At 44.0% G+C, this 57,671-nt stretch carries 53 protein-coding genes and 1 tRNA gene (2 of these 54 cut by a window edge); 26 read left to right on the forward strand and 28 right to left on the reverse strand.

Annotated elements, in window-relative coordinates:
• From AC59JT_RS08560 to AC59JT_RS08570, 3 genes are all read right to left on the reverse strand, one after another.
• Positions 1 to 1,355 carry the 5' portion of an alpha-amylase family protein gene (locus AC59JT_RS08560; RefSeq protein ID WP_497397771.1) on the reverse strand. 655 nt of this gene lie to the left of the window's left edge, so the window shows 1,355 of its 2,010 coding nt (coding positions 1–1,355); the start codon lies at positions 1,353 to 1,355; the stop codon falls past the left edge of the window.
• A gap of 102 nt (positions 1,356 to 1,457) precedes the next feature.
• Positions 1,458 to 3,557: a plastocyanin/azurin family copper-binding protein gene (locus AC59JT_RS08565; RefSeq protein ID WP_497397773.1), complete on the reverse strand. Its 2,100-nt coding sequence runs from the start codon at positions 3,555 to 3,557 to the stop codon at positions 1,458 to 1,460.
• Between the two features lie 25 nt (positions 3,558 to 3,582).
• Positions 3,583 to 5,052, reverse strand: coding sequence for a 3-keto-disaccharide hydrolase (locus AC59JT_RS08570; RefSeq protein WP_497397775.1), 1,470 nt, complete (start codon positions 5,050 to 5,052; stop codon positions 3,583 to 3,585).
• A gap of 196 nt (positions 5,053 to 5,248) precedes the next feature.
• On the opposite strand from AC59JT_RS08570, the gene AC59JT_RS08575 reads away from it, so the two are divergent.
• Positions 5,249 to 6,088, forward strand: a complete 840-nt coding sequence (locus tag AC59JT_RS08575; RefSeq protein WP_497397777.1) for a hypothetical protein — start codon at positions 5,249 to 5,251, stop codon at positions 6,086 to 6,088.
• A 74-nt stretch (positions 6,089 to 6,162) separates the two neighbouring features.
• The gene (locus AC59JT_RS08580) at positions 6,163 to 6,372 is read left to right on the forward strand and encodes a hypothetical protein (protein ID WP_497397779.1); all 210 of its coding nucleotides are present in this window, start codon (positions 6,163 to 6,165) and stop codon (positions 6,370 to 6,372) included.
• On the opposite strand, the gene AC59JT_RS08585 is transcribed toward AC59JT_RS08580, so the two are convergent.
• Positions 6,369 to 7,004 carry an MgtC/SapB family protein gene (locus AC59JT_RS08585; protein ID WP_497397781.1) on the reverse strand — a complete coding sequence of 212 codons (636 nt, stop codon included), beginning with the start codon at positions 7,002 to 7,004 and terminating at the stop codon, positions 6,369 to 6,371. The genes AC59JT_RS08580 and AC59JT_RS08585 overlap by 4 nt on opposite strands.
• Positions 7,005 to 7,055: 51 nt before the next feature.
• Between AC59JT_RS08585 and AC59JT_RS08590 the strand changes: the two genes are divergently transcribed.
• Positions 7,056 to 8,009, forward strand: coding sequence for a CvpA family protein (locus AC59JT_RS08590; RefSeq protein WP_497397783.1), 954 nt, complete (start codon positions 7,056 to 7,058; stop codon positions 8,007 to 8,009).
• A 96-nt stretch (positions 8,010 to 8,105) separates the two neighbouring features.
• A complete protein-coding gene (locus AC59JT_RS08595) occupies positions 8,106 to 9,236 on the forward strand; it encodes an acyltransferase family protein (RefSeq protein ID WP_497397785.1) in 1,131 nt (376 codons plus the stop codon).
• A gap of 75 nt (positions 9,237 to 9,311) precedes the next feature.
• Here AC59JT_RS08595 and AC59JT_RS08600 read toward each other — a convergent pair whose 3' ends face one another.
• Complete coding sequence (locus tag AC59JT_RS08600; protein WP_497397787.1) at positions 9,312 to 11,303, reverse strand: glucosidase family protein; 1,992 nt, start codon at positions 11,301 to 11,303, stop codon at positions 9,312 to 9,314.
• A gap of 142 nt (positions 11,304 to 11,445) precedes the next feature.
• Here AC59JT_RS08600 and AC59JT_RS08605 point away from each other — a divergent pair, with 142 nt between their 5' ends.
• Positions 11,446 to 11,835 carry a DUF1801 domain-containing protein gene (locus AC59JT_RS08605; RefSeq protein ID WP_497397789.1) on the forward strand — a complete coding sequence of 130 codons (390 nt, stop codon included), beginning with the start codon at positions 11,446 to 11,448 and terminating at the stop codon, positions 11,833 to 11,835.
• Positions 11,836 to 11,901: 66 nt separating this feature from the next.
• On the opposite strand, the gene AC59JT_RS08610 is transcribed toward AC59JT_RS08605, so the two are convergent.
• On the reverse strand, positions 11,902 to 13,269 hold the full coding sequence (locus tag AC59JT_RS08610) for an aspartate kinase (RefSeq protein ID WP_497397791.1): 1,368 nt from the start codon (positions 13,267 to 13,269) through the stop codon (positions 11,902 to 11,904).
• A gap of 187 nt (positions 13,270 to 13,456) precedes the next feature.
• Here AC59JT_RS08610 and AC59JT_RS08615 point away from each other — a divergent pair, with 187 nt between their 5' ends.
• Positions 13,457 to 15,712, forward strand: coding sequence for a GH92 family glycosyl hydrolase (locus AC59JT_RS08615; RefSeq protein WP_497397793.1), 2,256 nt, complete (start codon positions 13,457 to 13,459; stop codon positions 15,710 to 15,712).
• A 75-nt stretch (positions 15,713 to 15,787) separates the two neighbouring features.
• Here the strand turns inward: AC59JT_RS08615 and mnmE are convergent, their stop codons facing one another.
• Positions 15,788 to 17,149, reverse strand: a complete 1,362-nt coding sequence (mnmE, locus tag AC59JT_RS08620; protein WP_497397795.1) for a tRNA uridine-5-carboxymethylaminomethyl(34) synthesis GTPase MnmE — start codon at positions 17,147 to 17,149, stop codon at positions 15,788 to 15,790.
• A gap of 75 nt (positions 17,150 to 17,224) precedes the next feature.
• Here mnmE and AC59JT_RS08625 point away from each other — a divergent pair, with 75 nt between their 5' ends.
• Entirely contained in the window at positions 17,225 to 18,283 is a 1,059-nt protein-coding gene (locus AC59JT_RS08625) for a nucleoid-associated protein (RefSeq protein WP_497397797.1), read from the forward strand.
• Between the two features lie 201 nt (positions 18,284 to 18,484).
• Here AC59JT_RS08625 and AC59JT_RS08630 read toward each other — a convergent pair whose 3' ends face one another.
• The 4 genes from AC59JT_RS08630 to proS all read right to left on the reverse strand — a co-directional run bounded on the left by AC59JT_RS08630 (position 18,485) and on the right by proS (position 22,641).
• Positions 18,485 to 18,844, reverse strand: a complete 360-nt coding sequence (locus AC59JT_RS08630; protein WP_497397799.1) for a DUF5655 domain-containing protein — start codon at positions 18,842 to 18,844, stop codon at positions 18,485 to 18,487.
• Between the two features lie 99 nt (positions 18,845 to 18,943).
• Entirely contained in the window at positions 18,944 to 19,747 is an 804-nt protein-coding gene (locus AC59JT_RS08635; protein ID WP_497397801.1) for a TIGR02757 family protein, read from the reverse strand.
• 126 nt (positions 19,748 to 19,873) lie between these two features.
• Positions 19,874 to 21,013 (reverse strand): cystathionine gamma-synthase, encoded by a 1,140-nt coding sequence (locus AC59JT_RS08640; RefSeq protein WP_497397803.1) that lies wholly within the window; start codon positions 21,011 to 21,013, stop codon positions 19,874 to 19,876.
• A 155-nt stretch (positions 21,014 to 21,168) separates the two neighbouring features.
• Complete coding sequence (proS, locus tag AC59JT_RS08645; protein WP_497397805.1) at positions 21,169 to 22,641, reverse strand: proline--tRNA ligase; 1,473 nt, start codon at positions 22,639 to 22,641, stop codon at positions 21,169 to 21,171.
• Between the two features lie 111 nt (positions 22,642 to 22,752).
• Between proS and AC59JT_RS08650 the strand changes: the two genes are divergently transcribed.
• Both AC59JT_RS08650 and AC59JT_RS08655 read left to right on the forward strand, forming a co-directional pair.
• Positions 22,753 to 23,736, forward strand: a complete 984-nt coding sequence (locus AC59JT_RS08650) for a hypothetical protein (protein WP_497397807.1) — start codon at positions 22,753 to 22,755, stop codon at positions 23,734 to 23,736.
• Positions 23,737 to 23,751: 15 nt separating this feature from the next.
• Positions 23,752 to 25,224 carry an OmpP1/FadL family transporter gene (locus AC59JT_RS08655; protein WP_497397809.1) on the forward strand — a complete coding sequence of 491 codons (1,473 nt, stop codon included), beginning with the start codon at positions 23,752 to 23,754 and terminating at the stop codon, positions 25,222 to 25,224.
• Between the two features lie 74 nt (positions 25,225 to 25,298).
• Here AC59JT_RS08655 and AC59JT_RS08660 read toward each other — a convergent pair whose 3' ends face one another.
• Positions 25,299 to 25,778: a Dps family protein gene (locus AC59JT_RS08660; protein WP_497397811.1), complete on the reverse strand. Its 480-nt coding sequence runs from the start codon at positions 25,776 to 25,778 to the stop codon at positions 25,299 to 25,301.
• Between the two features lie 98 nt (positions 25,779 to 25,876).
• On the opposite strand from AC59JT_RS08660, the gene AC59JT_RS08665 reads away from it, so the two are divergent.
• From AC59JT_RS08665 to AC59JT_RS08675, 3 genes are read left to right on the forward strand one after another with little or no spacing between them, the layout of a single operon-like run.
• On the forward strand, positions 25,877 to 26,632 hold the full coding sequence (locus AC59JT_RS08665) for a DUF4905 domain-containing protein (protein WP_497397813.1): 756 nt from the start codon (positions 25,877 to 25,879) through the stop codon (positions 26,630 to 26,632).
• Positions 26,633 to 26,653: 21 nt separating this feature from the next.
• A complete protein-coding gene (locus AC59JT_RS08670; protein WP_497397815.1) occupies positions 26,654 to 27,571 on the forward strand; it encodes a DPBB and LysM peptidoglycan-binding domain-containing protein in 918 nt (305 codons plus the stop codon).
• Positions 27,564 to 28,199, forward strand: a complete 636-nt coding sequence (locus AC59JT_RS08675; RefSeq protein WP_497397817.1) for a uridine kinase family protein — start codon at positions 27,564 to 27,566, stop codon at positions 28,197 to 28,199. Before AC59JT_RS08670 ends, AC59JT_RS08675 begins: the two co-directional genes overlap by 8 nt.
• On the opposite strand, the gene AC59JT_RS08680 is transcribed toward AC59JT_RS08675, so the two are convergent.
• The gene (locus AC59JT_RS08680) at positions 28,196 to 28,855 is read right to left on the reverse strand and encodes a 3-oxoacid CoA-transferase subunit B (protein ID WP_497397818.1); all 660 of its coding nucleotides are present in this window, start codon (positions 28,853 to 28,855) and stop codon (positions 28,196 to 28,198) included. The two genes, AC59JT_RS08675 and AC59JT_RS08680, sit on opposite strands and share 4 nt — an antisense overlap.
• A gap of 96 nt (positions 28,856 to 28,951) precedes the next feature.
• On the reverse strand, positions 28,952 to 29,647 hold the full coding sequence (locus tag AC59JT_RS08685) for a CoA transferase subunit A (RefSeq protein ID WP_497397820.1): 696 nt from the start codon (positions 29,645 to 29,647) through the stop codon (positions 28,952 to 28,954).
• 77 nt (positions 29,648 to 29,724) lie between these two features.
• Here AC59JT_RS08685 and AC59JT_RS08690 point away from each other — a divergent pair, with 77 nt between their 5' ends.
• Positions 29,725 to 29,979, forward strand: a complete 255-nt coding sequence (locus tag AC59JT_RS08690) for a hypothetical protein (protein WP_497397822.1) — start codon at positions 29,725 to 29,727, stop codon at positions 29,977 to 29,979.
• A 112-nt stretch (positions 29,980 to 30,091) separates the two neighbouring features.
• Here the strand turns inward: AC59JT_RS08690 and AC59JT_RS08695 are convergent, their stop codons facing one another.
• Positions 30,092 to 32,455: an endonuclease MutS2 gene (locus tag AC59JT_RS08695; RefSeq protein ID WP_497397824.1), complete on the reverse strand. Its 2,364-nt coding sequence runs from the start codon at positions 32,453 to 32,455 to the stop codon at positions 30,092 to 30,094.
• A gap of 26 nt (positions 32,456 to 32,481) precedes the next feature.
• Positions 32,482 to 33,135 carry a DUF4296 domain-containing protein gene (locus AC59JT_RS08700; RefSeq protein WP_497397826.1) on the reverse strand — a complete coding sequence of 218 codons (654 nt, stop codon included), beginning with the start codon at positions 33,133 to 33,135 and terminating at the stop codon, positions 32,482 to 32,484.
• Here AC59JT_RS08700 and AC59JT_RS08705 point away from each other — a divergent pair.
• From AC59JT_RS08705 to AC59JT_RS08720, 4 genes are all read left to right on the forward strand, one after another.
• Positions 33,128 to 33,817 carry a YggS family pyridoxal phosphate-dependent enzyme gene (locus AC59JT_RS08705; protein WP_497397828.1) on the forward strand — a complete coding sequence of 230 codons (690 nt, stop codon included), beginning with the start codon at positions 33,128 to 33,130 and terminating at the stop codon, positions 33,815 to 33,817. The genes AC59JT_RS08700 and AC59JT_RS08705 overlap by 8 nt on opposite strands.
• A gap of 109 nt (positions 33,818 to 33,926) precedes the next feature.
• Positions 33,927 to 34,400, forward strand: a complete 474-nt coding sequence (locus tag AC59JT_RS08710; RefSeq protein WP_497397830.1) for a GNAT family N-acetyltransferase — start codon at positions 33,927 to 33,929, stop codon at positions 34,398 to 34,400.
• 21 nt (positions 34,401 to 34,421) lie between these two features.
• Positions 34,422 to 35,237, forward strand: a complete 816-nt coding sequence (locus tag AC59JT_RS08715) for a DUF3298 and DUF4163 domain-containing protein (protein WP_497397831.1) — start codon at positions 34,422 to 34,424, stop codon at positions 35,235 to 35,237.
• Positions 35,238 to 36,494: an aspartate kinase gene (locus AC59JT_RS08720; RefSeq protein ID WP_497397833.1), complete on the forward strand. Its 1,257-nt coding sequence runs from the start codon at positions 35,238 to 35,240 to the stop codon at positions 36,492 to 36,494.
• Positions 36,495 to 36,563: 69 nt separating this feature from the next.
• Here AC59JT_RS08720 and AC59JT_RS08725 read toward each other — a convergent pair whose 3' ends face one another.
• The gene (locus AC59JT_RS08725) at positions 36,564 to 37,256 is read right to left on the reverse strand and encodes a hypothetical protein (RefSeq protein ID WP_497397835.1); all 693 of its coding nucleotides are present in this window, start codon (positions 37,254 to 37,256) and stop codon (positions 36,564 to 36,566) included.
• Positions 37,257 to 37,344: 88 nt separating this feature from the next.
• Entirely contained in the window at positions 37,345 to 37,524 is a 180-nt protein-coding gene (locus AC59JT_RS08730) for a hypothetical protein (protein WP_497397837.1), read from the reverse strand.
• Between the two features lie 126 nt (positions 37,525 to 37,650).
• On the opposite strand from AC59JT_RS08730, the gene AC59JT_RS08735 reads away from it, so the two are divergent.
• From AC59JT_RS08735 to AC59JT_RS08755, 5 genes are all read left to right on the forward strand, one after another.
• Positions 37,651 to 38,946, forward strand: coding sequence for a DEAD/DEAH box helicase (locus AC59JT_RS08735; protein ID WP_497397839.1), 1,296 nt, complete (start codon positions 37,651 to 37,653; stop codon positions 38,944 to 38,946).
• Positions 38,947 to 39,152: 206 nt separating this feature from the next.
• Entirely contained in the window at positions 39,153 to 40,322 is a 1,170-nt protein-coding gene (locus AC59JT_RS08740; protein ID WP_497397840.1) for a DUF4856 domain-containing protein, read from the forward strand.
• Between the two features lie 67 nt (positions 40,323 to 40,389).
• Positions 40,390 to 41,529, forward strand: a complete 1,140-nt coding sequence (locus tag AC59JT_RS08745) for an imelysin family protein (RefSeq protein WP_497397842.1) — start codon at positions 40,390 to 40,392, stop codon at positions 41,527 to 41,529.
• On the forward strand, positions 41,516 to 42,901 hold the full coding sequence (locus AC59JT_RS08750) for an HTTM domain-containing protein (protein ID WP_497397844.1): 1,386 nt from the start codon (positions 41,516 to 41,518) through the stop codon (positions 42,899 to 42,901). The genes AC59JT_RS08745 and AC59JT_RS08750 overlap by 14 nt, the downstream gene beginning before the upstream one ends.
• Entirely contained in the window at positions 42,882 to 45,302 is a 2,421-nt protein-coding gene (locus tag AC59JT_RS08755; protein ID WP_497397846.1) for a TonB-dependent receptor domain-containing protein, read from the forward strand. The genes AC59JT_RS08750 and AC59JT_RS08755 overlap by 20 nt, the downstream gene beginning before the upstream one ends.
• Before the next feature lie 136 nt (positions 45,303 to 45,438).
• Here the strand turns inward: AC59JT_RS08755 and AC59JT_RS08760 are convergent, their stop codons facing one another.
• Entirely contained in the window at positions 45,439 to 46,299 is an 861-nt protein-coding gene (locus AC59JT_RS08760; protein WP_497397848.1) for an OmpA/MotB family protein, read from the reverse strand.
• Positions 46,300 to 46,448: 149 nt separating this feature from the next.
• Between AC59JT_RS08760 and AC59JT_RS08765 the strand changes: the two genes are divergently transcribed.
• Complete coding sequence (locus AC59JT_RS08765; RefSeq protein WP_497397850.1) at positions 46,449 to 46,895, forward strand: rhodanese-like domain-containing protein; 447 nt, start codon at positions 46,449 to 46,451, stop codon at positions 46,893 to 46,895.
• Here AC59JT_RS08765 and AC59JT_RS08770 read toward each other — a convergent pair whose 3' ends face one another.
• The 4 genes from AC59JT_RS08770 to AC59JT_RS08785 form a co-directional block, all read right to left on the reverse strand.
• Positions 46,896 to 47,522, reverse strand: a complete 627-nt coding sequence (locus tag AC59JT_RS08770; RefSeq protein WP_497397851.1) for a hypothetical protein — start codon at positions 47,520 to 47,522, stop codon at positions 46,896 to 46,898.
• Positions 47,523 to 47,620: 98 nt separating this feature from the next.
• Positions 47,621 to 49,903 (reverse strand): GH92 family glycosyl hydrolase, encoded by a 2,283-nt coding sequence (locus tag AC59JT_RS08775; protein WP_497397853.1) that lies wholly within the window; start codon positions 49,901 to 49,903, stop codon positions 47,621 to 47,623.
• A gap of 90 nt (positions 49,904 to 49,993) precedes the next feature.
• Positions 49,994 to 50,710, reverse strand: a complete 717-nt coding sequence (locus AC59JT_RS08780) for a hypothetical protein (RefSeq protein WP_497397855.1) — start codon at positions 50,708 to 50,710, stop codon at positions 49,994 to 49,996.
• Between the two features lie 34 nt (positions 50,711 to 50,744).
• Positions 50,745 to 51,923 carry a PQQ-dependent sugar dehydrogenase gene (locus AC59JT_RS08785; protein ID WP_497397857.1) on the reverse strand — a complete coding sequence of 393 codons (1,179 nt, stop codon included), beginning with the start codon at positions 51,921 to 51,923 and terminating at the stop codon, positions 50,745 to 50,747.
• Positions 51,924 to 52,081: 158 nt separating this feature from the next.
• Here AC59JT_RS08785 and AC59JT_RS08790 point away from each other — a divergent pair, with 158 nt between their 5' ends.
• Positions 52,082 to 52,552 carry a DUF6252 domain-containing protein gene (locus tag AC59JT_RS08790; protein WP_497397858.1) on the forward strand — a complete coding sequence of 157 codons (471 nt, stop codon included), beginning with the start codon at positions 52,082 to 52,084 and terminating at the stop codon, positions 52,550 to 52,552.
• A gap of 105 nt (positions 52,553 to 52,657) precedes the next feature.
• Here AC59JT_RS08790 and AC59JT_RS08795 read toward each other — a convergent pair.
• Positions 52,658 to 52,731: transfer RNA gene (locus tag AC59JT_RS08795), tRNA-His, on the reverse strand.
• Between the two features lie 119 nt (positions 52,732 to 52,850).
• Here AC59JT_RS08795 and AC59JT_RS08800 point away from each other — a divergent pair.
• Together AC59JT_RS08800 and rnhA are read left to right on the forward strand one after the other, a co-directional pair.
• Positions 52,851 to 54,944, forward strand: a complete 2,094-nt coding sequence (locus tag AC59JT_RS08800) for a heavy metal translocating P-type ATPase (RefSeq protein ID WP_497397860.1) — start codon at positions 52,851 to 52,853, stop codon at positions 54,942 to 54,944.
• 57 nt (positions 54,945 to 55,001) lie between these two features.
• On the forward strand, positions 55,002 to 55,472 hold the full coding sequence (gene rnhA / locus AC59JT_RS08805; RefSeq protein ID WP_497397862.1) for a ribonuclease HI: 471 nt from the start codon (positions 55,002 to 55,004) through the stop codon (positions 55,470 to 55,472).
• A 226-nt stretch (positions 55,473 to 55,698) separates the two neighbouring features.
• Here rnhA and AC59JT_RS08810 read toward each other — a convergent pair whose 3' ends face one another.
• The 4 genes from AC59JT_RS08810 to AC59JT_RS08825 all read right to left on the reverse strand — a co-directional run.
• Positions 55,699 to 56,193 carry a metallophosphoesterase family protein gene (locus tag AC59JT_RS08810; protein ID WP_497397864.1) on the reverse strand — a complete coding sequence of 165 codons (495 nt, stop codon included), beginning with the start codon at positions 56,191 to 56,193 and terminating at the stop codon, positions 55,699 to 55,701.
• A gap of 39 nt (positions 56,194 to 56,232) precedes the next feature.
• Positions 56,233 to 56,892 carry a tRNA1(Val) (adenine(37)-N6)-methyltransferase gene (locus AC59JT_RS08815; RefSeq protein WP_497397865.1) on the reverse strand — a complete coding sequence of 220 codons (660 nt, stop codon included), beginning with the start codon at positions 56,890 to 56,892 and terminating at the stop codon, positions 56,233 to 56,235.
• 55 nt (positions 56,893 to 56,947) lie between these two features.
• A complete protein-coding gene (gene gloA2, locus AC59JT_RS08820; protein WP_497397867.1) occupies positions 56,948 to 57,337 on the reverse strand; it encodes an SMU1112c/YaeR family gloxylase I-like metalloprotein in 390 nt (129 codons plus the stop codon).
• 65 nt (positions 57,338 to 57,402) lie between these two features.
• Positions 57,403 to 57,671, reverse strand: partial view of an energy transducer TonB gene (locus tag AC59JT_RS08825; protein ID WP_497397869.1) — the final stretch only. Its footprint extends 559 nt past the window's final position; 269 of the gene's 828 nt are visible here — the last part of the coding sequence; the start codon falls outside the window, past its right edge — the gene reads right to left on this strand; it ends in the stop codon at positions 57,403 to 57,405.

The raw sequence follows: 57,671 nt of genomic DNA on the forward strand, positions 1-57,671 counted from the left end.
ATTCCGGTAGTAACTTTCGGGTTGTAAAACCCGGTTGATTCGGCTGCGCCATGACCAAGAAAATCTATCTTGATCATTTTAAATCCGCAATCCTTCAGTTTACCTAATACAAATTCTATACGTTTCTGCGTGCCGGGATGCGTTGGGTCCAGCGCTCTGCCGCCATCCAGATCATGATAACCTTTTGCAGTTTTGATCCACATATCGGCAAATTTATAGTCGCCGCCCTCAGCAGTACGATCAAGATTTTTTGATTTAAATCCCCAATCGGTAAACGGTGCCCAATACACGCCCGGTTCCAATTTGCGGGCCTTGCAGTAAGCCACAAACTCTTTCAGTTTACTAAAATCGCCACGGAAACCGCCGCGCACCATGTTATCCCAGAACGAATCCAGATCGATATAAGCGGTACCGTCTTCGTTCCTGAACTCGGGCAACTGCTTCTCAAAGAAATCAACTACGCCGGTTGCTTTTTCATAGTTTAGCTTTTCTGCAATAACGCCCCAGCTATTCCAGCCAATGGGTGTGGCTTTTGTCCATGGCTTAATGTAGCGTCCTTCTAAAGTATTGCCTGCTTTTGCATAGGTTTCTAAACCGTTCCGCCAGTCAGTAAAATAACCTATAAATATTTTTGGCGACCGAATCTTATCGCCCTTTAAAGCACCATGCGCCATACTGTCGCGGGTTATCGTTACATCGCTTAAACCGCCGAAGGCCGATAGCTTGGCAAAGCCTTTCCCTGCCGATTTTGTTACCACTCCGGTTTTCCAATCGTCATGTGTTAATGAACCTACAACAAGGCCTTTCCTGGTTCCCTGATTGTATATCACACCAACTTCGGCGCTGGTAGTAGTATTATCATTAATTGGCCGAGCCTGGTATCTTATAAAAGTATCATTATCGTAAGGCACAAATAAAGTTTGCTGTTGATCGGCGGCATAAATATTAGCCTGGGTAGTTACTAAGGGTGCTATATAATTTGAAGTTAAAGCTTGTCCCGCTATCTCAACTTCCGTAATTACAAAATCCTTACTGACATAGCAGTAAAAACGTTGCACCAAAACAGGCAAATCGTTTTGGGTAGATGTTAAAGTAAGCAATTGCCCCGCCCCTAGTTTATCATTCAGCTTCACTACACGCACGCTGTGTTTGGTGTAACTGTTAGTTTGAAGCTGAACATCGCCTACGGCAAACGCCGCAGATGCGTTTTGTATCACCACCTTCCCCGCATATTTAACACTATATAAACCTGTTTTTGCATCAACGGCCAGCTGATTCCCTCTGCCAAAAGACACTACCTGGCCAAAAGCAGCAGCACAAACAACAAATAAACAGGCCGTTAAAAATATTCTCATTTTAAGCATCATGGTCATCCTTAATCCTAAAAATCATGGTTCAAAAAAATGGGGATAACGACAGCATATAGCTATCATTATCCCCATCACCTATTCCGTCAATTACTCAACAGTTAAAGTTCCCTGCATAATATAAAAATGCCCCGGAACGGTACATACGTAAGTGTATTTGCCTTTTTTAGTTGGCGCTACAAAGTATATGGTTTGGCTTGAGCCCGGGCCCACCAAGGTGGTGTTGTTGATCACCTTCGGTGTGTTAGGTATATGGCTCAGCTTAACACTTTGTAAACCCAGCTTCATCGCCAGTTCGCCAACAGGTACGGCATCGCCCTGGGCTACCAGTACCCAGTTATGCGGCATATCGTCATTATTGGTGAAAGTTAGTTTTACTTTCTGACCAGCCTTTACCGTCATCTCGGTTTTATCATATTTTAAACCCGGGATAGTACCAACGGCGATGGTTTGATCAATTGTAGTCCATGAGGCCGGTTTAGTGGTTTGGTTCTTTTTCAAAGCAGCGCCTGCTGCAGGTGCTGCTTTAGCTTTAGCAGTTGTCGCTGCAGTCATAGCACCCATATTGTGCATGCTGTGATCCATTGCCGGTGCTTTGCGTCTAGGCACGTTTAATTTAGCCCCGTCGGGGATGTTGTTTAAAGTATAGTAAGCTACCGGGTGCAATACAGAATAGCTGCTATCGGCAGATACTACTTTATCGGCCACTTTAATTTCATGTACATATTTTTCGCGCAGGCTATCGGCCACTAAACGCACTTTTAAACCATCTTCGGATACGATGGCGGCATGTACCAAATGTGTTTTCTCGCGGATGGTGTTACTGCCATATACCGGGTGGTACTTATACGTGAAACCTGTAATGCTGTAAGCATCCGGATCGGCAGCGGCTTTTTTATTTACCGGTTGGGTAAACTCAATCTCGAAACCATCAGGCATAGCGCGTACAGCTTTCATTTCGAAAGGTGTTTTTTTGGCGAATACCAGGCGTTCCAAAGCAAACAGTTTTTGACCGGTTGAACCCCAGCCGCGGTTGGTTTGGCCAACGAATAATGAACCATCGGCACCCCAGGCTAAGCGCAATACGCCCGAAGCAAATCCTTCGCGGAAGGTAAACGCGGCGCCCTGATCCAGTCCTTTAACTTTCTCTAAAAACACACGATTAAGGCGGCTGTTACCCTGATCGCCCACCAAAACCTGGCCAGCAAACGGGCCGTAGCTGTCATCTTTAGGTATTTGTATCATTGATGAGGTTGATGTACCCAACACGGCGTGCGGCAACCATACAGCAGGCGTTTTAAAGCCTTTTACTTCTGATGATACTTCGGCCAATGTTTTGAACGGACGGTTTGGATCGCGGTCCTCAATTTTACCTTCCGGATCATTAAAACGTGGATTAACACGCGAGTAAATATCTTCGGTACGCACTTTTACGGTCGATGCCGGATCTGCAGCCCAACGCAGGCCCGCAGGGTGCATGGCAAAATCGCCTTTATCCAACTGCATAATATAGCCTGAGCCTACCCAGTCGCCCTGGTTTTCGGCAAACCAGTATTTACCGTCAATAAGCCCTTGTCCCGCAGGCGAACGCATACCGGTAGCCCAAGGATTCATGGTACCATCCGGAGCAATCTCTAAACTCCAGGCGCGCCATTTGGCCAAACTTTTGCCTCTCCACCATTCGTTATCAAAACCTACGTTAAGGTTAACCATCATGTTGCCGTTAGGCATCACTACCGGTCCGTATGAATATTCGTGGTAGTTACCTGATATTGGCCAGGCAAAAACCGTTTCGTAAACATCGGCCTTGCCATCGCCATTTTTGTCTACCAGTTTGGTTAGCTCGCCGCGTTGTACAGCATAAAAAGCACCGTCGCGGTACGCTAAACCTAACAACTCGTGCATGCCGGTTGCAAACTTTTTGTAGTAAGGCAGCGTACCGTTAAGCTGGTAAGGGTTTTGGATGATGTAAACATCGCCGCGGCGGGTTGATACACCCATATCTCCGTTAGGCAATAAAGCCAAACCACCTACTTCCAGTTCAACACCTTCGGGCACTGGCAGGGTTACAATGCGGTAAAAATCTTTTTCGGCAGCCTTTTTTGGCGCGGTTTGCGCAAAAGCGGCGGTACAAGCCAAACTTGTGGTAACCGAAAAGGTGTATAATATATTTTTAAATGTAGCTTTCATTTTAGTGCGTTTTAACCTTAATAAATTACCAGATAATTGAATACTGAACTGATGAACCCTTATCGGTATTTTTTACAGGGATGATGATCTCTTTGCCTTTGGCCGTGGTACGGATAACCGGTTTCAGCCCTTTATCAATCTTCACATAATAAGTAAAGTTGTTAATGGCGTACATACCGTTTTCCAGTTCGGTAATATCTGCACCGGCAGCGGCGCGTACAAACAGATCTTTAGGCGCGGCAGGGCCATCAACGCTGATGGTGCGCAACAGGCTTTTACTTTCTTCGGCTACAATTTTATCGTTGATATTGATGCCGTTAAAAATGTATTTAAAGGTGGGCACGCCATCCTGGTCAAGCTCATAACCTTTAGCGCGGAAAGCTAATGTAGCCAAAGTATCCGGCCAGGCCTGGGTATCGTTGCTAATAATAGCTAAAGCTGGCAAATCGCCCAAAGGCAAAACGCTGCCAATGGCACGTGAATTACCATCGCCACGGGATAACCACATTGGCGAAGCATCAACAAAAGCACCTTTCCAAACCTGGAATATGGCGCCATTGCTCAGATCATACCCAAAGCTTAATTGTTGTGGCAGGCCAACATTGGCGGCATGCGTAACGCGTTTGCCCGGGATATCAACAAAGCTGCGAAAAACCACCGGTTCGCCTTTCACTTCTATTGCTACTGGCTGCTCGTTAGCATCCCAAACGCGGCGGCTGCCATCAACCTGGTTGGCCATAACACGGGTATTGTAACGGATGTTTTTGATAGCTACGGCACCATGATCGCCTTGTATACGCAGCGGACCTGTAGCAGCCTCATTAGCAAATGCCGAACCGCGGGTTGGGCCCTGTAACTCGGCGTTCTCAATAATAGTGGCACCGTTTAATATAATACGAACGATACGCGCGTTGGCTGTTTTTTTACCGGCGGCATCAAACTTTGGCGCTATAAACTGGATGCGCATATTTTGCCAAAGGCCCGGCGCACGGCTTACGTTAAAGCGTGGCGCAACACCATCATAACCAAACTGACCGGCAGGGCGGCTTTCGTCCCAACGGTGATAAACCGCGCCAAGGTCGCCTTCGCCTACGGCTTTTTTACCCCAGCTATCCAGTAATTGTATCTCGTAACGCCCTTGCAGGTACACGCCCGAGTTTGACTCTTTTGGCATGATAAAATCAAAGCTCAGGTCAATATCGCCATGTTCTTCAACGCTAAAAAGGTCTTTATTTTCGCCCTTGCCGGGGATGTTAACCAGTATACCGGTACCGGCAGTTTTGGTAAGTGCGTTATGTTTGTTAAAATCGGCAACGGCCCCACCGGCAACCGACCAATTGGCGCTTGGGTTTTTAAAGGCCGAAAGATCATTTAAGGATACCTGCGTACCGGGCGCACCGCCCCTGTTGTTTTGTGCCGCGGCACAAAACGGAATACAGGCATTAAGCAAAAGCGATCCTAATAGGACTGGCTTTAACAAGTACTTGTTTTGCATAAATTGTATTTTAATAAATTGGCTATAGTAGATAGTCTGCAAACGATTGCAGTAGTGCAAATATGTAATAATATAGCGGAATATCCTTAATTTTTAGTAAATAATGTTAAATGGATAGCCTACGCAAAATACCCGTAAGTGGGTATTGTACACAGAAACAGGCCGGGTAGCTTTGTATAAACAAACACACCAAACCATGAGCAAAAACTTTACCCTTAAATTAATTGCATTGATCGTGCTTTTTAGCTCGGTAACATTTACATCCTGTAAAAAAGCGGAAGAATTAAATGAGGCCATTGATGAAGCTATTGATGAAATGCTTGGCATTACGGCACTTACCGAAGAATTGGATAAAACCTCATCAAACTTTAACGAGATCAAGGACCTTGTAATTAACAATAAACTATTTACCTCGGGCACAACAATAAAAATGACATTGCCGTCATCGGTGCCCTACTCTTACGTTAAGAAAAGATATACGCTTACAGGTTCTGTATGGAATATTACCACCACCAATTATTCGGGTACTATGCCAAGGTCGATGTTCACCAATAAGTCATCTGCCAATACGGTAAAAATTGCGATAGCGGGCAATACACCTACCATGACGGTTAACGGTTCGACAGTTTATAACGGCAATAATGGTACGGTAACCGATCCGGGTGGCAGTACAGGCACTTTAAATGTTTTGGTTGACAAGGAAGTTACCGGTAAAGTTTATACGCTTACTACCGTATCATTCACGGTGCCTACCGGGGTAAAAAGCATGAAAGTGTTGATCACCGAAAAGACTATTTATTACCGCCAGTTTGCCGATCTGTTTGTACGCCGTGGTTCGGCACCAATCGTAGCCGGGCCTAAACCACCTACCGAGTTACCAAAGTACAACTGGACAGCGGATTACTACGATATAGGCGCTAACCGCGAGAACAGGGAAGTTACCATCAACAATCCATCATCGGGCACCTGGTATGCCGGGTTGTATGGTTACAATATGGATTTCCAATCGCAACTCATCGTAACGTATACTAAATAAATTGCAAGTAAAAGGCCGCGCTAAGCGGCCTTTCCTGTTTTTAATGGCCCGAAAATTGCATTTCATAACTTACTATGAAAAAGCAAACCATCCCCAACGAGCCCGATGAAATGCCGGTTAGAACACCCGCACCAGAAATACAACAACCCGGAGACCCAAGAACACCGAACGTGCCACAGGAAGACCCGGTGCGCGAACCACAGGAGTTGCCACCCGATGCACCCTACCAGCCGGAAATTAAACCTGATGAACCCGAGATAGCACCGGCGGCCAAAGTTGCTTAGTGAAACTCGGCTATCGTGTCCATCTCCAGTAACTTTAAGGTAAGCGCGTCGCTATTCTTCTTGGTGCCCGATATGACAATGGCGGCGCGTAGCGAATTGTTTTCCTTGTAAACCTGCAGGCGTTTGTGTTTTAGGTGAAGTTGTTTGATGGTTTCTTCAACGGCTTCAAGCTGCGTGATATCATTCTCTACAAAACCTATATTGATGATCTTGCTTTTTTGCAGGGCACCAATCAGTACTTCAATTTTATTGACAAGGGCCAGCATGATGAAGGTAATTGCGGTAAACACAATAGCCAGCGAGTAGTAACCAATGCCGGCCGTCATACCAATAGCGGCTGATGTCCAGATAACAGCGGCGGTGGTAAGGCCCAGCACGCTCATTTTGTCTTTAAATATCACGCCCGCGCCGATGAAGCCTATTCCGGTGATGATGTTGGCGGAAATGCGGTCGTCGGCCCCTACGCCGTGTTTGGATACAATGGTAAATATAGTTGAGCCCAAAGTAATGAGCACGATGGTGCGAAAGCCAGTCGATTTATTTTTGTACTCGCGCTCAAAACCAATTATCCCGCCGCATATAACTGAGGTAATAATGGCGAAGATGTCACGTAATTCTATACCGAAATCCATAAAATTTATTTTCCAGTAAACATATGTAATAGTAACTTGTGTTTTAAATATATGAATTATATAGACCTTGTACTGCTCACAATTATTGGCTTATTAATATGGTACGACTATAAACGCGGGTTTATAGCATCGGCTTTGATATTGATATCATGGGTAGGCAGTTTGTTTTTGGCATTTGCAGGCTACGCGATATTAAGCGGCCTACTACATAAAATTATTCCCCCACTTGATTTCTGGGCAGAGCCGGTTTCCTTTATGCTGATACTGATGCTGAGCAGGTTGTTGCTCGACAGGCTTACCTCCCGCGTTATTGATGAAGTGCCCGAAGAAACGCATGAGCATTTGGTTAATAAACTATTCGGCGTTATACCCGGTGCTATAAATGGCTTGATATGGGCGGCGCTGATAGCAACCATATTTTTGCTGATGCCGCTCACCCGCATATCTGAAGAAACCCGCGAAAGCAAATTTTCTGAAAGCCTGATAACCCGCGTAAGCTGGCTGGAGGCTAAGCTGGCGCCCATTTTCAGCGAAGCGCTTAACAAAACGGTACGCAAAACCACTATTAATGATGAAGCCGAGGGCACGGTTAAACTGCCTTTCATTGTACATCACCCCAAAGAACGCCCCGAACTTGCTGCCGAAATGTTTCTCATGGTTAACGAAGAACGCGTAAAGCGCGGCCTCAAACCCCTGAAACCCGATCCGGAGATGACTTTGGTAGCATTGAAGCATTCGGCAGATATGTTTGCCCGTGGATATTTTTCGCACTACGCACCCGAAGGGCTGAACCCCTTCGACAGGATGAAGCGTGACAAAGTAAAGTTTTACATAGCCGGGGAAAACCTGGCGCTATCGCAAACGCTGCAAATGGCGCATACGGGGTTAATGAATTCGCCGGGGCACAAGGCTAATATTTTAAATCCGGCTTTTGGTAGACTGGGTATTGGTATTTTGGATGGTGGTATTTATGGTTTGATCATCACGCAAAACTTCCGCAATTAACGGTGGATAAAAACCGGTCGTCGGCATTAGGATAGCTTATGGTAAATTTTTAGCTTTAGTGCTGATAACAGTTTTTAACTCATCGCAATTAAACCAATGACTGCAACCGTACAGGCTGATGATTTTCAGCAAACCCCTACCCGCCTTTATTCGCTTGATGCCCTGCGCGGGTTCGATATGTTTTGGATTATGGGTGCCGAAGATATCATCGCCGGGGCTGCTAAAGCCACCCACTGGCCCTTTTTGCAATACCTGGCCTGGCAATTAAGTCACCCGGATTGGCATGGGTTTCGTATTTACGATCTGATATTCCCATTGTTTTTATTTATGGCCGGGGTGTCTACACCGTTCTCGGTTGGGCGTGAGTTGGAGAAAGGGACTTCGCGCAATAAGCTGTTATGGCGTGTTGTTAAACGTGGTTTGCTATTGGTGATACTCGGCATTATCTACAACAACGGCTTAAACATTAAACCTATTGAAGAGATTCGGTTTGGGTCGGTACTAGGGCGCATTGGTTTGGCTTATATGTTTGCCAATATTATTTACCTATATGCGTCAGAGAAATTGCAGATGATAGGCTTCTGGTTCTTTATTATAGCTTATTACCTCATTTTGAAATTTGCCTCAGCGCCGGGATTCCCTGCCGGTGATATGACAATGGAGGGCAATTTTGCTTCGTATGTTGATCGTATTTTGATGCCGGGCAAACTGTATTTAGGTATTCATGATCCGGAGGGCATATTTTCCACCATCCCTGCGATAAGTACCGGGTTGCTGGGTATACTAACCGGCACCATGCTCAGAAAAACCGGCTTAAGCCAAATGAAGAAAGTACAGCGCATGGCTTTGGTTGGTGTGGTGTTTATCATCCTGGCACAATTATGGAACCTGATCTTCCCCATCAACAAAAACCTGTGGACAAGCTCATTTGTACTGCAGGTTGGCGGTATAAGTTTGTTGCTGATGTCGTTGTTCTATTACGTGATAGATGTTTGCGGCTACCAAAAATGGACGTTGTTTTTCCGTGTTATAGGTATGAACTCTATCCTCATCTACATGTCGGGTAAGTTTATTAATTGGGAATACACTTCGCATGGTTTTTTTAACTGGCTGTTCCAGCTTCTTGGCGATCCGTTTAATGTGGTGGCAGGGGCCATATGTTTCTTTGTGGTGAAATGGCTGTTCCTGTATTTCATGTATAAAAAGAAGGTATTCCTAAGAGTTTAATCATGCCTTAAGCTATAAAAACAAAAGCGCCTCGTAAGTTAGTTACGTGGCGCTTTTGCTTTATAATGGTGTAACTTAAAGCTTCACAACTATCGGGTGTTTTTGATCCCAGTTTACCGTTTTAATTAACTTTTCATTATTGTAAACCTTTACGCTTGCCCTACCCGCGGCTGCTCGTGCAACGCTAATAGAAACATCTGCATTAAAAGCCCTGATATGGTTGAGTGCCATATTATTCCATTTTTTGGGTAGTACCGGTTTTACCGAGAAACTATTTAAGCTTAAAGGTTCGATGCCAAACAATCCTTCAGTAATGGTACGGCAGTATAGCCCGCTTTCGGCAGCAAGGTGGCGTTTATCCCCTTCGGGCCATGCTTCAATGGCGTAAGGCACGTGGTCTTTCAGTAAACGTTTTTCCGAATAAATGCCGAGGTATTTGGTAGCCGTATCGGTGAAGCCCGCATTGTACAATCCGCGGAAAGAATATAGTGTTGCCCTATCCCAAAAGGTTTTGGAGCCTGATTCTGTAAGGATACCGTTTTCTGTCCAAAGTTTATCAGACAGCAAAGCTTTGGCAGTTTCGCGGGCGCGCGTGTCAATACCCATCACCAACGGTAAGCATATCCAGGCGCGCAGTTTGGTGTTGCCATCATAATATCTGTAAGTATCATAGCCTTGTACATTGGCACCAAAGTATTTATCTACTGCCGTTTTAAGCGCTTTGGCGCGTTTTAAATATTGCTGCTGTTCTTCTACCCGGCCCAGGCTTACAGCCAGGTTAGCGGCGCTTATTAAAGCCCCGTAAGTTAAACTATTAGTCGCCAGGTTTACTTTTCCTGCCGGGAAACGTCCCTCCAATTCATCTGAATCCGACGTTATAACACCCTCAGCCGTTTTCTTCTTCTCCAAAAAAGTAAGGCACCACTCAATAAGCGGCCAAAGTTTTTTTGCTGTCGCGATATCGCCGTAGGCTAAAGCGAAACGGGATGCGCCGTAAGCAATCATAGCCTGGTCGCCCCTGTCGCCGGCCCCGTGCCAGGTATCGATGCCCTCGGCAATTATGGAGCTTGGTATCGGCTTATATTCCGGGTTCATGTACGATGCGAACAGCCTGAAACTGTTTATAGCCGATTCATTCCCCTCGGCATTGCCAACAAACGGAAAGAACGGATCTACGTACTCCGCCTGATCATTAGCCCATATAGCCGCGTAATATGATCCTCCACCGGGGCCGTGCATCAAACCGCCCTTGGTATCAAAAATACTTTCGGTGGTTCTGAATTTGGCAAACTCAAACATTTTATTTACTACTGCATCTGGCGTTTGTAGTTGCAGTTGTGATGATAAAGAAGCTATGAAGGCTTTTCTTTTCGCTAACTCATAATCGGCAGATAGGTAAAGCTGGGGCTCAGTCATTTTACGCGCCGTCGATATTACGCTGAAGCTATTTTCTTCACCCGGTTTTAATATCAACTGTGCCGGCAAATTGACCTCGGTATGTAAATTATAGGTGCCATCAACACCTTTTTCGGGCGGCGTTTGTTTATCAGGTATAGTTGCAGGTAAAGCTAGGGTAACCGTGGCCTTCCCATTATTTTGCACTTTAATCAACTCCACAAACGCGGCTTTATCAACCGAAGGATAGAATGACCGTTCAATAACCACATCATTGCTGCTTTGCCCTTTTACAGCCAGGTAACCTTTCTGATAAAACTGCTGTGGTTCAACATTCGCCGCCCTGCCATTTATCAGTAGGTTATTAGCCACATTAAAAGTATCGGTTAATATCAGGCTGCCGTGCGTGTTATTGGGGATAGTACGCAACATTGGAAATACCATTCTTTTAGAAACAACGGTATGCCCCGCCTTATCGATGCCATAGGTTAAAATGCACGACATTTTTTTGCCGCTCATCTCTACCTTATCGGTATGCACTTCGTTCGGGCTTACCGACCAAGCTATTCCGCCATCATTAGTAATGTGCCATTTATTGGGTTGCTGGGCAAATGTTTTACCGCTTGCAACTAATACCACTAATACAATTAAATAGAAATTGCGAAAAAGCATAAATAAAGTTATGAAGTATAAAATTGGTTATACCTAACTTTAAAGGCAAGTATTATATGCTATAAAAGTGATATTTATGTGCCGCAAAAGCAAACCGTGCATGTTATACTTTTATATTTGATAGGCTTACCAATAAACAAACATGGCACACCTGAATACCGAAGTCGACAAATTTCTAAATGCACTTGATCATCCCCTGCGGGAAGAAATAGAGCAACTCAGGCTACTTATTTTAAATACTGGTGAAGGCCTGACGGAAAATATTAAATGGAACGGCCCCAATTATAGCCTGAATGGTGACGACCGCATCACCATGAAAATACAGCCCCCTAAACAAATACAACTCATATTCCATCGCGGAGCAAAAGTACTTACACAACCTGCCGGGAGGCTGATCAACGATCCTGCCCGGCTATTAGATTGGAAAACTAACGACCGTGCTGTGGCTGGTTTTAAAACTTTAAAAGATATCGACAACTCATCGGCCACTTTAACACAAATTGTTAAAGATTGGCTGGAAGCGACCACGTAGTGATTAAATAAAGAACGGCATAAGCCAATCATACCTATGCCGTTTATAATAAGTTATTTATTGATGTTATCCTACAGCTTTATTTAAAGCGATAATGGCCGGTTTAAACAGATCGCGGTTAACTACCAATTGAATGTTTACCCTACCACTGGCAATACCAACAGCAATGATATTGATCTCGGCATTAGCTAAAGCGGCCGTAACAGAGGCCAATAAACCGGGCTGATCCATATTACTGCCCAGCAAACAAACCATGGCTATAGGCTGATGCGTAACACGCTCAAACTGTCCCTGCAGATCGGTAATCAATTCCTGTTTAAAATCATTTTCCCAAATAACAATACTGATGCTATTGGCACTGGTGGCTTTAAACGTATAGCTGATACCATGATCGGCAAAACATTGCATGATCTTCAAATCGCTGCCTACGTTGCCCGTCATCAGGGGGTCGTATATATCTATCAACAATTGCTTATCGGTACCTGTTATTACCTCAATACGTTTTTCTGCCGAAACATAGTCGCGAGTGATAAGCGTACCCGGGTGTTCAGGTTCGAAGGTGTTTTTAATACGCAGGTGCACGCCGGCCATTTCCAGCGGTTTTGAAGCTTTTGGGTGGATGGCTTCCATACCTACGTCCGCCAGTTGGTCGGCAATATCGTAATTGGTGGCACCTACCGGTTTAACATTCTCAATGCCTACCAAACCCGGATCGGCGGTTGAAAGGTGGTACTCTTTATGGATGATGGCCTCCTGCGGCTTTAATATCTCGGCAATCTTGCTGAAGGTAACCTCAGAGTAACCGCGATCAAACTCGCGCATAATACCTTCTTTGCCTTTGGCATAGCCGGTAACGATACATACATTATTGGCCAGGTCTATCCCCGCAAAAGCGTCTTTTATACGCTCGTTAATCGTCATTGCGCGGCTATCCTGCAAGCCGGCAAGATTTACCAGTTTGGTGTTGATGCCTTTATTTTGAAGGATAGTAGCCAATACATAAGCCGAATGACTTTCGCCTATAGAAGCCAGTATCTCGCGCGCGGCCAGTAGTATGCCTTCGTTCAGATAGCCTGATGCCAGCATAGTAGTAGCGCTGTCCAGGTAACGTACAACCTGCTCCATTTCGCTATCAACCACTTTATCGGCTTCTTCAACGTTTAAGCCCAGATCAGCATAATTGGTGTTCAGTTCTTTTAACTGATCGGCTACTTTAGCCAACTCTGCTTTAAAATCGCCACCGGTAGCCAAAACCTGGTATACGCCGGGAGCCTTGGTCTTTTTATTTTCTAACAGGATATTGGTTACGCCCGAAAATGCAGAAACCACATAAACGCGACCATAGGTTTGGTCGGCTTTATACAATATAATATTATCTATAACATCTTTAAGGGCGGTCATGGAGGTGCCGCCAATTTTTTCAACAGTAAGCATACCGCTAAACTATGGATTTTTAGCGGAGTGGGCAAATGGGCATGGCATTTAGCATTGGTAACGTTTGCATAAATTAAACACTAAATTAAGTAGCATTCTTGTTACCAGTTTGCTGCTGCGGATGCTTTTTTAGTAGTTTTAGCTGACCAATTACAAACCACCTTGTTAAACCATTTATGCATTTTTTATGAGAATAGATCTACGCCGACTTGCATGGGCAGTACTTTTTGTACCCAGCCTGGGCTATAGTCAAGCCAAAGTTCGCCTTACCAGTTACGTTAACCCGCTGATAGGCACAACTGTTATAACAGATCCTAAATTATTAGGTTATGAGCCACCGTGGCGCACCTGGAATGGCCTTGTAGGCCCCGGAGCCACCGTACCACACGGTATGGTACAGGTTATACCGGTTACAACCTATGGCAGCGGCGCGGGTTACGAATATGAAGTAAAAACCATCAAAGCCATTGCGCAAACAAGTGGTAACCATTGGGGCGATCTGAACATACCTATCATGCCCCTGGAAGGTAACGGCTTTACAGCCGACGATTTTGCTTCGGGTTTTAGCCATTCCACAGAAAGCGCACGCCCGGGATATTATTCGGTAATGCTTGATCGCTATAAAGTAAAAGCAGAACTTACTGCTACCACAAGGGCAGCCTATCATAGATACACCTACACCGGTGGTAAAGATAAAAAACTGGCTTTTGACCTGGTACACGCAGGCGGCGGCAGCAGTACCTGGGAACTGAACAAAGCATCTGATTATGTAGTTACCGGTAAGCAGGGCGGCTTATATTTTTATGCCGTGCTTAATCATAAGATCAAAAGCATTGATATCAACAAACGTAATCCGGTTCAGCCTGATATACCGCGCAGCGGTCAGGGTGCCGGCGGTCAGCGTAAACTTACCGGCAATATAGATATGCCCGTTATCAGTTTTGAAAGCGCCGATAAACCTTTGGAAGTAAAGATCGCCTTGTCAAGGGTTAGTTTGGATGGTGCCAAAGCCAATTATGAAAAGGAAATAGCCAACAAGAGCTTTGACGAGGTACGCCTGGCGGCAGATGCTACTTGGGAGAAAAGCCTGGGCTTGATAAAAGTTACCGGTGGTACACAAAAGCAGAAGGTGATGTTTTATTCGTGCCTGTACAGGCAGCTTTTAGCCCCCGCGCTGACTAATGATGCAGATGGCAGAACAGCCGCATTTGAAAGAAGAAGACCTGCACAGGGCGGCGGCACCAATTTGGTAGCGATAACCAGGGATACCATACCCGGATTCAACACCTATGCAAGCCCTGCTATTTGGGATGTTTTCCGTACACAACTACCGGTGCTTGACCTTATACAGCCGGATGTTAGCGCTGACATTATCAAATCTATGATATTGAATGGCGAACGTTCGGGCATGCTGGCGACTTCATTCCATGGCGATTTTGCTTCGGCTTATATTGCCGGTGCCTACCGCCGCGGTATTAAAGGTTTTGATATTCAAAAGGCCTATCGCCTGATGCTTAATAATGCCAACACCCCTACCGGCGAAGGTGTTAGAGGCGCACGACCTCATAATGCAAACTATCTAAAACTAGGCTATGTACCCGAAGCGGATATTAAAAATCCAACTACCGAAACGGTATCAACAGCCGGTACAACCAAAACGCTGGAGTTTGCTTATTCAGATTATTCGGTAGCGCAGGTGGCCAAAGCGCTGGGTGATAATGACACCTACAATACTATGATGAAACGCAGCCAGAACTACAGGAATGTGTTCGATGCGCAAACAGGTTTCATGCGTGGCAGGCTTGCCGATGGCAAATGGGTAACGCCATTTGATCCCGGATATCCTTATTACGAGTTTATGTACCGCGAAGCGAACGCCTGGCAGGCCTCATTCTTTGTACCACATGATACCAAGGGACTGATCAGCCTTTATAAAAGCCCTAAAGCTTTTGAACTTAAGTTAGATTCATTATTCACCGTTAAATGGGGTGGCTATGCTAAAGACAATCTATCGTGTTTTCTGGGCCAGTTCTGCATGGGTAACCAACCCGACTTTAACTACCCGTTCCTGTACTACTTCCTCGGTAAACCTGAAAAATCACAGGCTATTTTAACCAAACTATTGTCTGACTATTTTGGTATGGGTCCGGAAGGCCTGGCTTTAGCGGGTATGGATGACTACGGTTCGTTAACGGGCTGGTATGTATTTAACGCCATGGGGATATACCCTTACTCGCCGGCAGATCCGGAATATATTGTCTCTGTACCAATTTTTGACAAGATAGAGATGCAACTGGGTAATGGCAAAAAATTCATCATCACCAAAAAAGGCCGCGGAAAGAATATCGCTAAGCTAACAGTTGGCGGCGCGCCGCTAAAAGGCTGGTTTGTTAATTACGCGGATATTGCCAAAGGCAAAGGGTTGGATATTTATACCAAGTAAACATAGGTACTGAATTGCCAATAAGTAAAAGGGCGCCCTGATCATCGAGGCGCCCTTTTGTTTATGGGAAGGGGACTATTTGCCGATACAGAACTTACTAAATATATTCTCCAACAAGTCATCAGTTGTAACCACGCCGGTAATCTCACCCAAGTAATACAGGGCTTGTTTTATATCCATAGCCAGGAAATCAGACGTTACGCCTTCCATGCCATCGAGCACTCGAGCTAAGGATTGTTCGGTTTTTTGGAGGGCTTCCAGGTGGCGGATATTGGTTACAAGTATTTCGTTGCCATCCAGCTGGTCTTTCACGGCGGCGTGGTATATTTTGTTTTTTAGCTCGTCTATATGTGTTTTTTCTTTGGCTGAAATGATTACTGCTTCGGTATTGGCAACGGTTTCCAGCTTCTGAGCAGAAAGTAGGTCTGCTTTATTGGCTACGATAAGCATGGTTACGCCGGGACGTTGCAGGCTTCCAATATCGCTGTCTAGCTCTTCTACGCTTATTTTTTCAGCATCATAAACGTATACTAACAGGGCGCTTTGATTTATCTTTTCCATAGTGCGCTCTACCCCTATCTTTTCAATGGCGTCTGTCGCTTCGCGGATGCCGGCGGTGTCTATCAATCTGAAGTTGATGCCGCGTATGTTGAGCACTTCTTCAATGGTATCGCGGGTAGTGCCGGGTATGTGGCTTACTATGGCGCGTTCTTCGTTTAGCAAGGCATTTAACAGGGTTGATTTACCGGCATTTGGTCGGCCGGCTATTACGGTATTTACGCCTTCTTTAATGGCGTTGCCTAACTCAAATGATTGTATCAAAGCGCCAATCACTTTCGCTATCTCGTAGATCAATTGCTTCAGTTGATCGCGGTTAGCAAACTCTACATCCTCTTCGGCGAAGTCAAGTTCTAACTCTATCAGCGAAGCAAAGTTTACCAACTGCTCACGCAAGGTTTGTAGTTGATTACTGAAGCCGCCGCGTAATTGCTGTAAGGCTACCTGCTGCGATGCTTTTGAATTTGAGGCGATCAGGTCAGCAACAGCCTCGGCCTGCGATAGGTCCATCTGCCCATTCAGGAAAGCACGCAGCGTGAACTCCCCTGCTTTGGCAGCACGGGCACCTTTTCTAATGAGCACCTTGATGATCGACTCGATAATATAATTAGAACCGTGGCATGATATCTCGACAACATTCTCCCGGGTGTATGAGCGTGGGGCCACAAATAACGACATCAGCACTTCATCCAGTATCACCTCGCCATCAACCACGTTACCAAAGTGTATGGTATGCGATGATTGCTTAGTTAGGTCCTTACCCTTAAACACGCTGTTAGCGATAGTAATAGCATCTGGTCCCGACAGGCGGATAACACCAATAGCGCCCGAACCGGCCGGGGTAGCTAAGGCAACAATGGTTTCTTCGGTATTCGTCATTTGGGGGCAAAGGTCGCAAATTAGTATCAACAATGCCTATAACCCTAAAGTAAAAAAACTAACTTCGCCTTCTATATGGTAACCTCTTTTGAAGCTTCGCTAGATACAATATCAGTACACCACGTTGGCAACCAGGCCCTGAGCGAGATGTACGCCCTCTCCGATCATCCGCTGGAAATGAAAGACGAAATGATCCCAAGCCTTTTAAAGCAATACTTTTTAAAGCCTTTTGAGAAATCGGTTGAGGTTTACCACCTAATGCACAGCAGCGGCGATCTGGCACTTAATGAGATCCACAACTTCGCTTCGCAGGTATTTGAGGATAAGGAGAAGTTTCATGCCATGAGCGAGCAGATAGCCAAATACCTCTATAACGTGGCCAATCACCCCAACATCAAACCGGGCGAGCTGTACGTAGCATACTTTGAAGATGTGCAGATAGAAGGTAACCTGCTGGACGCGATAGGCATCTTCAAATCAGAAAACAAGGAAACCTATCTGAAGGTATACCCTGATAAGGGCGGTTTTGGTGTTGATTATGAAGATAACGCCATCAACATCAACAAACTGGATAAGGGTTGCCTTATATTCAATATCGAGAAAGAGAATGGTTACAAAGTTGTGGTGATTGACAACAACACCCGTGGTGCCGAAGCCGCCGTGTATTGGAAAGATCATTTCCTGCAACTCAAGATCCGTAACGACAGCTATAACCAAACCAGCAACGCGTTAGGCGTGTACAAAAACTTCGTGACCAACAAAATTGACGAAGAGTTTGACATGACCAAGGCCGATAAGATAGACCTGCTTAACCGTTCGATGAAATACTTTAAGGAGAAGGAAACCTTTGACATGGACGAGTTTGCCGACGAAGTGATCAGCAACCCGCAGGCTATCCAATCCTTCAAAGACTTTAAGAACCAATACGAGGACGAGTTTGATACCAAGATATCAGACACTTTCGAGATATCAGATAATGCTGTTAAAAAGCAGGCCAAGGTTTACAAAAGCGTTTTGAAGCTTGACCGTAACTTCCACATCTACATTCATGGCGACAAAGACCTGATAGAAAAAGGCTTTGACGATGGTAAAGGAATGAACTACTACAAAGTGTTTTTTAAAGAAGAGGCCTAGCAGGGTGCGCCATTTTAAAAGTGGCGCACTTGGCGCACCAATTTTTATTAAAATTCTGAACATCAATTAATTACATAAAAAAGCGGCGCAATGTGGCGCAGACTTTTAAGTCAGAAAAAATCAGGTTCAAATTCAATTAACAAGCTGATTACTAGGAATAAAAAATTTAGTCATTTTTAACAAAGTGGCGCACCTTTTGGCTCAGCCCAATTGATAGGCTAATTTCATAAATCCAACCACCTCCTCATTAATATCCTCGGCCTGCAACACTCTTAAATGGTGATTAAACTGGTTTTGCCCGGGCACCTGCCCTACCTTTTGAAAGCAGAGATTATCTGTATAAGCCTCCTTAAACGGAAATACCACATGTATAAAATTCTTACCCAATTGTGTTACCCAGGCAATGCGTTTATTAATGTTTGATATACCGATCATTGTTTTGGTAGCGTCGATGGTGATGGGACCTATTTTTTCAAACTCATTGATAAAATGGTAAAAAAGCGCTAACGTGTGAGGCGATTTGCCGGCGAGGAATTGGGAGATTTGTGGGTGTTGTTGCATGATTATAAACTAGGGCTGTCATGCTGAGGCACTCGAAGCATGCGGGCAAAGGCCTCTGCGCTCACCCTTCGAGTGCCTCAGGGTAACACCCTGTATTTCCTACAATATCGAAATAATTTCATTACTACCCCAACGTTCTTCTATCCCCAAACCAAACAGCGCGAAATCATACTTAACCGGATCGGTCGGGTCAAATTCGCGGAGGCGTTGAGTAAGTTCGATGGTGGTTTGCCAGTCGGTTTGTTTGCGGTGGATGAGGTTAAAGTGCCGGGCTACGCGGTCCACGTGCAGGTCGCAGGGCATAATGAGGTCGGCTGGCTTGATGCGGTTCCAGATGCCGAAGTCTACGCCGTTATTGTCTTGTCTCACCATCCAACGCAGAAACATATTCAAACGCTTACAGGTTGATTTTTGCGAAGGTGATGAAACGTGTTTTTTGGTACGATGCGGAAAATCAGGCAGTGAAAAAAAGTATGAGCGGAAATAGTTTAAATAAAACTCTACCGGCTCTACTCCTTTCGGGCACTTTTCGTTCGGCACAAACGCATCTTCCAGTGATGCGTAGTTACCGTAATGATTTCTGAAGAAAGCTATAAAATACAATGTATCAATATCATTAAAGGTGCGATGCTTAAAGCTCAATAGCTTTTTCAGGTCGATATCCTCATGATTCATGATGAAGTCATAAGGCGCGCCATCCATCAGGGCAATCAGTTCCTTACATTTTTTGATGATGGTAACCCGTTGCCCCCAAGCTAGCGTAGCCGCCCAAAAACCCATGATCTCGATATCCTGCTTTTTAGTAAACAGGTGCGGAATACTTATCGGGTCGTTAGTGATGAAGCCGGGTTGGTTGTATTGAGCTACGCGGGAATCGAGGAAAGCTTTGAGGTTTTCAATCATAATACTAGTAAATGCAAAAGAGGATGTCATGCTGAGCTCCGTCGAAGCATGTGGGCAAAGGCCTCTTCGCTCATACTTCGACGGAGCTCAGTATGACATCCAACGCGCCCGTTGTGTCTATATAAATTACGCTAACGCTTGCTTCAAATCTTCCAACAGATCATCCACATCCTCTACCCCTACGCTTAAACGCAGCAGGTTATCAACCACGCCAACTTTCTCGCGGGCTTCCTTTGGTATGGAAGCGTGCGTCATAGTAACCGGGTGATTGATCAGTGATTCTACACCACCCAATGATTCCGCCAACGCGAAAACTTTAAATGACGATGCTACTTTGAAAGTCTCCTGCAGGTCAGCACCTTTTAGGGTGATGGATATCATTCCGCCAAAATCGCGCATTTGTTGTTTGGCAATTTCGTGGTTTGGGTGGTCGGTAAAGCCGGGCCAGTATATTTTGTCAACACGTGGATGCGTTTTCAAATATTCGGCTACTTTACGACCGTTCTCGCAATGCGCCTTCATACGCAAATGCAGGGTTTTTATACCACGCAATACCAGGAAGCTATCCATTGGGCCCGGTGTGGCGCCGCAAGCATTATAAATGAAGAACAGGCGTTTATACAGATCCTCATCATTCAGCATTAAAGCGCCCATCACCACATCGCTATGGCCGCCAATGTATTTGGTTACCGAGTGCATTACAATATCAGCACCCAGATCCATCGGGTTCTGCAGGTATGGTGAAGCGAAAGTATTATCAACCACCGTTAGCAAACCTTTTTCCTTACCAATTTTAGTAACCGCTGCAATATCTACAATTTGCATGGTTGGGTTGGTAGGCGTTTCTATCCAAATAAGTTTGGTGTTAGCGTTGGTATGCTGGCGGATGATCTCAGGATCAGAAAGATCCAAAAAATGGAACTTGATGCCGTAGTTAGCAAATACTTTAGTGAAGATACGATACGAACCGCCGTACAGGTCATCACCCGTAATTACTTCATCGCCGGGCTGCAGGAGTTTCATCACCGCATCGGTAGCGCCCATGCCGCTCGAAAAAGCCAAACCAAATTGAGCGTTTTCCAAAGCCGCCAAGCAGTTCTCCAAGGCTTTACGCGTTGGGTTGGTACCGCGCGAATATTCGTAGCCTTTATGGTCACCGGGTGAAGCTTGCCAATAAGTTGAAGTTTGGTATATCGGCGTCATTACAGCGCCGGTTGTTGGATCAGGTTCTTGGCCGGCGTGGATGGCTTTGGTCGCAAATTTCATAGGATGACGTTTTAATTTACAAATTAATAAAAAGCGTCATTGCGAGGTACGAAGCAATTTCTTCATATGCAAATCAATGAGAATTATTCCCGATGACTGTCCTCTGTAGAGATTGCTTCGTACCTCGCAATGACGGCGTATAATTGAGAAAGAGCTTAGTAAGCGCGGGCGAACAACACTCTCTGCGTACTTGGCTTACCTGTCAGGATACACTTACCCTCTTCTTGCTTATTATTCAAAGGTATACAACGTATTGTAGCCTTAGTTTCATCTTTTATCTTTTGTTCGGTTTCCGGTGTGCCATCCCAGTGTGCGGCAAGGAAACCCGGCTTTTCGTCCAACAGGCGTTTAAAGTCTTCGTAAGTATCCACCTCTGTGGTGTTTTCCGTACGGAAGTTGGCTGCTTTAGTGTAAATATTGGTTTGAATTTCTTCTAACAATGCTTCTATCGTTGCGGCTAAACCTTCCTGTGCTACGGTTTCTTTGGTTTTGGTATCTCTACGAGCTAACTCAACGGTTCCATTCTGCATATCGCGACTACCAATGGCAACACGTACCGGTACACCTTTCAACTCGTACTCAGCAAATTTAGCTCCCGGGCGGTGGGTATCGCGGTTATCAAATTTGATGGAGATACCTTTGGCTACCAGTTCTTTCTTTAAACCGTTTACATAGTTGGTGATGTTCTCCAACTCTTCATCGTGCTTGTAAATAGGCACAACAACAACCTGTATTGGCGCCAATTTTGGCGGCAATACCAAACCCGCATCGTCAGAATGCGCCATGATCAGGGCTCCGATCAAACGGGTTGATACACCCCATGAGGTGGCCCAAACGTAATCCAGCTTATTTTCTTTATTGGTGAATTTCACATCGAAAGCCTTTGCGAAGTTCTGTCCCAAAAAGTGCGATGTGCCAGCCTGCAATGCCTTACCATCCTGCATTAAAGCTTCAATACAATAGGTATCCAAAGCACCGGCAAAACGCTCGTTAGGGGTTTTGCGGCCTTTTACTACCGGCAGGGCTAAAAAGTTTTCTACAAAATCTGCATAAACCTCCAGCATTTGTTCTGTTTCTGCTACAGCTTCTTCAGCTGTGGCGTGTGCCGTGTGGCCCTCCTGCCATAAAAATTCGCTGGTGCGTAAAAATAAACGGGTACGCATTTCCCAGCGCATTACGTTGGCCCACTGGTTAACCAAAATCGGCAGGTCGCGGTATGACTGTATCCAGCCACGGTAAGTGTTCCAGATGATAGTTTCTGAAGTTGGGCGGATGATCAGTTCTTCTTCCAGTTTAGCTTCTTCGTCCACAATAATATTGCCTTCGCCATCATTTTTTAAGCGGTAGTGAGTTACAACCGCGCACTCTTTAGCAAAGCCTTCTACGTGGCTTGCCTCTTTAGAAAAAAATGATTTAGGGATAAGCAGCGGGAAGTAGGCATTGCTATGGCCGGTGTCTTTAAACATTTTATCCAGCACGCCCTGCATTTTTTCCCATATGGAATAACCATAGGGCTTAATGATCATACAACCTCTTACCGGCGAGTATTCGGCCATATCGGCTTTGATCACCAGGTCGTTATACCATTGCGAATAATCCTCTTCTTTGCTTACAACACCTTTGCTCATATAATGTGGAATAGATTTTGACTGTTTAATTACTAATATTTGTGGCCAAATTTATAAATTTATACGTTATTCAATGTAACGTACGTTTGAATAAAGTTTAATACCTATATTATGAAAACAAACCTTTTAAAAGGTATCGTTTTGATCAGTGTTATTACAGCATTGAATTCCTGTTCTTCTACCCAAAAAATAGCCTCATCGGATGTTTTAAGCGACGATGATGTGTACTATACTAAGGCCAAAGCGGGCGATGTGATTAATTATGCTGATGCCGGATACCAGCAGCAACAAAATGAATACGATAATTATGCGGATGAGTATTACTATTATGGTGATTATGCTTCGCGTATAAACCGTTTTGGTTACTTCTCGCCATTTAACTACGGCTACAATTTTAACTATGGCTGGGGGTATTCGCCTTACAGCCGGTTTAGCATGGGCATAGGCATGGGCTTCGGCGGTCGTTGGTATTCGCCTTGGGGATATGGCTACCGTTCGTTATACTCGCCTTATTATGGTGGCTTTGGTTCGCCATGGGGCTATGGCGGCTGGGGTAGCCCGTGGGGATATGGTGGTGGCGGCTATTATGCCGGCTTAGGCTTTGGCTACGGTGGCTGGTATGGTTCACCGTGGTATGATGGATTTTATGATCCGTTTTATGCAGGCTTTGGTTACGGCCCTTACGGTGGGTTTGGCCCTTGGGGTTATGGATATGGTTACGGCGGTTATGGTGGCTGGGGCTACGGTGGCGGTTTTTATGGCGGCGGCTGGGGAAACACCGGCTTTGGCTACGGAAACTTTGCCCGACAAAGACCGCGCCCCGGTTATGCTAACGGACAACCCGGCCGGCCGGGCTACAGCAATGGTGCGGCAAATAGCAGCCCGGGCAGAAGGCCAAACAGCACTAACGGTAACACACAAACCAACACTACGCAAAGTAGCCGTGCGGTACGCCCGGTACGTGACGATGCACCGGTAAGGCCTGTTATTCAAACACAGTCAACGCAGAGCAGTAGTTCGTCAAGTTCAAGCGGCGGCGGTGGTGGCAGCAGTAGTAGTTCAGGTGGTGGTGGCGGTCGCCCGGTTAGGCCGTAATTTGATTTTAAACCTATGAGACTAAAATATATATTAAGTTTATTGGCTATAGTAGCCATAAGCAAAAGCAGCTTTGCGCAATATGCTAATGACGCGGTTAAGTTTTCGCTCGGGCAGCCGGGTTCAACATCGCGTATGAAAGCTATAGGTAACGCGGGAACGGCTGTTGGGGGCGATATCAGCTCCATTAGCATTAATCCCGCCGGTTTGGGCTTTTTTACCAAATCAGAATTTAGCCTAACGCCCGAATATATTAGCAACAAGCGCAACAGCAATTATTTCGGCACGCAAAGCAGTAACAATAAAAACAATGGCAACCTGGCCAACGCGGGTATTGTTTTTTACACCCGTTTAAACACCCCAAGCGGCCAAAATAAAGAGCAGGGATGGTTAAGCCTGAACTTTGGAGCAGGCTACAGCCACACCAGCGATTATAATGAAACTATACGCTTTAACGGTACCAATACAAAAAACTCCATTAATGATTATTACGCGAGTTTAGCCAACAGCGGCGGCATTGATTACGGTTTACCCGGTTGGGCGTATGATCATAACCTGATCGACTTATACAATACTGCCAACCCAACTTACCGCAGTAATTCATTGCCCAATGTTGCGCAAGCGAACAATATTACCCGCACAGGTGGCCAGTCGGAAATTAATATTTCATTAGGTGCTAATTATAGCAACAAGCTATACTTAGGTTTCGCCGTTGGTATCACCGACCTGGAGTATAAGTCAACCAACCAATTTAATGAAACAGGCTCGGCTTCTATACAGGAAGGCACGCCTGCCGTTCCCGTTACACGCACTTATAACTCTACTTACTCACAGTATCAAACCAGCAAAGGTTCGGGTATCAACCTTAAACTGGGGGTTATTTATAAACTGGCGGAGAGTTTCCGCGTGGGTGCAACGTTCACTTCGCCTACGTTTGTATCAATTGATGATGTTTATTCTGAACAGTTAAACACCAGCTTAAGCAGCGGTTCCAAGTATAATGACGGGCCGGAGGATTACCCTCTCTCATACAGCATGCGCACGCCTTATAAAGCTGCCGCGGGCCTATCCTATTTTATCGGCAAATACGGCTTTATTACCGGCGATGTTGAGTTTGTTGATTACAGCACCACGCGTATCAGCAAATCCGATGCTTTTGATCCTACTTTTGATAACAATCAAATTAAAGCTAACTACAAATCGGTTATCAATACCCGCGTAGGTGCCGAGATCAGGCCGATAGCGCCATTGGCTTTGCGTGCCGGATATGGCGTACTGGAGAGCCCGGCAAAAACCGGTCAGTCATCTACCAAAATTGCCAGTGGCGGTTTAGGTTACAGGATAAGAAATTACTATATCGATGCTACCTATCAGCACACAACGGGCAACTATAATATAACACCATACACGGTTGATACCAATACACCATTGGCATTGGTTAGCAAAAGCAATAACAACTTCTTTCTAACCTTAGGCTTCAGGTATTAAAATATCAATATAGCCAAACAAAAAAAGCCCCGCCAATTTATTTGACGGGGCTTTTTTGTTTACGATGGATACTGTTAGTCTTCGTTAACAAACGAGCGCAGCATCCAGGTGTTTTTCTCTTTAAACTGCATAAAACGGTTCACCATATCGTTGGTGCCATCGTCGCCGGCATCGGCGGTAATGTCTAATATTTCGCGCTCCATTTTTATCAGCTGAGCCATATCCTCAATTATAGCTTTCACCATGGCGGTATCTTTCATACCAATGGTATTAATTTCTTTAAGGGTTGATGTTTTTATATAGTCGGCAAAGGTGCTGTATGGCGGTTTGCCCAGGGTTAGTATTCTTTCGGCCAATTCGTCAATGGTTAATATTGCAGCGTTATATAACTCTTCAAATTTAACGTGCAGCGTAAAAAAGCTGGTCCCTTTAACGTTCCAATGGCAGCCGCGTAGTTTTTGATAGTGGATGTGATAGTTGGCTAATAGGTCGTTTAAATGATCAACAACCGGTTTTACGTCGCCTTCTTTCAGGCTTATTTCTTTAGCGTTCATATGATATAGATTTTGATTTGTTTGGTTAACAGATTTTACAATCGTTTGTTTAGTAAAATTAGGGTTGTTTTTAATATAAATAGCATCTTTGCACACTTATGACGATGCTGTTACCCTACGTACAAAAACAAGCTGACGGACTGATATGGCGCCTGGAAATTGACGCCCTTACCGACACTATTTTTGTGGAGGAACGTAGCGAAGCTGATAAAAAAGTTTCCTTTAGCAGCATCAACCTAAAAACCAGTGAACTATACTTCACCGGCCTTGAAACACCCGAACGCTGGCTAACCGGCATGGAAGGCGCTTATGACGGCATTTTACTACTACATCACTATCAATCAGAGAAAAGCCCGGCGCATAAAGCTGTCATCGCCATAAATAATACTGGCGAAACCGTATGGAGTAACTACACCTACGCGTTTGATCATATGAGCCAAAACGGGCCCGTTTTATACAACAGCCAGATACAACCACGTAAATTATTTTTGGCTGATATACACACCGGTGCTAACCTGCGTAATTATGAACCGGGTATTGATAACGAACTGATAAATAGCACTGCATGGCCGGAGCCTGCACCTGCCGATATTGTAAAAAACAAGCCGGATATTGAGCCCCACGGAAACATTGTACATTACCTCGATCACAATAATTTCAGAATTGTATCTTTGCACACCCATACCGGCGGGCAGTTGAAACAACACCTGTATGTATGGCATGAGGAGGAATTGGTTTACGAAGATTTATTGGCCACCGATATACAAAAAATGCAGCCTGAGTCGTTTATGCTGTATAAAAACCGGCTGATCTTCATTAAAAACAAATCTGAATTAAAGGTTATAAACCTGTAATTAACTGAATAAGAATTTATTATGAAATTTAAAGTTTTATTATTCACCCCTATACTTTTGCTATCTGCCACTGCCTTCGCTAATCCGTTAGTTGATTCGGTTGGTGTAGAGAACCAGGATGGCAAAAAAGTTATCCTTCATAAAATTGATCCTAAAGAGACCTATTATTCTTTGGGCCGCAAATACGGTGTAGCACCAAAAACAATTATTCAATACAACAGTAACGCGCCAATGAAAATTGGAGCTACCATTAAAGTACCTACCAACAGGCCTTTTGTTGAATCATCAAAGCCTGATGCTACGGTTAGCTATAAACCTGTAGTACAGCAACCTGTTGTAGCAACTCCGGCCCCGGTACAAAAACCGGCCGAAACGCCTGCTACAGCCAGTGCAGACATCACCCAATACAAAGTATCCGCCGGCGAAACTTTATTCTCTATCGCTAAGCGTTTTAATACTACGGTTGATGATATTACCAAGCTTAACAACTTAACATCTACTACCCTTTCGTATGGCCAGGTATTAAAGATCAAATCAGGTTCGGCAGATGTGCCACCCCCGGTTGTTGATCGTCCGGTTGCTAAACGCGATACCACTTATGTTAGTCCGCAGGATAGCGCGAATGCCGTAAAGTTTGGCACTAACCGTTTTGGTTTGTTCGAGAAAAGCGAAAAAGGTATTGCCACCTGGGTTGATGATGCAAGTTTAGATCCGAACAAAAAACTGGCTTTGCACCGCACTGCCCCTAATGGCACCATTATAAAAATTACCAACCCTATGACCGGCAGAACCACATTTGCCAAGGTTGTTGGCCGTATAATGGATAACGAAAGCACTAAAGATGCTATAATTGTAGTTACTAAAAATGTTGCCAGCTCAATTGGCGGCCTTGATAAACGCATACACGTAAACATTAGCTACGGTACTCCGAATGAGTAAACCTTATATTATTGGTATTGCCGGTGGCAGCGGCTCGGGCAAAACATTCTTCCTGAATCGTTTTTTGGATCACTTTACAGCTGATGAGGCTTGTTTGGTATCGCAGGATGATTATTATTTCCCGGTGGCGCATAATATGACGCCCGAGGAAAACAAGTTGTATAATTTTGACCTCCCATCTACCATAGATAACCAACAATTTGAAAGCGATATTTTTAAATTGATCAACGGCGAGGTTATCTACAAAAAAGAATACACTTTTAACAACCCCAATATCGAGCCTAAAATGCTGGAGATAAAACCGGCACCTATCCTTATTGTAGAAGGCTTATTTATATTTCACTTTAAGGCAATTGACGAGATCCTGGATATGCGCATATTCCTGGAGGCCGACGGAGATATCGCCCTGCAACGCCGCTTAAAACGCGATCTGAGAGAACGCGGCTACTCCAACGAGGATGTGTTATACAAGTGGGAACACCACGTAGTACCTGCCTATAACGAGTTCTTGCTTCCTTACAGGGATGAGTGCCATAAAATCATCACCAATAACACGCATACCGCAGATCATATACAGGCTGTTACTGATGAAATATCAAAAGAGTTAAGGGAAAAGTTGTTAAGTTAATCCAGTTTCATTTCCGGTATTTCACCTTCAATAATCAAGTTCCCGGCCGTAGCATTTTTTATTTCCTCAACAGATATTCCCGGCGCGCGTTCCAATAGTTTGAATCCGCCTTCGGGCAGTACATCAAGCACCGCTAATTCGGTTACTATTTTTTTAACGCAGTTGATGCCGGTTAGGGGCAAAGTGCAGTGAGGTAACAGTTTTGATTCGCCGGCTTTGTTAACGTGTTGCATGGCTACGATGATGTTTTCGGCAGATGCCACAAGGTCCATAGCGCCACCCATGCCTTTTACCATTTTACCGGGGATCTTCCAGTTGGCGATATCGCCGTTTTCAGATACTTCCATAGCACCCAAAATCGTAAGGTTAACTTTCCGTGCCCGTATCATCCCAAAACTCATTGCCGAGTCAAATATAGCCGAGCCGGGTAGCATGGTGATGGTTTGCTTACCGGCGTTGATCACATCGGCGTCTTCTTCTCCCTCAAACGGAAATGGGCCCATACCAAGCAAGCCATTTTCGGATTGTAGGACAACATCCATGTGTACGGGGATATAATTGGCTACCAAAGTTGGGATACCAATGCCTAGGTTAACGTAATAACCGTCTTTTATTTCCTTGGCGATGCGTTTAGCTATTCCTGTTTTATCAAGCATGTTATTCTGATTTCTCATCGCAAGGAGGAACGACGAAGCAATCTCCGCTTTGCAAATCGGGGATTGCGACGCTACGCTCGCAATGACGTGTGTTATTTATTTAGTCCTTACAGTACGCTGCTCAATCCTTTTTTCATAATTGATTCCCTGAAAGATTCGATGAACATATATTCCCGGTGTATGTACCTGATCAGGGTCCAATTCCCCAGGTTCTACTAGCTCTTCCACCTCAGCAATAGTAACTTTACCGGCCATGGCCATTACATGGTTAAAGTTACGCGCGGTGGCGCGATAGACGAGATTGCCCATGATATCCCCTTTCCAGGCTTTTACAATGGCGAAGTCAGCATCAAAGGCAAGTTCCATCAGGTAATCTTTCCCATTAAAATTGCGGATCTCTTTGCCTTCGGCTACTTCGGTACCGACACCCACCGGGGTAAATATGGCGGGCATGCCATAGCCGGCGGCCATGGCACGGGTTGCAAGGGTGCCTTGTGGTATAAGCTCAACTTCCAACTCGCCACTTAGTAATTGGCGTTCAAATTCGGCGTTCTCCCCAACGTAGGATGCGATCATTTTTTTAACCTGTCGCTGTTTCAACATAAGTCCTATGCCAAAATCATCTACCCCCGCATTGTTGGATATACAGGTCAGGTCCTTCACTCCTTTTTTTACCAGAGCGGTAATGGAATTCTCGGGCAAGCCGCATAAACCAAATCCGCCCAAAAGCAGCGTGGCACCATCCTGTATATCCTGAATGGCCTCATCGGCATTATCAAATACTTTGTTCATAGGTTTACAATTGGTACTTAAAGTTAAAACAAATACATGGTACCTGCATTATACTATATAACCAACTAAACAGAATTATGTTGCACAACGATAACGAAGATACCAAACCTGTAAGAGAGGGCCAGCCCATGGGCGGCCAGAATTTTGGCGAGAATAATGTTACCCATGCGGGCGACGATAAAAATAACCCATCTCAAAACGCGGGTTATAAAAATGAGTATTTCCGCCGCACAGAGCCGTCGGAAGAACATCCGGAGAATAGCAATTTTACGCCGGATGGTGATAATAAAACGGAGGAAGGTACGGTGGATAAGGATGGACAGGCCGAATAATTAATTTATGTCGTTGCGAGCGAAGCGTGGCAATCTCCGTGGATAGGTTTGCGTGCGACCGGTCCGCGGAGATTGCTTCGTCGTTCCTCCTCGCAATGACAAAAAAGGCCTGCTACTTCAAATAAACATAAGTAATCCCATCCCCGCCTCTATCAGCGTGCTCATCCTCCATACGGTCAACCTGATCGTATTTTTTGAGGTACTGGCGGATCATTTTTCGGAGAATACCATCGCCTTTACCGTGTAGTATTTTCAAGCTGCCGAAACCCATCATCACCGCCCTGTCCAGCAAACGTTCTATAGCCGCTAAAGCATCTTCGGTACGCATGCCACGCACGTCAATCTCTGGACTAAAACTGGCTACATCGCCCGTATTGCTGGTCATCGCCCGTCTAACCTGTTTAGGTATGGTTGATTTGGCAACCTTCTGCACACGCTTTTTCTTAGCTACCGTACGCAGATCGCCAATGGCTATGATCACGTTCTCTTTTACAATCTCCAACACCTGTCCGCTGGTTTCCGAATCAACTAACTTCACCCAATCGCCTACCTTGATCTCTTCATCCTCCGTAGTCTTAGGTTTAGCAACTTCCGGTTTCGCCTGATTTTTCTGCAGTTCGCGACTTAAGTTCTCGCGCAGATCGCGGGTTTTTTCCTTATCGGCGTTGTTGCTTTTTATTTCGGCAATGGTGTTTTCAACCAGTTTATTGGCGTTCAGGATAATGTTTTTGGCTTCATCTTTTGCTTCGCGGATGAGGTTTTTCTTATTCTCATCGTAAAACGCTTTCAGCTTTTCGTTTTCGGCCAATAAAATATTAACGTGTTTTTGCTGGCGTTCCAGTTTTACGCGGGTATCCAGTATTTCTTTTTTCTCGCGCTCTAATCCTACCAATAAACTATCAACACTGGTTTGGCCGGCGCTTATTTTGTTTTTGGCCAAGTTAAGAACATCCTTAGGCAAGCCTATTTTCTGGGCTATCTCAAAAGCGTATGAACTGCCTGGTTTACCTACTTCCAATATATAAAGCGGTTTCATCTCCACGTTATTAAACAGCATGGAAGCGTTCTCAATACCCTCGGTATTACCGGCAAATATTTTAAGGTTGGAGTAGTGTGTGGTTACCATGCCACGCACCTTTTTGTGGTTTAATGATTCGAGCACAGCCTCGGCTATCGGTCCGCCAAATTGCGGATCGGTGCCTGTACCAAACTCATCAATCAGTATCAGTGATTTAACATTAGCCTGCTCCACAAAAGTTTTCATTTTGGATAGGTGCGCGCTGTAGGTACTTAAATCACTTTCTATCGACTGGTCATCACCAATATCTACAAAAAACTGTTTGAATACGCCGGTTACGCTGGTATCATCAGCCGGTATCAGCAATCCTGCCTGTACCATGATCTGTAACAAACCCACCGTTTTCATACAAACCGATTTACCGCCCGCGTTAGGGCCCGAAACCACGACTATGCGTGTACCATCGTCAACAGTGACATTTAAGGGCACTACCGTTTTCTGTTCCCTCTTAAAATTCAAAAACAGTAGCGGGTGCCGCGCATTTACTAACTTAAGCTTAGCGTCATTAACCACCTGTGGCATCTGCCCTTCAATATCAATAGCAAACAAAGCCTTGGCGCGTACAAAGTCCAACTTGGTAAGCAATCCATGATACGAAAGCAATAAGGGCACATAGGGCCTTAATTCATCCGTAAGCGTGGTGAGTATTTTAATGATCTCGCGTCGTCGTTCAAATTCCAGGTCGCGTATTTTATTATTGAGCGTAAAAACCTCTTCAGGCTCCAGGTACACGGTTTGGCCCGAGGCTGATTCGTCATGAATATAACCTTTAACCTTGCGTTTATTCTCGGCCAGCAAAGGTATACACAAGCGGCCATCGCGCACGGTTAATGAACCATCGGCCGTCCAGTTATTGGCCGAAGCGCTTTTAAATATCTGGTCTATTTTTTTACGGGCATCCTGCTCAGCCTTAGCTATTCCCGAAGTAATTTCGGCCAGCTCGCGCGAAGCGTTTGGTTTTATTTTTCCTTTAGGATCAATTACCTGTTCTATTTTTTTGATGATCGCTTTCTCTATCGGCAAGTGCTCAAACAGCGCTTCCAGGTTTGGATATTGGCCCTCCCGCTCATTAAAATAAGCGATGACGGCAAACACGGTGGTAAGCGAGCTCAGTACCTGGAAAAACTCTTCTTCGGTTAAAAAAGCACCTTCCAGCTTAGCTTTATTTGCCAGTGATTTGATATCAAAAAAATGATGTATCGGCAGCGCCGCATCATTTTGCAGGATGTTTTTAAACTCGTTAGCCTGGTTTAAAAACTTGCTTATCAGGTCAAAATTACTCATCACCTGTATCTTGTCAACCATTTGCTGACCCATGATACTCAGGCAATGCGCCTTTATTAATTCCTTTACCTCGGTAAAACCCAGCTTATCAATACTATTATTGGGGTAAAGCATTTTATATTCTAGTTCTGTTATAATTATTAATATTTTTTTGCTGAACGCGATTTAATAACGCGGTTGATAGAATCGCGCTGGCGCCTGGCTTTTTGCTGTGCAGCCTCTAAAGTGGCGCGTTGCTGTTCCTCCACCTGCTCTTTGGTTATCTGATCCTGCTGCCGGCGTTCGTTCTCCTGTCTAATCAACTCCAGGCGGTCGCGGTCGCGTTTTTCTTTTTCTTGCTTACCTTTTTCAAGGTCTTTATTTTGTTTTTGTAAACGCTCCAGTTCTTTCTGTGCTACCGCATTTTGCAGGTTGTTAACCGAGTCGGTTCTTTTCTGAATAATATTACCAACCTCGCCATAAACCTTTAACATTTTCTCGTTATCAAGGCTGTAAAAGCGTATTGTTTTTTTAAACGTGGCTGAGTCGGTATGGTATTGCTTAAACAGGTACATATACTTGCCGGTGCCGTGTTTGTACAGGCTATCGGGGCCTACCTCGTTTATTAAACTGCCATCAATTATGTGTATATCAGCCAATAAGCGTATCAAAACATCCTCGGGCAATAAACCCTTTGGTTCTGGTTTACTTTTGCAAGCGGTTAAAAAAACTAAAGCTGAAAAAAACAAGATATAATGTTTGCGCATTCTGTAATTTAGCGGTTTAATTAAGCAAAAATACCAATAAATGAGCATTGCAGATAATATCAAAAGCTTAAAAAACGAAACAGCGGCACAAAAGGTGACTTTGGTAGCCGTATCAAAAACTAAAACAGCGGCTGATATACAGGAGGCATACGATGCAGGGCAGCGCATATTTGGCGAGAATATGGTACAGGAACTGGTAGATAAACGCGAACAATTACCCGCTGATATTGAATGGCACCTGATAGGCCACCTGCAAAGCAATAAGGTGAAATACATTGCCCCTTTTATAAGCATGATACAGGCGGTTGACAGCCTGAAACTATTGCAGGAAATAAACAAACACGCCGAAAAGAACAACCGTGTTATTGACGTGTTACTACAGATATATATTGCCGACGAAGAAACCAAATTTGGTTTAGGCTTTGATGAAGCGATAGAACTGTTACGCGCCGAAGAATATCCAACACTAAAAAACATCCGCATACGCGGCCTGATGGGTATTGCTACCAACACTGATAAAGAGAAGCAGCTACGCGATGAGTTTCATGAATTGAAAACCTTTTTTGAAGGTATTAAAATAAGTTTCTTCCGTAAGGAAAGCAGCTTTGATACCTTATCCATGGGTATGTCATCAGACTATGAACTGGCCATTGAACAAGGCAGTAATATGATACGCGTAGGCAGCACCATTTTTGGCAACCGGGTGATAAAACATTGGAAGAATAATTAGAAAGATTTCGATTTTTTCGCAGTTGTTTGTTCTACTAAGGTGCTCAAGAGGGCTCTGCCGTTTCGGATGTTCAATTTCGAATTTGATTTGCATAAACAAAAGAAACTTCATGACTGATAATTTGATAAATGTTAACCTCCGCGTAGCGGAAAAAGAAGATTGTGTACGCCTGCTGGAACTGGTGAACGAACTTGCCCTTTATGAAAAAGCGCCGCAGGAAGTAACCGTTACTTTGCAGGAGTTTGAAGATGCCGGCTTTGGCCCTAACCCGGTTTGGAAGGCTTTTGTGGCTCAGGTTGATGGGCTGATTGTTGGCTTCGCGCTGTATTACACCCGTTTTTCAACCTGGAAAGGCTGTCGCATGTACCTGGAAGATTTTATCGTAACCGAAACTATGCGCGGAAAAGGCATCGGCAAACTATTGTTTGAGCAGATACTGTTAGAAGCCAAAGAAAAAGGCTACAGCGGCGTTGTATGGCAGGTGCTTGACTGGAACGAACCGGCCATCAATTTTTACAATAAATATGGCGCTCATTTGGATGCAGGCTGGTTAAACGCGTCGTTATCCAAAGAGCAATTATAGTTATACTACATCATCTACCACATGAAAAAACAGATAACACTGATAGGCATAGCAACCTTATTGTTGGCTAGTTGCCAATGGGATTCGCCGGTAAAAAAGCAAACGCCCGATGTTAATACCGATACGTTAACATTTAAGTATGACACGCTAAAAAAACGTGCTTCAGACTGTGGTGATAAGCCTGATAGCGCATGTACAGTTGCCAATGTGATCTATCCTGTTTTTGAGAAAGATCCGGTGTTGAACCGTACACTTAATGTAAGGCTGATCTCACTATTCGGACTTGACAATCCAGACAGGAAACCGGCGACGCAAATACAACAATTGGTTGACGAGTTTATCACCAATTACGAAAGCGACAAAAAAAACGGTAATGCATACGGACGTTTTTATACCCTTGATCAAACAGCTAAAGTGATACGGCAGGATTCAAGTCTCACCACACTACAGCTGGATGGTTACAACTACGTGGGTGGTGCGCATGGTGCCAGTGTTACTTCGTTTATTAATTGGAATATCAAAAGCCATAAAGAGGTTTCATTGAGCAATATATTAAACGATAATTACGAAACTAAGCTAAATGCTGTAGCTGATACTATTTTCTGCCAGCAGGAAAAGCTGGCTATGAATGCATCGCTTAAGGATAATTATTTTTTTAAAAATGATAAATTCGCGCTGCCGCAAAACTTTTTAATAACGCCGGTTGGGTTAAAATTTCTGTACAACCAATACGAGATCAAACCCTATGCAGCCGGACAAACCGAACTGAATATCCCTTACTCAAAAATTAAAACACTACTGCGACCAAACACCGTGGTAACTCAATACTTAAAATAAATGCTTGTTTTTAAATTCGGAGGCGCATCGGTTAAGGATGCGGCAGGTGTAAGAAACCTGGCTAATGTGGTGGCTAAGTATAGTGGCGAACAATTGCTTATCGTGGTTTCGGCTATGGGTAAAACTACCAACGCGCTTGAAAAACTAACCCGGGCTTACGCCGACCAAACCGATGACCTTCACCAGGTATACGACGAGATCAAACAATATCACTACGGCATTATAACCGAACTATTTGACGAGGGCGACCCGGTATTTGACGATGTATCAAATACTTTTGTAGAGATAGACTGGATGATTGAAGATGAACCGCATGACGACTACGACTTCATTTATGACCAGATCGTATCCGTAGGCGAATTAGTTTCAACCCGTATCGTATCGGCTTACCTCAACAAAGCTGGTTTAAAAAGCCAATGGCTTGATGTACGCGGTTATATCCACACCGATAATACCTACCGCGAAGGAACCGTACTATGGGATAAAACCCGCGAGAGCATCGGCGAAGAAATACCTGCATTGTTACAAAAAAGTATTGTGGTTACACAAGGATTTCTGGGTGGTACATCAGAGAATTTTACTACTACTCTGGGTCGTGAAGGATCAGACTATACCGCGTCTATATTTGCTTCAAGCCTGAATGCTGAATCAGTAACCACATGGAAGGACGTACCCGGCGTATTAAACGCCGATCCCAAGCATTTTGACGATACTGTGAAGTTTGATGAACTTACTTATAGCGAGGCTATCGAAATGACCTATTACGGCGCTACGGTTATTCACCCCAAAACTATCAAGCCCTTGCAAAACGCTAAGATACCGTTACTGGTAAAATCGTTTGTTGATCCCGACGCACCGGGAACGTTGATCAAAGAAACAGCGTCTACCGTATTCGAGAAACCGGTGATCATTTTAAAGCAAAACCAGGTATTGGTATCCATAGCTACTAAGGACTACTCATTTGTAACTGAAGATCATCTGAGTGATATATTTGGCATATTCGCCGCAAATCATATTAAGGTTAACACTATGCAAACATCGGCGCTTAGCTTTAGCGTTTGCTTTGATCATAAAGAGGATAACCTGGAGAGGCTATTGACGGCCCTTAATACTGAATATAAACCTAAGTATAACACAGGCCTTACCTTAATTACAACAAGGCATTACACACGCACTACCATAGCCGAACTTACAGAAGGTAAAACCGTGTTATTGGAGCAGGTAAGCCGTAATACAGCGCAATTGGTGGTCAAGTAATCACTATCGAAACAATAAACAAAAAAAGCCGCCGGATAATCCGGCGGCTTTTTTATCTATCGAGATTCATTATATCCCTGATTTTACAGCCCTGTACGGCTTCTCGGGGTCCTGTATGCTATACATAGTCAATATACTATCCTTTAGCGTCATATAATCACCAGCTTTTGATATCACCATTTTCTGCAAACCGTTATGAGTGACTACCAACGGTTGGGTAGCTGAGACTACTTTGCCTGTGGTATCCAATTCTAAAATATAGTACTGGCCCTCGCGCTTATCATCATAGATAATACTTACAGTTTGAGTGTTGTCATCAATAAATTTACCTACCATCTGTTTACCGCGCATCTCTGTTGGGTCAAGTGCTAATATTCTTTTGGCCTGTTCGGGTGTGAAACCTACAAACTCGAAACTTAAAAAATTATTATCGTCGTCCGTAACCGTGTCTTTAGGAGTCACCATACCAGGTTTAGGATAAGTGGCCATAGCATATACGCTTATACCGCCGCTATTGTTGTAATCGTTACCGGGCAGTATAAAATCAACCTGTATCGATTCATAATGCGAGCTATCTTCTTTTATCCGCGCCGCGATATCAACCATCTGGCGCTTGCTTAGGCGGTTTTTGATCATTACACCCATAGTAACACCTACTTTGGTTTTAATTACTTTGCCAATAGTGAAGGGCGCGGTAGGTTTGTTGGATTTGCAGGCAGCCAGTACGATAGCACAGCTAAAAATTACAAGTAGTTTTTTCATAACATAACACCTCTTTATGTACAGAGGCTATCGGCCGCAAATATATTCCAATAAAAATGCCCCGGCAAATAGCGGGGCATTTTTGACATTAGTCTTTCTTTTTGGGTGCCTGATGGGCGCTATCCTTACTGGATGTTTGGAAGGATTTCTGTCCGCCGGCGTTACTTATGCCTTTTGCTTTTTGTGCTTCACGTTGATCTGTAAAAGCCCTGTCGGCAGTACTACTACCCTGGGCATTATCGTGGTTTTTAAAATCCTGTGTTTTCATGGTTATTATATATTTGATTTGCTATACATCATACAATAACTGTACCCAAAGGGCAAATAAGCAAGCTAAAATTCCTATTCCCGAATTATAACGGTAATTTTGCACCTCAATAATTGATACTACAGTATGGCAGGGTTCGAAAAAATAAAGCTTAATAAACAACTGGTACGATCGGTAACCGAACTGGGTTTTACCACCCCCACCACGGTTCAACAAAAAACCCTGAACCGTATTATTGGCGGCCAGGACCTGGTTGTTGTGGCACCCGAAGGAGCCGGCAAAACAACTACCCTGGTGCTTGGTACCCTTAACCGCTTTAATTACGCGCCCGAGGGTGTGCCACAGGTATTGATACTCGTGCCCGAGAAAGACGACGTACTGATAATGATGGAAACCTTCAACCGTATCAATAAAAACACCTCCATTAGTATAGTAGGCCTATACGTAACCCCGGGACTGGAAGCTCAAATGGATGCTTTGGCTGATGGTGCCGACATCGTAGTGGCCACACCCGATCGTGCGCGTGCTATATACCTTAAGTTGGGCCTCAACCTTAATAAAATTGAATTATTTATAGTTGATGATGCCGATCGCATGATCAAAAAAGGATTCCAGTTACCATTGGTTGAACTGGCCAACAGCTTAACCAAAGTACAACGACTGGTATTTACCGATGTGCTGCATGATAAACTGGAAGGCCTGATCATGCCGTTTTTAAAAGATCCGGCTATAGTGGAGGTAGAAGAACTTGATGAAACTTCTATAGAAACTTACGACCAGCTATTATATAAAGTACCCAATTTTTTAACCAAGGTTAACCTGCTTAACCTATTTATGCAGGATGAGGAATTGTTTACCAAGACCATTGTTTTCATCAACGGCCAGGTTACCGCCGAACGTATTTATCAAAGCCTTAATCGCCGCGTAAACGAAGCGGTTGCGTATTTAAACCCTAAGTTTTATGATGTAAATGGCTTTAACAGCGTAGCTGATTTTATGACTACAACAGAAGCCCGCATATTACTAGTGGTGAATGAAAATACAGAAAGCATTGATGTAAGCGGTGTACCTTTCCTGATTCATTTTGATGTGCCTGAGGATACCGACACATTTATAACCCACGTTACCCATAACGCTAGCGAAACAGATACCGATACCCTGGCACTAACCTTTGCTACCGACATGGAACTAAGCCAGGTAAAAAAGATAGAACAAGCTATCGGCAAAAAAATGCAATTAGCCGACCTGCCTGAGGACCTGGTAATTGTAAATGAAAGCCAGAAACTCCGCATTAAACCTACTAAAGAAGTAGACCAGGGCCCCGCCGGAGCATTCCACGAAAAAAAAGCTTCGAACAATAAAAATTACAATATCAGCGCCAGCAAAAAGGCCAAGATGAATAAAGAGAAAAAGCACCGATAGGTGTACAACTGACACAATTCAATGTTATTTTTATTTAAACTTAGTATAAATAAATAATCTTAAATTAATAAGTCATTCATTTTCAAGATATTATCTCCTATAGGATCGTTCGTTAAACTTTATTTTAGATTAATTCTAAATAAATTTTGATTTAGAATTATTGCGCATATCTTTGCTGTCGATAATCAATCTAAATAAAAACAACAATGACCTACTTTAAAAATTCAGGAAAATTCGCGGCGATCGCGTTATTGGCTGTCTCCTCACTGGCGGCATGTAAAAAAGATAAAACCGAAGAACCTGCTAAACCAAGTATCCGTACTTCAGTTAACGCGGCTACATTAACTAACACTACTCCTTACGCCAGCACTTTCGTTGTAAACGGCACTACCACTACAACAGTTGATTTTACAAGCGGTAACCAACGTTACAGAATGTTCCAGGCAATCAACGCCTATGCGGGTACCGCTTCTTCAGCCGTTATCAGCGCAGATGTAATGAAAGCCATGTTTAGCAATACAGGTTCTCCGTTTACAGGTACTTATGCTGATTTGAATGGTACTTCTGTTCAATTAAAAAATACAGTAGCTTCTTCCCTATCAGCTGCTGATGCTGCTACCGTTCGTACTAAGGTTGAGAACGACCTTACTGCAATGGCTACTTTAAGTAGTTCATTTGGTGCTACCGCTTCTGCTGGTGTTGCCGGTAAATTAGGTACACGTATGGTTGACGGTCGTGGTATTGAAGTTGCCCAGATCATTCAAAAATCATTGATCGGCGCATTACAGTATGATTATATCGGTAACGTATTATTAAACACCGGTTTAGATGCTGATAACTACACTTTAGTTTCAGGTAAAAACTACACGCAATTAGAGCACAACTGGGATGAAGCTTATGCCTTATTAACCCCTAGCGCTATTTACCTTGCGGGTTCAACCGATGCGGTTAGAGGTACTACCGAGTTTGCTTTAGGCTCATATGTTTGGGAATACAACAAAACCGACTATCCTAATATTTACTTAGCATTTTTAAAAGGCCGTGCGGCTATTGTTAATAATGACAAAGTGGAGCTGAAAAAACAAGCTTTATTTATCAGAACCGCTATGGAAACTGCAATTGCTAAAGCTGCCGTGGGTTACCTTGAAAAATGGGGTACCAGAGCTACTGATGCTGATCGTGCACACGATATTGGCGAAGGCGGTGGTTTTGTTTACTCTTTACGTTTCTTAAAAGTAAAAGGTGGCGACGCTGCTTTCTCTGATGGCATATTGAATAACTTGTTAAGCTCAAATGCCAATGGTGGCTTATGGGATGTAACTCAGCCTAAAATCAACACTGCGGCAGCAGCTATCAAAGCTAAATTTAGTTTATAGTAAATTTTAATAAAAACATAAAATGGGTTGTCATATTTTTTGGCAACCCATTTCATCATTTTAGGATATGACGTTTTTAAAAAGTAAAAAAGTAGCGGCGATACTATTAGGCGCTATTGTAGCAGGCATATTTGCCTGTTCAAAAAAAGGATCATCACCTGATCCTACTCCCGAAACAGACGCTAAGGCAACCAACAGAAAGCTGATGCTAACCAATATTGCCGATAATATTGTTATCCCATCATACACTAAGTTTAAAGTTAAACTTGACGCGATGGTTACCAAGTCAAATGCCTTTACCACTACCCCGGGCACCACCACCCTTACTGATTTTAGAGCGGCATGGGTTGAGGCTTATATTGAGTGGCAAAAAGTGGAATTGTTTGATTTCGGTCCGGGGCAAACAGAAGCTATCCGCTCCTTATTTAATATATATCCCACCAGCGAAACACAGATAGCTACCTATATTAACACGGGTGCTTCTGCCAATTTAGACGTTGCAGCTGCTTATCCGGCGCAAGGTTTCCCGGCATTTGATTACCTATTAAACGGTGTTGCAGCCAACGATGCCGCCATTGTGGCTTACTATACCGCCCCGACAGACGGTGTTAAGCGTATCGACTACGTAAAACGCTTAACCCAACGTATGAACACCACTTTTACTAAAGTTTATACTGACTGGACTACCACCTATCGCGATCAGTTTGTTAACAAAACGGGTATTGACGCGGGTTCGTCAACATCGGTGATGGCCAATAGCTATATCTTAAACTTTGAGCGCTACATCCGTTCGGGCAAATTTGGTATCCCGTCAGGTGCTATGATGAATGGCGTTGTTGCGGCTAACAAAGTTGAGGCTTTTTACAAAAAAGACATTTCGGCAAGCTTAGCCAAAGCCGCTACACAAGCTACTATCGACTTTTTTAACGGTAAAGGTATTACCTCCGGTACCGAGGGCCCATCTTTTAAAACTTATTTAACGAGTTTAGGCAATACCACCTTACCGGCTACAATCAATACTCAGTTTGGTGTTATTAGTGCTAAACTAGCTACCCTGCCCGAGAATTTCTACGCGCAGATCAATACCAACAACCAAACGATGATAGATACTTATAACGAGTATCAAAAAGTAGTTAAAATGTTAAAGGTTGACATGACATCGGCCATAAGTATCACAATCTCCTACACTGATAATGACGGTGACTAAAGCTAAAGGCGCGGGTAGTTGGGTTAGTTTATACTTATCCAAATCAACCCATGCTGCCCCTTTATCCGTATTCCGTATAGCCACAGGGGTAATGCTTTTATTAAGCATTACCCGTTTTTGGTTAAACGGATGGATAGATACGCTTTATGTACAGCCCCGTTATTTCTTCCCGTTTTACGGATTTGAATTTGTAAAGCCATTGGGTAGCTATACCTACGGACTTTTTTTTATTTGCGGGGCCGCTGCTTTATTTGTTGCCTTGGGATTGTTTTACAGGATAGCTAGTATCACACTGTTTACAAGCTTTACTTACATTGAGCTCATTGATAAAAGCACTTACCTAAATCATTACTATTTCATGAGCCTGGTGCTGTTCATGCTAATGTTTTTACCCGCCAACAGGTATTTTTCAATTGATGCCTGGCGCTATAAAGGCAAGCTGACCGCCTACATACCGCAATGGTGTATTGATATTATCAAGGTAATGGTGTGTATTTTGTATTTCTACGCCGGTATTGCCAAGCTTAACAGCGATTGGCTATTTCATGCTCTCCCACTTAAAATATGGCTACCGGCACGTAACGATATGCCTGTTATTGGCGGCCTGTTTAACTACACCTGGATACATTTTGCCTTTAGCTGGTTTGGTTGTTTGTACGACCTTAGCATTGGGTTTTTACTATGGAATAAATGCACCCGCCTGTTAGCTTATATCACGGTAGTGGTATTCCATGGGCTTACCGCAATATTGTTTCCTATCGGGATGTTTCCTTATGTGATGATCGTTACCGCGCTGATATTTTTTTCGCCGGCCTTTCATTTAAAGATCATCTCTTGGCTTAACAAGATATTTAAGGCGCCTGCCGGGTTTATCGATACCGACAAGCAGTTAATTTACAAAGCCGCTACCCATAAATTACTGATTGGAGGATTTGCTACGTTTCTCTTTATTCAGCTACTTTTTCCTTTCCGTTACCTGCTATATCCGGGCGAACTGTTCTGGACCGAAGAGGGTTACCGTTTTTCATGGCGGGTAATGCTAATGGAGAAAGCCGGCTACGCGCAATTTATAGTGCGCGACGAAGCGGGCAAAAACACCATCATTAACAACAATGACTTCCTGACGCCACTACAGGAAAAAATGATGTCGACACAACCGGATATGATGCTGCAATACGCACATATCTTAAAAGATCATTATATAAAACAAGGGTTTAAATCGCCGCAGGTGTACGTTGATTCATACGTAGCACTTAACGGCCGCATGGGTACCGCATTGGTCGATCCAAAGGTTGACCTGGCCAAACAGCAGGAATCATTTAAACCCAAAACATGGATATTACCATTTACAGATGAAATTAAAGGCTTTTAATACCCTGGTGCTGTGTTTATGCAGCACCATCACCTTCGCTCAATATCGCCTTTCAGGCAAAGTTATATCCTCTAAAGAAAACGCGCCGCTTGAAGGCTGCGTGGTTTATTTAAATGATAACAAAAGCACTGCCGTGAGTAACAGCAAAGGCGAATTTACTTTTAATAACCTTAAACAAGGCGAATACGTTTTACTGGCTACCTACGCCAACCATAAGCAGTGGCAACAGCCGGTCAGCATCACCGCCAATAATAATATTGTACTGAAACTGGAGTACAGCATCAATGAGTTGAACGAGGTTGAGATAAAGGTTAAAAAGAACAACTTCGGCTTTTCGCACCTGGCGGGTGTAGAGAACATGGCCATTTACGAAGGCAAAAAATCGGAAGTCATCATCCCCGAGCAACTGGTAGCTAACCTGGCCACCAATAACGCGCGCCAGATCTATTCGCGCGTGGCGGGATTAAATATTTACGAAAGCGAAAGCTCTGGCCTGCAACTAAGCGTTGGCGGCCGGGGCCTCGACCCTAACCGTACGGCTAATTTTAACGTACGCCAAAATGGTTATGATATTAGTGCCGACGCTTTAGGTTACCCGGAAAGCTACTATACCCCGCCGGCAGAAGCTATTGGACAGATTCAAATTGTACGCGGTGCGGCATCACTGCAATACGGCACCCAGTTTGGTGGTTTGATAAATTTTGTAATGCGTAAACCAGTAGCTAATAAAGAGTTTGAATTAACGGCACGACAAACTGTTGGTTCCAATAATTTCATCGGCTCGTTTGTAAGCGCAAGCGGTACAGTTAAAAACCTGAGCTACTATATATTCGGTCAGTATAAAAAAGGTGGCGGCTGGCGCCCAAATACCCATTTTGATAGTCATACTTTATACGCCAACGTTAATTACAAGCTGAGTAATAAAACTAAAATTGGCTTTGACTATACTCACATGGACTACCTGGCCCAACAGCCGGGCGGTTTGACCGATGATATGTTCAAAGCCGATCCGCAACAAAGCAACCGTGACCGTAACTGGTTTAAAGTAAACTGGAACCTTTATGCCCTGCATTTTGATCATAAGTTTGATGAGAATAATGAATTTAATTTACGTGTGTTTGGCTTATCAGCATACCGTTATTCATTAGGCTTCAGGCCTAACCGTGTAGCCACACCCGATGACGGCAGTGAACCACGCGACCTGATCAAAGGCGATTTTACCAACTGGGGTACGGAGGCGCGTTTCCTAAAACGCTATACATTAGCCAACATGAGCAATACTTTATTAATTGGTGGCAGATATTACCATGGCCGCAATCATAGCGTACAGGGTGAAGGCAGCAAGTTTAAGGATGCCGATTTTAACTTCGTAAATTCTGACCAGTACACGCAGAACGATTACATTTATCCTAACCGTAACACGTCTTTATTTTTAGAGAACATTTTCAGGATAAGCAACAAATTCTCTATCACCCCGGGTTTACGCTACGAAAACATCAATACCAAAGCCAAAGGTTTTTATGCGCCGCTACCGCGGGACCTGGCAGGCAATGTCATCAGCTTTCAGCGCTTTAATGAAACTACCGACAAAAGCCGAAACTTTGTATTGGCCGGTGTAGGTTTAAGCTACAGGCCAAGTGCTACCGTAAATGTTTACAGCAATATATCGCAAAACTACCGCTCTATAACATTTACTGATAGCCGCACAGCCAATCCATCCTTAACCATTGACCCTAACCTTACCGATGAAAAAGGCTATTCGCTTGACTTAGGCATCCGTAGCGAGCAAACCGTATTTTACAGTTATGACGTAAGCGCGTTCTTTTTAAATTACGACAATCGCATAGGCGAAATACAATATGCCAACGCCGCCAACCAGGTGCTTCGCCGCCGCGGTAACATAGGCCAGGCCATAATTGGCGGTATTGAAAGTTATGCCGAAGCCGATATTTTGCGCCTGTTAAAACCGGATGCCGAGAACTGGAACGGTGTTTTGTTTTCGAACGTTGCCGTTATCCGCTCAAAATATAACCGCAGCGAGGAAGCCGCTGTTGTAGGTAATAAAGTAGAATTTGTGCCCGAGCTAAACGTAAAAGCAGGCCTGCGTTTGGGTTATAAAGATTTTAAAGCATCGATACAATACACCCACCTTTCACAACAATTTACAGATGCTACCAATGCAACAGATGGTGGTTTATCAGCTGTTATAGGTGAAATTCCGGCGTACACCATCATGGATGCCAGCGTATCATATCAATTTAAACGCTTTAAGCTGGAAGGCAGCGCCAACAACTTTTTAAATCAATACTATTATACCCGCAGGGCAACAGGCTATCCAGGCCCGGGTATTTTACCTGCTGATAACAGGACTTTTTACCTAACGTTGCAGGTGAAGATATAAGTTAGACACCTAAAACTTGCGCTCGTATAAATTAGACTTACGAAGTTTTAAAAACTTCGTAAGTCTTTCAGATGACAACAAAAAAGCCTCGCCGGCAATCCCGGCGAGGCTTTTTGTATATACAGATTTAAACTTATTACTGTTTCATTTCATCCTGTTTACCTATAAGGCCCATAAATTGGTCTAACTTAGGTGTAATGATGATTTGAGTACGACGGTTTTTCATTTTACCGTCCGGGGTTGAATTATCCGCCACCGGATTATACTCACCACGGCCACCGGCTGTTAACCTTTTCGGATCAACCTGGTAGTTGTTTTGCAAGGCCTGTACCACAGACGATGCGCGTAGCGTACTTAAATCCCAGTTGTTACGAATGTTAGTTTGTTTAATAGGCACGTTATCAGTATTACCTTCGATCAATACGTCGTAGTTTGAGTAGTCCTTGATAATTTTAGATATTTTACCCAATGTAGCAGCAGCTTTGTCTGATATTTCGTAGCTACCTGATTTATAAAGCATGTTATCAGCCAATGAAACATAAACAACGCCTTTCAGTACTTTTACGTCAACATCTTTTAACTCGTCGCTATTTAATGAGCGTGTCAGGTTATTGGTCAACACCATGTTAAGCGAGTCACTTTTACTTTTGGCAGCAATTAACTCTTTAATGTATTTGTTTGATGAGTTGATCTCGTCGGCAAGCTTAGCAATGTTAACACCACCTTGCGCGTTACCTGCTAAACATTTGTTTAAAGCATCCTGTAAAGCAGCACGATTAGCTTTTTCGGAAGCTATTTGTTCCTCTAAACTTTTACCACGGGTACGGCTTACTTCCAGTTCGCGTTGGGTAACATCGTAGCTTTGTTTTAATTCGCGTTGTTTAGTTTCTAACTGATTGTAGTTTGATTGCAGTTCGGCGTATTTTTTATTACTTACGCATCCCTGTGTTAACACCGCGGCGCCAAGCAGCAGTGTAAGCGTTATTTGAGTTTTCATTTTAGTAGGTTGTTTTATCAATTAATTATGATTGCTACAAACCAAACAAGATGCATGCCGCAAAAAATTTCGCGCCAGCAAACCAAAACACTAAAACCTTATTTTTTGAATAATTAATGGGATATTTGCCCTAATAAGCCAACAACAAAATGAAGAAAATTGCAGCAATTATATTATGCCTTTGCGCGCTAAATGTGTATAGTTTAAAGGTCAATGCGCAGGTAAGCCTGCCATCTGCAGGCTTAGATGTACCTTGGGCAGCTACTGAATTATTAGAGCCTGCCGCGCTGGCAAAAGCCACTACCAAGCCGCTAATTTTTAATATTGGTGTAGTTGAAGATATTAAAGGCGCCAAACATATAGGAGCCGGCAAAAATACCGAGAACATAGCCCAACTTAAAAAGGAAATAGAAGGCTTACCTAAAAACACGCCTATTGTTTTTTACTGCGGCTGCTGCCCTTTTGCCAAATGCCCTAACATACGACCCGCTTACCGCGAATTGAAAGCGGCAGGCTTTACAAATATTAAGTTACTAAACTTAAGCACCAACCTAAAAACTGATTGGATCGCTAAAGGTTATCCACTGGCAGAATAATTATTGCTGATTGATCTTGATGCCGGTATTGGCTTGTTCGCGTTCGCTTCTGTCTTCAATCTGGTAATCGGTATCGTACTTGCCAGTGGTTTTTACGCCGTTTTTTAAGGTTAAGCTATAGTTTAGTACTATGCGTTTATCCCAGGTATTTACCTGTACCCAGCCATCAACTATATCCACATCGGTGCTGCCTAGTTTAACGGTACCGGCAAATTTAAAGTTCTGTCGTTCTGAAGGGCTTTTATCGCTGTACCTGTATGTACCAACACTTAAATTCTGCTTGTTAGGGCTTGTAAGCGAGAACCAAACCAACAGGGTTGCTTTTGATAGCTTTTTATTGCCTGCATAAATATCGATCTCGTATTTTGACATATCCGGCTTCGATTCGTTGGCTACCAATATATAGGTTTTATCGTTCGATCCTTTTTTATAAACAATAGGTTCCGCGTTTACACCAGTGGGATATTGAAAATTAGCTTCCGCCGTAACAGTTTCAGTTGGTTTTGTAAGCTGAACGCCGAAACTTGTTGATTTGGTGCCATCGGCATTGGTGGTAGTTGTTGTTTTAATTTGCGCTTTAGCTACGAAGCCGATAAATAATGTACTGATCAGGATTAGGTTTTTCATAAGGATTACTATTGGTTACTTAAAGATAAGCATATCTGTTAAAATACAAAAGGTGCGATATAATAGTATACCGCACCTTTACAAATTTTGATCAAATACTAGTTAGGCATTGGCGCTGCCGATGGCGGCGGCGAACCCGCGCCCCAGCTTTTGTTGGCTATCGGGCCCATCACTAACTCCAGCACTCCCCCATTTGCGATATCGCTATGATTAAACCATGGTTTATTAATGGTAACACCATTCAATTTGGCCGACTGGATATACTTGTTGGCAATAGACGCATTAGGCGCCTTTATTTCAAATACCTTACCGTTGCTTAATTTCATCTTCACGTTTTTAAACATCGGGCTACCTATGTTGTAAGTTGGCGAACCCGGTGTAACCGGATAAAATCCTAATTCGCTAAATACCACGAAGGCTGTCATACCGCCGCCGTCTTCATCGCCCGGTACCCCCATAAGGTCATCACGATACCATTGCTCCAGTAGCGAGCGGATACGTTTCTGCGTTCTCCATGGCGCGCCTGCGTAATTGTACAAATAGGGTATATGAAAGCTTGGCTCGTTAGCCATAGAGAACATACCCACATTGCCGGTATGATCCGGCAGTATCGCGTAGAAATCCCAACGAGACATGCCCATTGGTGTATTATACATGCTCTCCAGCCCTTCAATAAATTTATCGTTACCGCCAACCAGTTGCACCAGGTCACCTATGTTATGCTGCACGTCCCAGCGGTAAATGTAGCCGTTGTTTTCGTCGTAGTAATCGCGTGCGCCCGGGCCACCCGATGTTCGATAATCCAACGGTTCAATAAAGTTACCGTCCTTATCTTTAGGATGAAAGAAACCGGTTTTAGGATTAAATACATTGCGATAATTGTATGAGGCACGCAGATATTTATCAGCTTCCTGGGTTTTACCTAAGGCACGTGCCATTAACGACAAACACCACTCATCGTATGATGTACCTAAGGTAACCGCTATAGGCTGGCGTTTTTCCCAACCACTTACGTTTTTAACTGTTTCTTTTTCGCCGGGTTTTAATGCAGGGAAATAGCCTTTCTCTTTATAAAAAGCATCCAATTCGCCCCCGGCTACACCCGGCGACCATGGAATTAACGATTTCTCTTCAATAGCTCCTTTTGAAGCTGTATAAGCACGTTCTAAACTAAAGCCGCGTAAACCTTTGTTATAAGCGTCTATCATACTGGCAATACCGTGATTTGAATTCATACCCCGCGAATCGCCGGTTACACCGGGGAAGGTTGGCAGCCAGTTTTTCTCGGTCTGCTCGCTCATGACGATGTATGAGTTCAGGATATTATTTTCTTTTTCCTGGTCTATCAGCACGCGTAGCGGATGGTGAGCGCGATAGGTATCCCACAACCAGTCATCTGTATAAAATGCCTTACCACCATCGCTATGCACCTTGCCGTCCGATCCGCTGAAATACTGGCCATCTTCACTAATGTTAACCGGACGCTCAAATGTTCTGTATAAAGAAGTATAGAAAACTGAGGTTTCTTTATCAGGGCCACCGGTAGCGTTTATTCTCCCTAAGGCTTCGTTCCAAATAGCGCGGGCAGTATTGGCAACCACGTTCACATCATACGTTTTAATCTCGCGTTCCAGGTTCTTTTTTGCCTGTTCTTCGCTGATGAAAGATACACCGTAACGAACGCCTAATTTTTTGGTTCCGACTGGATATTTTAATACCAATGCGGCACCTGGCGTGTTTTCCCATTTTAAGCCCGTGCGGGCGGTAGTTCCGGTTTTTTCGGGGGCGATATCCGTTTCTGCATATAAGTATACTTTACCTGTGCGACTTAGTTCTTTATAACCGCTGATGATTTTCCCGTTAGTCTTTAACTCGCCACGCTGGGTATTGATAACGATGTATGGAGCGCCGCTTTTATCAAATGTTAAACTGTAAACAGCACTTTGGTGCGATGGCGCATAATCAACCTGCACATTGGCATCATCCAGGTATGTTTGGTAACGGTAGGGCGTTACTTTTTCCTGATCATAACTTAGCGGCATATTAGGCGTTAAAGCGATCTCATCACCCTGGTACGGATAAAAATTAAAGCTTGATGTGCTGCGGTGCGCCGTAACTATCAAAGGCAAACCACCAATACGATTTGACGTATGATCTGACCGTACGGGGTAAATGCGCATCATACTATTTGGCAAATGCACCGTTGGGTACGTGGGTACCAGCATATGGCTGATATTGCCGATGTATGGATTCACATAATCCACCGGTTGTTTGCCCGTTGGCGTTACTTGTTTGGGTTTGTTTTGCTGCGCGATAGTTGGTGATACATTAAAAGTACATACCAGGCCGGCAAGCGCCAACAAATGCTTTGATCTGATCATGGTTGATATAAATTGGATAGCTAAAGAAACGAAAAATCCGCCAGCAATGCAACCGATGTCAAGACCGGTAGAAGTGTAACCCGGCCAGCGTTAAAACTCGTTTTGAATATTGATCACTGCTTCTACATTACTTAGCGTTAAGGCAGCGCCCGGTGTATCACGCGGATAAAGCTTACAGCTAAAGGTAACTTTTAATTTTATGCTTTCTTTTTGCGCAATGTTGGGAGCTGGTAAGTTGACCATACTCAGTACCTTGAAACTGCTACCCGTCTGGCTACCATCACTTGCGTAAACTTTGTTATTAGCATCGGTATAAATTACCCTAACATTTTTCTCGTTAGCCTTATGTTCAAAAGACGGATTATATACCCAATCGCCAACAGTTGTACTGCCAAAAAAACTATGAAAGGCGGCCGATCTGTTATCATCCAAATTATACTTGATGGTACCGAACTCTATTTCTATTGCCGGCGTTAATGGCGTTCTATTAGTTAATAACGCGCTGATGGCACCTATAATATTCCCCTTGGCATCCTGTGATTTGGACGATGCCACGCCGGGCCCCCAACCCTCGGTAACGTCTATTTGTCGCCAATTTAACGATGTTCCATCAAGGGTTCCTTTAAGGTAATAGTCGCCTATGGCGCCACCGGTTGATCCTGTACCTCCCGTGCCTCCTGTTGTACCTGTAGGGATGGTAACAACACCATTAATATAGTTACCGGGGTCAGTAAAATCAGGTTCATCCTTTTTACAGGCAGACATTACCAATATGATAGCGATAAAAAACAGGAATAGGTTTCTCATACTATAAATATATACCAAAATAGCTAACGCATAGTTATTGAGATGCAACAAACTTGTATATTTTGCCGTCGCTATAATTCAAAATATACAAACCGCCGTTGCTGTCTTCGCCAAAAGATGACAAGGTACCGCCGTTAACCTTCCCGATAAGGTCATTAGCTGTAGTTTGCTTGCCCGCGCTTGTTAGCGCCCATATGTTACCCGAAACAAAATCACCATAAATATATCGTCCTGTAAGTCCCGGCAGGTTCTTGTCACGAGATACATAGCCACCGGTTATGCTTTTACCCACGGTATGGTCATAGGTATAAATGGGTAACGCGAGGCCGTTTTTATCGCAATTGCCACTGTAGCAATCATTACCTTCCATGGTTACCCAGCCATAGTTGCCGCCTTTTTCTATGATATCTATTTCTTCGGTTTTGTCCTGTCCAACATCGGCAGCCCAAAGCAAACCTGTTGTTTTATCAAAGCTAAAACGCCATGGGTTACGCAGGCCATAAGCATATATCTCCTCGCGGGTGTTTGCTACGCCCTTAAACGGATTATCGCCGGGGATAGCATAGGCGGTACCGGTACCACGATTGTTTACATCTATACGTAGTATTTTACCTAGCAGGGTATTTCTGTTTTGCCCGTTTCGGTTAGGGTCGCCCGCGCTACCACCATCACCGGTGGCTATGTATAGATAACCATCGTTACCAAAGGCCAGTTTGCCGCCTTTATGATTTTCAAACGGTTGCGAGAATGTGAGCAGTATCTCTTCGCTGGCTACATCGGCTTGATTAGGATTACCGGCGTTTACTTTATAGCGCGCTATTACCGTTTCAATACCGGGATTACGACGCACATAATTCACATAAAAATAGCCGTTGGTTTTATAATCCGGACTAAAAGCCAGCCCTAACAAACCCATCTCGCCACTTGCCGTAACCTTACTACTTATATCTAAAAAAGTACTTTTAGAGCTTGCAGCGGCATCATTAGCAAATACCTGTATTGTGCCTTTTACCGATACCACAAAAATGCGGTTAGTACCATCGTTAGGCGCGGTCAGTTCAACCGGGCTATTGATCGCGGCTATATTGGGGAATGCGGGTACGATGGTATATTTACCTAATTCGGCAGGTGGATTGGCGCCTGGGGCGGGATCGTTAGAACGGCAGCCGGCCACAACGCAAGCCAGGGCCAATATGATAAATCCGTTTTTCATGGTATTGATGTTACTGTGTTATAAAGCAACGTTAACGCAAAAGCTTTGTTTCTATTAATTGCATATCAATAAATTAATGAAGTTAATAAACAAGCTATTACATTGCTGATAAATATAACTTTTAAAAAAAATCTCTACATTGGAAGAAAATTACGCATATGAAAACCCTAAAACCTTTTCTTTTATTATTAGCACTTTTTATGCTGGCCTTTACGGCGTGTAAAAGGGATAGCAGCACAGATCCCGACGGCAACAGCGCTACCGCCGGTATGACATTTAAATTTAATGGCACAGCACTAAAATACAGCAATGTGCTGGCTACGCACTATAAAACCCAAAATCAGAACACGATACAAATACTTGGCACAGACGGCACTCAAATACTTAATATCAGTGTGCAAAATGTTAAGGAAGGCACGTTTGATGTAGTGGTGGATAATGCTATTCTTACCTATTCAACCGTGTCAGACTATGACCACACTTATCTGGGCACAAGCGGTAAAGTTACCATAACCAAATTTTCTGCCGATGTCGTTTCGGGGACTTTTCAATTTACCGGCGCCACACCTGCAAATCAAACCGGCACAATTACAGAAGGTAAGTTTTCGGCCAAAATAATTACCATTTAAAGAAACTGGAATAAATTGAAGAAGAGGCAGGCCGGTGGTTTGCCTTTTTTTTTGTTGATATTTGAGTGTAAAAAAACGCCCCTCATTTTCATGAGGGGCGTTAAGGGTAAGTAATCGGGCTCGAACCGACGACCCTCGGTACCACAAACCGATGCTCTAACCAACTGAGCTATACCTACCGTGTTGGGAGTGCAAATGTATAAATTTGAACGCAAACTGCAAGATATTTTTTAAAATTACATTTAACCGACTCACACATTTAGAACCACTCTAAATAATGCGGTACCTTTGTTTAACTATGACAGAGCAACTGGTTGAATTGAACGTTACAGGCATGCATTGCAACAACTGCGCGCTTAGTGTACATAAACTGCTGGAAAAGAAAGGGCTGCAAAACATCATTGTAGACTTTGCAGGCGAAGAGGTAAAGTTCTCCAACCAAAACAACGCCATACCGCTGCCGGATATCATTAAAGGTATTGAGCAATTAGGCTTTCGGGTAATTGACGGTGCTACCAATCACCAGCCAAAATTTTATGAAAAAATAGAGAACAAATTTATCTTTTGCGTCCTGTTCACCGCCCCGTTGTTGCTGCATATGGTGTTGCCTTGGCACTTTCTGCATTCGCCATTGGTTCAGTTATTACTATGCCTGCCGGTATTTGCTGTGGGCTGCCTGCATTTTGGCAAAAGCGCTTTTCATTCCGTTAAAGGCGGCGTGCCTAATATGGATGTATTGATCTTTATTGGCTCAACTTCCGCATTTATATATAGCTTGGCGGGTACCTTGCAAAACCTTGGCGAGAACTACCTTTTTTATGAAACATGTGCTACCATCATCACCCTGGTGTTATTAGGCAATGTATTTGAGAAACGATCCGTTAGCCAAACCACATCGGCGGTTAAGGATCTGGTGAAATATCAGCAAGTAAGCGCCAACCGCGTGATTGATGGCACTATTGAAGTGGTTAACGCCAGCGACCTGCGCCCAGGCGATATTCTATTAGTAAACCAGGGCGACAAGATACCTGTTGACGGCGATATACTGGAAGGCAACGCATCCGTTGACGAAGCTATGCTTACCGGCGAGAGCTTACCTGTGGAAAAACAAAAATACGACAAGGTTATAGGCGGCACTATTGTACAACACGGCAACCTGCGCATGATAGCTACCAAAACAGGTTCGAACACCATACTGGCGAAGATCATCGAACTTATGAAAAAGGCCCAGGCAGCCAAACCGCCTGTGCAACAACTTGGCGATAAGGTAGCCGCCATATTTGTGCCTGTAGTTACCGGTATAGCTGTATTAACCTTTGTGCTTACTTACTTTTTAACTGATGTTGGTATGCAACGCTCGCTGATGAACGCCATTGCCGTGCTGGTAATATCATGCCCTTGCGCTATGGGTTTGGCTACGCCTACCGCGGTAATGGTGGGCCTTGGCAGGGCGGCCAAAAGCGGTGTATTGATAAAAGGCGGAGATACCATTGAAGCCGCCGCCGATGCGAAGTTTGTGGTGTTTGACAAAACCGGAACTCTAACTACCGGAAAGTTCAGCATTAAAGATATTAAGGTAGAAACGGATATATCTATCGAGCAGGTGCGCGGCATTATTGTGGCCATTGAGGAACGCTCAAACCACCCTATTGCCCGTTCGCTTGTTGCAGGGTTGGCCGGCTCACCCCAAACCAAACTCATTCTTAAACAAGCTACCGAAGAACGGGGCCTGGGCATGCGCGCCGAAGACGTTGAGGGCAATAACTACTTTTTAGGCACCGGCAAAACAGCCGGCGAGGATGATTTCAACTTATCGCTTTACCAAAACCAGGTATTACTGGCGCAGATAGCTATTGACGATACCATCAAACCTGAAGCTGCCAACCTGGTAGCGCAGCTTAAAAAGATGGGCGTTACCCCCGTGCTACTCAGCGGCGACCGCAAAAACCGCTGCCTTAAGGTGGCCAAAGCTATTGGCATTACCGAGGTACACGGCGAAAAGCTACCCGACGAAAAGCTGGGTGTGATAGACATATACAAGCAAAAAGGTAAAACTATAATGATAGGCGACGGTATTAACGATGCCCCTGCCCTAACCCGCGCCAACGTGGGCGTATCTATGAACGACGCCAGCCAGATAGCCATCCAATCGGCACAGGTGGTGTTGTTGAATACTGATCTGCAGTCTGTTGTGAAGTTCTTGCAGATAAGTAAACACACCTTGATCACCATAAAGCAAAACCTTTTTTGGGCCTTCGCTTACAATATTATAGCCATACCCGTGGCCGCGCTGGGCTTTTTAAACCCTATGATGGGCGCCCTCACCATGGCCTTTTCGGATGTGGTGGTTATTGGTAATTCCATACGCCTTAAGCACAAGCGCATCAATTAATTTTCTATTTTTGCCACACATGCTATGGACTATCGACCATGGGCTATGGACTAAAACATGATAGAAATTTACACAGACGGCGCGTCAAGCGGTAACCCGGGACCGGGCGGATATGGGGTGATACTACGATCAGGCAATCATTATAAAGAACTGTCTGAAGGTTTCCGTAAAACCACCAATAACCGCATGGAACTGCTGGCTGTTATTAAGGGCCTGGAAGCGCTCAATAAACCCAATCAAAACGTAACAGTGTTTTCTGATTCTAAATATGTGATAGATGCCATCGAAAAACGCTGGGTTTATGGTTGGCTGCAAAAGGGTTTTAAGGATAAAAAGAATAAAGACCTTTGGTTAAGATATCTAGATATCAGCAAACTGCACAACATCAAATTTACCTGGGTGCGCGGCCACAACGGGCATCCCGAAAATGAGCGTTGTGACCAACTGGCGGTAGCTGCCGGTAAACAACGCGAGTTACTTATAGATTCTGTATTTGAAATGGGATCGGCCAAAGGTGGTTTGTTATAAATAGGTGCGCCATTTTAAAGTGGCGCACATGGCGCACTCATTTTTTGTTAACTACCTAATATTTAACATTTTATACAAAAAAGCGGCGCACAGTGGCGCAGACTAATAAGTCATTTTATTTCAAGCCGGATAGCCGTTAATTTATTGATAATCAGAAAACTAATTTTTAGCAATTTTTGGCGCATTTTCTACAAGTGGCGCACCCTAAATATTGCAGTGGCTCACGTTACTTTGCTCCCAACTCAATCACCTGCAAGTCCTGTATCAACGCGCCATTGATACTGAAACGCATTAATGTGCGCACTTTTTGCCAGCCCTGTTTACCGGCAGCACCGGGATTTAAGTGCAGGCAATTTATCTTTTTATCAAACATTACTTTTAAAATGTGCGAGTGCCCTGATATGAACAATTTAGGCGGGTTGGCATAGATCTCTTCGCGGATACGCAGATCGTACCTGTCGGGATAACCGCCAATGTGCGTCATCCAAACATCAACCTCCTCGCATTTAAAACGCAGGTTTTCGGGGTACTCAGCACGTATTTCCTTCCCGTCAATATTACCATAAACGCCACGCAGTGGTTTAAATCCCGCCAGGGTATCTACCACGGCAACATTACCAAAATCGCCGGCATGCCATATCTCATCACATTCTTCAAAATGCTTAAAAACAGCTTCGTCAAGGTAGCTATGGGTATCTGATATGAGGCCTATACGAATCATTTTTTATTTCGGATTTCGGATATTCAATTTGGAATTTATTTAGAAGATCGTAAAGAAAGGCTTTAATATCTGTTGATAATCCATAGAATAGACTTTCTGTACAGAATAAATAACAAACTCTTCGTCGGCTTGCTTTGTGCCACTGGTATTTAATACAATAACTTCGCGGTGCGGAACTGAATCCGGGTACGACTTTAACCCGATGATTTTTTGCAGATATAATTGACAACTCGTGGCGATGCCTTTCACCAGTTCCGCAGTTTGTAGCGGCAACACTAACCAACATGAGCCATTGGTATTTAAATGATCCGCCAAATGCTTGACCAGTTTTTCGAAAAAAACAGCATCCGCATGCTTAGCCAAATTACGTTTCTCTCCCGGCGATTCCAACGAATTAATATAAAATGGCGGATTGGAAACGATCAGATCATATTTCCTTAACGGATTATGCCTAAAGAAATCTTCAAAACCAACTCCATAAAGATTCAGCTTATCGGCAAATGGTGAGTTTTTAAAATTGCCTTCGGCGGTACTAGCCGCCGCTTCGTCTATCTCAACGGCATCAATAGTCGCGTTGTTAAACCTCTGCGCTAGCATTAAAGCAATTACACCTGTGCCTGTACCTATATCTAGTATGCTTTGTGGATCAGTGGCATCTGCCAGTGCCCCTATCAATACCCCATCGGTATTAATTTTCATGGCGCAACCGCTTTGGTCTACATCAAATTGTTTGAATTTAAAAATACCCGCCATCCTACCGTTCGTAAAACTCAATAGGTAGTCCGTCCGGGTCGGCAAAAAAGGTAAAACGTTTGCCTGTAAATTCGTCTACGCGTATAGCTTCTACCGCTAGCCCGTATTTTACTACATCGACAATAGCTTCATCAATATTATCAACCTCAAAAGCCAGGTGCCTTAAACCGGCAGCTTCCGGGCGCGACGGACGGGGCGGCGGTTCGGGAAATGAAAACAACTCTATCTGGTACAAGCCCCCCACCTCCAGGTCAAGTTTGTACGAATCGCGCTCAGCCCGATAAACTTCGGCAACGGCTTTAAAACCCAGTATTTCGGTATAAAAGTGTTTGGATACCGTATAATTTGAACTGATGATAGCGATATGATGTATGCGGTTGATTTTTGGCATGCCCAAAAATAACAAAAGGCGAAAGATAAATGGATAAACCTTTCGCCTTTGCCATTGGTTAGCAATTAATCATTGCCTAATGAGAAATTAATAGGGATAGTAAATTTCACTCTCACGCTCTGTCCGTTTTGAACACCAGGTTTCCAGGCCGGTGCTATTTTCAATACACGAAGCGCTTCTTCGTCCATTCCGTAACCGGGGCCTCTAAGTAAAGTAATGTTTGATAAATGGCCATCTCTTTCAATAATAAAACTCACATACACCTTGCCGCTAACCCCGCCATCTAAAGCCATCGGTGGATATTTCAGGTTTTTTTGTAAAAATTTCGCCCATG

Source organism: Mucilaginibacter sp. A3364 (assembly GCF_059690715.1).

What these genes read in the sequence shown, in the direction of transcription:
- AC59JT_RS08605 (WP_497397789.1), top strand. Translation starts at nt 11,446, where the DNA reads ATGGCACACCTGAATACCGAAGTCGACAAATTTCTAAATGCACTTGAT.
- AC59JT_RS08565 (WP_497397773.1), bottom strand. Translation starts at nt 3,557, where the DNA reads ATGAAAGCTACATTTAAAAATATATTATACACCTTTTCGGTTACCACA.
- AC59JT_RS08635 (WP_497397801.1), bottom strand. Translation starts at nt 19,747, where the DNA reads ATGATTGAAAACCTCAAAGCTTTCCTCGATTCCCGCGTAGCTCAATAC.
- AC59JT_RS08680 (WP_497397818.1), bottom strand. Translation starts at nt 28,855, where the DNA reads ATGCTTGATAAAACAGGAATAGCTAAACGCATCGCCAAGGAAATAAAA.
- AC59JT_RS08785 (WP_497397857.1), bottom strand. Translation starts at nt 51,923, where the DNA reads ATGAAAAACGGATTTATCATATTGGCCCTGGCTTGCGTTGTGGCCGGC.
- AC59JT_RS08615 (WP_497397793.1), top strand. Translation starts at nt 13,457, where the DNA reads ATGAGAATAGATCTACGCCGACTTGCATGGGCAGTACTTTTTGTACCC.
- AC59JT_RS08695 (WP_497397824.1), bottom strand. Translation starts at nt 32,455, where the DNA reads ATGCTTTACCCCAATAATAGTATTGATAAGCTGGGTTTTACCGAGGTA.
- gloA2 (WP_497397867.1), bottom strand. Translation starts at nt 57,337, where the DNA reads ATGCCAAAAATCAACCGCATACATCATATCGCTATCATCAGTTCAAAT.
- AC59JT_RS08765 (WP_497397850.1), top strand. Translation starts at nt 46,449, where the DNA reads ATGAAGAAAATTGCAGCAATTATATTATGCCTTTGCGCGCTAAATGTG.
- AC59JT_RS08580 (WP_497397779.1), top strand. Translation starts at nt 6,163, where the DNA reads ATGAAAAAGCAAACCATCCCCAACGAGCCCGATGAAATGCCGGTTAGA.
- AC59JT_RS08625 (WP_497397797.1), top strand. Translation starts at nt 17,225, where the DNA reads ATGGTAACCTCTTTTGAAGCTTCGCTAGATACAATATCAGTACACCAC.
- AC59JT_RS08745 (WP_497397842.1), top strand. Translation starts at nt 40,390, where the DNA reads ATGACGTTTTTAAAAAGTAAAAAAGTAGCGGCGATACTATTAGGCGCT.
- AC59JT_RS08690 (WP_497397822.1), top strand. Translation starts at nt 29,725, where the DNA reads ATGTTGCACAACGATAACGAAGATACCAAACCTGTAAGAGAGGGCCAG.
- AC59JT_RS08655 (WP_497397809.1), top strand. Translation starts at nt 23,752, where the DNA reads ATGAGACTAAAATATATATTAAGTTTATTGGCTATAGTAGCCATAAGC.
- rnhA (WP_497397862.1), top strand. Translation starts at nt 55,002, where the DNA reads ATGATAGAAATTTACACAGACGGCGCGTCAAGCGGTAACCCGGGACCG.
- AC59JT_RS08600 (WP_497397787.1), bottom strand. Translation starts at nt 11,303, where the DNA reads ATGCTTTTTCGCAATTTCTATTTAATTGTATTAGTGGTATTAGTTGCA.
- AC59JT_RS08640 (WP_497397803.1), bottom strand. Translation starts at nt 21,013, where the DNA reads ATGAAATTTGCGACCAAAGCCATCCACGCCGGCCAAGAACCTGATCCA.
- AC59JT_RS08665 (WP_497397813.1), top strand. Translation starts at nt 25,877, where the DNA reads ATGACGATGCTGTTACCCTACGTACAAAAACAAGCTGACGGACTGATA.
- proS (WP_497397805.1), bottom strand. Translation starts at nt 22,641, where the DNA reads ATGAGCAAAGGTGTTGTAAGCAAAGAAGAGGATTATTCGCAATGGTAT.
- AC59JT_RS08730 (WP_497397837.1), bottom strand. Translation starts at nt 37,524, where the DNA reads ATGAAAACACAGGATTTTAAAAACCACGATAATGCCCAGGGTAGTAGT.
- AC59JT_RS08590 (WP_497397783.1), top strand. Translation starts at nt 7,056, where the DNA reads ATGAATTATATAGACCTTGTACTGCTCACAATTATTGGCTTATTAATA.
- AC59JT_RS08575 (WP_497397777.1), top strand. Translation starts at nt 5,249, where the DNA reads ATGAGCAAAAACTTTACCCTTAAATTAATTGCATTGATCGTGCTTTTT.
- AC59JT_RS08585 (WP_497397781.1), bottom strand. Translation starts at nt 7,004, where the DNA reads ATGGATTTCGGTATAGAATTACGTGACATCTTCGCCATTATTACCTCA.
- AC59JT_RS08755 (WP_497397846.1), top strand. Translation starts at nt 42,882, where the DNA reads ATGAAATTAAAGGCTTTTAATACCCTGGTGCTGTGTTTATGCAGCACC.
- AC59JT_RS08610 (WP_497397791.1), bottom strand. Translation starts at nt 13,269, where the DNA reads ATGCTTACTGTTGAAAAAATTGGCGGCACCTCCATGACCGCCCTTAAA.
- AC59JT_RS08810 (WP_497397864.1), bottom strand. Translation starts at nt 56,193, where the DNA reads ATGATTCGTATAGGCCTCATATCAGATACCCATAGCTACCTTGACGAA.
- AC59JT_RS08715 (WP_497397831.1), top strand. Translation starts at nt 34,422, where the DNA reads ATGAAAAAACAGATAACACTGATAGGCATAGCAACCTTATTGTTGGCT.
- AC59JT_RS08760 (WP_497397848.1), bottom strand. Translation starts at nt 46,299, where the DNA reads ATGAAAACTCAAATAACGCTTACACTGCTGCTTGGCGCCGCGGTGTTA.
- AC59JT_RS08675 (WP_497397817.1), top strand. Translation starts at nt 27,564, where the DNA reads ATGAGTAAACCTTATATTATTGGTATTGCCGGTGGCAGCGGCTCGGGC.
- AC59JT_RS08660 (WP_497397811.1), bottom strand. Translation starts at nt 25,778, where the DNA reads ATGAACGCTAAAGAAATAAGCCTGAAAGAAGGCGACGTAAAACCGGTT.
- AC59JT_RS08595 (WP_497397785.1), top strand. Translation starts at nt 8,106, where the DNA reads ATGACTGCAACCGTACAGGCTGATGATTTTCAGCAAACCCCTACCCGC.
- AC59JT_RS08670 (WP_497397815.1), top strand. Translation starts at nt 26,654, where the DNA reads ATGAAATTTAAAGTTTTATTATTCACCCCTATACTTTTGCTATCTGCC.
- AC59JT_RS08700 (WP_497397826.1), bottom strand. Translation starts at nt 33,135, where the DNA reads ATGCTCATTTATTGGTATTTTTGCTTAATTAAACCGCTAAATTACAGA.
- AC59JT_RS08650 (WP_497397807.1), top strand. Translation starts at nt 22,753, where the DNA reads ATGAAAACAAACCTTTTAAAAGGTATCGTTTTGATCAGTGTTATTACA.
- AC59JT_RS08705 (WP_497397828.1), top strand. Translation starts at nt 33,128, where the DNA reads ATGAGCATTGCAGATAATATCAAAAGCTTAAAAAACGAAACAGCGGCA.
- AC59JT_RS08685 (WP_497397820.1), bottom strand. Translation starts at nt 29,647, where the DNA reads ATGAACAAAGTATTTGATAATGCCGATGAGGCCATTCAGGATATACAG.
- AC59JT_RS08750 (WP_497397844.1), top strand. Translation starts at nt 41,516, where the DNA reads ATGACGGTGACTAAAGCTAAAGGCGCGGGTAGTTGGGTTAGTTTATAC.
- AC59JT_RS08710 (WP_497397830.1), top strand. Translation starts at nt 33,927, where the DNA reads ATGACTGATAATTTGATAAATGTTAACCTCCGCGTAGCGGAAAAAGAA.
- AC59JT_RS08815 (WP_497397865.1), bottom strand. Translation starts at nt 56,892, where the DNA reads ATGAAAATTAATACCGATGGGGTATTGATAGGGGCACTGGCAGATGCC.
- AC59JT_RS08790 (WP_497397858.1), top strand. Translation starts at nt 52,082, where the DNA reads ATGAAAACCCTAAAACCTTTTCTTTTATTATTAGCACTTTTTATGCTG.
- AC59JT_RS08740 (WP_497397840.1), top strand. Translation starts at nt 39,153, where the DNA reads ATGACCTACTTTAAAAATTCAGGAAAATTCGCGGCGATCGCGTTATTG.
- mnmE (WP_497397795.1), bottom strand. Translation starts at nt 17,149, where the DNA reads ATGACGAATACCGAAGAAACCATTGTTGCCTTAGCTACCCCGGCCGGT.
- AC59JT_RS08735 (WP_497397839.1), top strand. Translation starts at nt 37,651, where the DNA reads ATGGCAGGGTTCGAAAAAATAAAGCTTAATAAACAACTGGTACGATCG.
- AC59JT_RS08720 (WP_497397833.1), top strand. Translation starts at nt 35,238, where the DNA reads ATGCTTGTTTTTAAATTCGGAGGCGCATCGGTTAAGGATGCGGCAGGT.
- AC59JT_RS08800 (WP_497397860.1), top strand. Translation starts at nt 52,851, where the DNA reads ATGACAGAGCAACTGGTTGAATTGAACGTTACAGGCATGCATTGCAAC.
- AC59JT_RS08775 (WP_497397853.1), bottom strand. Translation starts at nt 49,903, where the DNA reads ATGATCAGATCAAAGCATTTGTTGGCGCTTGCCGGCCTGGTATGTACT.
- AC59JT_RS08780 (WP_497397855.1), bottom strand. Translation starts at nt 50,710, where the DNA reads ATGAGAAACCTATTCCTGTTTTTTATCGCTATCATATTGGTAATGTCT.
- AC59JT_RS08770 (WP_497397851.1), bottom strand. Translation starts at nt 47,522, where the DNA reads ATGAAAAACCTAATCCTGATCAGTACATTATTTATCGGCTTCGTAGCT.
- AC59JT_RS08570 (WP_497397775.1), bottom strand. Translation starts at nt 5,052, where the DNA reads ATGCAAAACAAGTACTTGTTAAAGCCAGTCCTATTAGGATCGCTTTTG.
- AC59JT_RS08725 (WP_497397835.1), bottom strand. Translation starts at nt 37,256, where the DNA reads ATGAAAAAACTACTTGTAATTTTTAGCTGTGCTATCGTACTGGCTGCC.
- AC59JT_RS08630 (WP_497397799.1), bottom strand. Translation starts at nt 18,844, where the DNA reads ATGCAACAACACCCACAAATCTCCCAATTCCTCGCCGGCAAATCGCCT.